General features: G+C 71.3%; 59 protein-coding genes and 5 pseudogenes (2 of these 64 only partly in view). 36 read left to right on the top strand and 28 right to left on the bottom strand.

Annotated elements, in window-relative coordinates:
* The 3 genes in view from ACYU7L_RS05900 to ACYU7L_RS05910 are tightly spaced (at most 41 nt apart) and all read right to left on the bottom strand, a layout consistent with a single transcriptional unit that may run on beyond the window.
* Window positions 1–129, bottom strand: partial view of a TIGR03618 family F420-dependent PPOX class oxidoreductase gene (locus tag ACYU7L_RS05900; RefSeq protein WP_460794389.1) — the beginning only. 276 nt of this gene lie to the left of the window's left edge; 129 of the gene's 405 nt are visible here — the first part of the coding sequence; it begins with the start codon at window positions 127–129; the stop codon falls past the left edge of the window.
* Window positions 130–170: 41 nt separating this feature from the next.
* Window positions 171–1,205 (bottom strand): LLM class flavin-dependent oxidoreductase, encoded by a 1,035-nt coding sequence (locus ACYU7L_RS05905; protein WP_460794390.1) that lies wholly within the window; start codon window positions 1,203–1,205, stop codon window positions 171–173.
* Between the two features lie 9 nt (window positions 1,206–1,214).
* Window positions 1,215–1,586, bottom strand: coding sequence for a DoxX family protein (locus ACYU7L_RS05910; RefSeq protein WP_460794391.1), 372 nt, complete (start codon window positions 1,584–1,586; stop codon window positions 1,215–1,217).
* A gap of 110 nt (window positions 1,587–1,696) precedes the next feature.
* Between ACYU7L_RS05910 and ACYU7L_RS05915 the strand changes: the two genes are divergently transcribed.
* Window positions 1,697–2,338: a TetR/AcrR family transcriptional regulator gene (locus ACYU7L_RS05915; RefSeq protein ID WP_460794392.1), complete on the top strand. Its 642-nt coding sequence runs from the start codon at window positions 1,697–1,699 to the stop codon at window positions 2,336–2,338.
* Here the strand turns inward: ACYU7L_RS05915 and ACYU7L_RS05920 are convergent.
* On the bottom strand, window positions 2,335–2,877 hold the full coding sequence (locus ACYU7L_RS05920; protein ID WP_460794394.1) for a TetR/AcrR family transcriptional regulator: 543 nt from the start codon (window positions 2,875–2,877) through the stop codon (window positions 2,335–2,337). The genes ACYU7L_RS05915 and ACYU7L_RS05920 overlap by 4 nt on opposite strands.
* 89 nt (window positions 2,878–2,966) lie before the next feature.
* On the opposite strand from ACYU7L_RS05920, the gene ACYU7L_RS05925 reads away from it, so the two are divergent.
* Window positions 2,967–3,923 (top strand): alpha/beta hydrolase, encoded by a 957-nt coding sequence (locus ACYU7L_RS05925; RefSeq protein WP_460794395.1) that lies wholly within the window; start codon window positions 2,967–2,969, stop codon window positions 3,921–3,923.
* A 19-nt stretch (window positions 3,924–3,942) separates the two neighbouring features.
* Here ACYU7L_RS05925 and ACYU7L_RS05930 read toward each other — a convergent pair whose 3' ends face one another.
* The 6 genes from ACYU7L_RS05930 to ACYU7L_RS05955 form a co-directional block, all read right to left on the bottom strand.
* Complete coding sequence (locus ACYU7L_RS05930) at window positions 3,943–4,395, bottom strand: hotdog fold thioesterase (protein WP_460794396.1); 453 nt, start codon at window positions 4,393–4,395, stop codon at window positions 3,943–3,945.
* Between the two features lie 2 nt (window positions 4,396–4,397).
* The gene (locus ACYU7L_RS05935; protein ID WP_460794397.1) at window positions 4,398–5,936 is read right to left on the bottom strand and encodes a class I adenylate-forming enzyme family protein; all 1,539 of its coding nucleotides are present in this window, start codon (window positions 5,934–5,936) and stop codon (window positions 4,398–4,400) included.
* On the bottom strand, window positions 5,933–6,904 hold the full coding sequence (locus tag ACYU7L_RS05940) for an aldo/keto reductase (protein ID WP_460794398.1): 972 nt from the start codon (window positions 6,902–6,904) through the stop codon (window positions 5,933–5,935). Before ACYU7L_RS05940 ends, ACYU7L_RS05935 begins: the two co-directional genes overlap by 4 nt.
* A 30-nt stretch (window positions 6,905–6,934) precedes the next feature.
* Entirely contained in the window at window positions 6,935–7,687 is a 753-nt protein-coding gene (locus ACYU7L_RS05945; protein WP_460794399.1) for an N-acyl homoserine lactonase family protein, read from the bottom strand.
* Window positions 7,684–8,583: an acyl-CoA thioesterase gene (locus ACYU7L_RS05950; RefSeq protein WP_460794400.1), complete on the bottom strand. Its 900-nt coding sequence runs from the start codon at window positions 8,581–8,583 to the stop codon at window positions 7,684–7,686. The genes ACYU7L_RS05945 and ACYU7L_RS05950 overlap by 4 nt, the downstream gene beginning before the upstream one ends.
* A 67-nt stretch (window positions 8,584–8,650) precedes the next feature.
* A complete protein-coding gene (locus ACYU7L_RS05955) occupies window positions 8,651–8,812 on the bottom strand; it encodes an SDR family oxidoreductase (protein WP_460796583.1) in 162 nt (53 codons plus the stop codon).
* On the opposite strand from ACYU7L_RS05955, the gene ACYU7L_RS05960 reads away from it, so the two are divergent.
* Window positions 8,736–9,152 (top strand): DUF4334 domain-containing protein, encoded by a 417-nt coding sequence (locus ACYU7L_RS05960; protein ID WP_460796585.1) that lies wholly within the window; start codon window positions 8,736–8,738, stop codon window positions 9,150–9,152. The genes ACYU7L_RS05955 and ACYU7L_RS05960 overlap by 77 nt on opposite strands.
* A 17-nt stretch (window positions 9,153–9,169) precedes the next feature.
* Here the strand turns inward: ACYU7L_RS05960 and ACYU7L_RS05965 are convergent, their stop codons facing one another.
* The 8 genes and pseudogenes from ACYU7L_RS05965 to ACYU7L_RS06000 form a co-directional block, all read right to left on the bottom strand.
* Entirely contained in the window at window positions 9,170–9,991 is an 822-nt protein-coding gene (locus ACYU7L_RS05965; RefSeq protein ID WP_460794401.1) for an SDR family oxidoreductase, read from the bottom strand.
* A 33-nt stretch (window positions 9,992–10,024) separates the two neighbouring features.
* Entirely contained in the window at window positions 10,025–10,216 is a 192-nt protein-coding gene (locus ACYU7L_RS05970) for a MerR family transcriptional regulator (protein ID WP_460796587.1), read from the bottom strand.
* Between the two features lie 30 nt (window positions 10,217–10,246).
* Window positions 10,247–10,414, bottom strand: a pseudogene (locus tag ACYU7L_RS05975) (MerR family DNA-binding transcriptional regulator); the annotation flags it as partial.
* 286 nt (window positions 10,415–10,700) lie between these two features.
* Window positions 10,701–11,663, bottom strand: a pseudogene (locus ACYU7L_RS05980) (amidohydrolase family protein); the annotation flags it as partial.
* Window positions 11,664–11,767: 104 nt separating this feature from the next.
* Entirely contained in the window at window positions 11,768–12,028 is a 261-nt protein-coding gene (locus tag ACYU7L_RS05985) for a hypothetical protein (protein ID WP_460794402.1), read from the bottom strand.
* A complete protein-coding gene (locus ACYU7L_RS05990; RefSeq protein ID WP_460794403.1) occupies window positions 12,025–12,273 on the bottom strand; it encodes a CoA transferase in 249 nt (82 codons plus the stop codon). The genes ACYU7L_RS05985 and ACYU7L_RS05990 overlap by 4 nt, the downstream gene beginning before the upstream one ends.
* A gap of 7 nt (window positions 12,274–12,280) precedes the next feature.
* The gene (locus ACYU7L_RS05995; protein WP_460794404.1) at window positions 12,281–12,571 is read right to left on the bottom strand and encodes a hypothetical protein; all 291 of its coding nucleotides are present in this window, start codon (window positions 12,569–12,571) and stop codon (window positions 12,281–12,283) included.
* 185 nt (window positions 12,572–12,756) lie between these two features.
* The gene (locus ACYU7L_RS06000; protein ID WP_460794405.1) at window positions 12,757–13,692 is read right to left on the bottom strand and encodes an enoyl-CoA hydratase/isomerase family protein; all 936 of its coding nucleotides are present in this window, start codon (window positions 13,690–13,692) and stop codon (window positions 12,757–12,759) included.
* A 102-nt stretch (window positions 13,693–13,794) separates the two neighbouring features.
* Here ACYU7L_RS06000 and ACYU7L_RS06005 point away from each other — a divergent pair.
* The 4 genes and pseudogenes from ACYU7L_RS06005 (at window position 13,795) to ACYU7L_RS06020 (ending at window position 17,116) form a co-directional block, all read left to right on the top strand.
* Window positions 13,795–14,885 (top strand): annotated as a pseudogene (locus tag ACYU7L_RS06005) (acyl-CoA dehydrogenase family protein).
* Between the two features lie 58 nt (window positions 14,886–14,943).
* Window positions 14,944–16,077, top strand: a pseudogene (locus tag ACYU7L_RS06010) (acyl-CoA dehydrogenase family protein); the annotation flags it as partial.
* Window positions 16,074–16,865: an SDR family NAD(P)-dependent oxidoreductase gene (locus ACYU7L_RS06015; RefSeq protein WP_460794406.1), complete on the top strand. Its 792-nt coding sequence runs from the start codon at window positions 16,074–16,076 to the stop codon at window positions 16,863–16,865. The pseudogene ACYU7L_RS06010 and the gene ACYU7L_RS06015, both read left to right, overlap by 4 nt.
* A gap of 8 nt (window positions 16,866–16,873) precedes the next feature.
* A complete protein-coding gene (locus ACYU7L_RS06020; protein ID WP_460794407.1) occupies window positions 16,874–17,116 on the top strand; it encodes a hypothetical protein in 243 nt (80 codons plus the stop codon).
* 74 nt (window positions 17,117–17,190) lie between these two features.
* Here the strand turns inward: ACYU7L_RS06020 and ACYU7L_RS06025 are convergent, their stop codons facing one another.
* Window positions 17,191–17,385 carry a hypothetical protein gene (locus tag ACYU7L_RS06025; RefSeq protein ID WP_460794409.1) on the bottom strand — a complete coding sequence of 65 codons (195 nt, stop codon included), beginning with the start codon at window positions 17,383–17,385 and terminating at the stop codon, window positions 17,191–17,193.
* Between the two features lie 36 nt (window positions 17,386–17,421).
* Between ACYU7L_RS06025 and ACYU7L_RS06030 the strand changes: the two genes are divergently transcribed.
* Together ACYU7L_RS06030 and ACYU7L_RS06035 are read left to right on the top strand one after the other, a co-directional pair.
* On the top strand, window positions 17,422–17,931 hold the full coding sequence (locus ACYU7L_RS06030; protein WP_460794410.1) for an enoyl-CoA hydratase/isomerase family protein: 510 nt from the start codon (window positions 17,422–17,424) through the stop codon (window positions 17,929–17,931).
* On the top strand, window positions 17,928–18,833 hold the full coding sequence (locus ACYU7L_RS06035) for a phosphotransferase family protein (protein WP_460794411.1): 906 nt from the start codon (window positions 17,928–17,930) through the stop codon (window positions 18,831–18,833). The genes ACYU7L_RS06030 and ACYU7L_RS06035 overlap by 4 nt, the downstream gene beginning before the upstream one ends.
* Window positions 18,834–19,970: 1,137 nt before the next feature.
* On the opposite strand, the gene ACYU7L_RS06040 is transcribed toward ACYU7L_RS06035, so the two are convergent.
* The gene (locus tag ACYU7L_RS06040) at window positions 19,971–21,032 is read right to left on the bottom strand and encodes an MBL fold metallo-hydrolase (RefSeq protein WP_460794412.1); all 1,062 of its coding nucleotides are present in this window, start codon (window positions 21,030–21,032) and stop codon (window positions 19,971–19,973) included.
* Window positions 21,033–21,080: 48 nt separating this feature from the next.
* Between ACYU7L_RS06040 and ACYU7L_RS06045 the strand changes: the two genes are divergently transcribed.
* A complete protein-coding gene (locus ACYU7L_RS06045) occupies window positions 21,081–21,944 on the top strand; it encodes an SDR family oxidoreductase (RefSeq protein WP_460794413.1) in 864 nt (287 codons plus the stop codon).
* Window positions 21,945–21,967: 23 nt separating this feature from the next.
* Here ACYU7L_RS06045 and ACYU7L_RS06050 read toward each other — a convergent pair.
* The 4 genes and pseudogenes from ACYU7L_RS06050 to ACYU7L_RS06065 all read right to left on the bottom strand — a co-directional run bounded on the left by ACYU7L_RS06050 (window position 21,968) and on the right by ACYU7L_RS06065 (window position 25,744).
* Window positions 21,968–22,689 (bottom strand): annotated as a pseudogene (locus ACYU7L_RS06050) (nitroreductase).
* Window positions 22,686–23,321: a PaaI family thioesterase gene (locus tag ACYU7L_RS06055; RefSeq protein ID WP_460794414.1), complete on the bottom strand. Its 636-nt coding sequence runs from the start codon at window positions 23,319–23,321 to the stop codon at window positions 22,686–22,688. Before ACYU7L_RS06055 ends, ACYU7L_RS06050 begins: the two are co-directional and overlap by 4 nt.
* Before the next feature lie 103 nt (window positions 23,322–23,424).
* On the bottom strand, window positions 23,425–24,582 hold the full coding sequence (locus ACYU7L_RS06060) for an acyl-CoA dehydrogenase family protein (RefSeq protein WP_460794415.1): 1,158 nt from the start codon (window positions 24,580–24,582) through the stop codon (window positions 23,425–23,427).
* Window positions 24,583–24,589: 7 nt separating this feature from the next.
* Window positions 24,590–25,744: an acetyl-CoA C-acetyltransferase gene (locus ACYU7L_RS06065; protein WP_460794416.1), complete on the bottom strand. Its 1,155-nt coding sequence runs from the start codon at window positions 25,742–25,744 to the stop codon at window positions 24,590–24,592.
* Window positions 25,745–25,859: 115 nt separating this feature from the next.
* Here ACYU7L_RS06065 and ACYU7L_RS06070 point away from each other — a divergent pair, with 115 nt between their 5' ends.
* The 14 genes from ACYU7L_RS06070 (at window position 25,860) to ACYU7L_RS06135 (ending at window position 40,105) form a co-directional block, all read left to right on the top strand.
* A complete protein-coding gene (locus ACYU7L_RS06070; protein WP_460794418.1) occupies window positions 25,860–26,312 on the top strand; it encodes a MaoC family dehydratase in 453 nt (150 codons plus the stop codon).
* On the top strand, window positions 26,309–27,058 hold the full coding sequence (gene fabG, locus ACYU7L_RS06075; protein ID WP_460794420.1) for a 3-oxoacyl-ACP reductase FabG: 750 nt from the start codon (window positions 26,309–26,311) through the stop codon (window positions 27,056–27,058). Before ACYU7L_RS06070 ends, fabG begins: the two co-directional genes overlap by 4 nt.
* Complete coding sequence (locus ACYU7L_RS06080; protein ID WP_460794421.1) at window positions 27,055–27,858, top strand: enoyl-CoA hydratase/isomerase family protein; 804 nt, start codon at window positions 27,055–27,057, stop codon at window positions 27,856–27,858. The genes fabG and ACYU7L_RS06080 overlap by 4 nt, the downstream gene beginning before the upstream one ends.
* On the top strand, window positions 27,855–28,658 hold the full coding sequence (locus tag ACYU7L_RS06085; protein WP_460794422.1) for an enoyl-CoA hydratase/isomerase family protein: 804 nt from the start codon (window positions 27,855–27,857) through the stop codon (window positions 28,656–28,658). The genes ACYU7L_RS06080 and ACYU7L_RS06085 overlap by 4 nt, the downstream gene beginning before the upstream one ends.
* Window positions 28,655–29,464, top strand: coding sequence for an enoyl-CoA hydratase/isomerase family protein (locus tag ACYU7L_RS06090; protein WP_460794423.1), 810 nt, complete (start codon window positions 28,655–28,657; stop codon window positions 29,462–29,464). Before ACYU7L_RS06085 ends, ACYU7L_RS06090 begins: the two co-directional genes overlap by 4 nt.
* Window positions 29,461–31,119: a class I adenylate-forming enzyme family protein gene (locus ACYU7L_RS06095; protein ID WP_460794424.1), complete on the top strand. Its 1,659-nt coding sequence runs from the start codon at window positions 29,461–29,463 to the stop codon at window positions 31,117–31,119. Before ACYU7L_RS06090 ends, ACYU7L_RS06095 begins: the two co-directional genes overlap by 4 nt.
* A gap of 64 nt (window positions 31,120–31,183) precedes the next feature.
* Window positions 31,184–32,965: a class I adenylate-forming enzyme family protein gene (locus ACYU7L_RS06100; RefSeq protein WP_460794425.1), complete on the top strand. Its 1,782-nt coding sequence runs from the start codon at window positions 31,184–31,186 to the stop codon at window positions 32,963–32,965.
* On the top strand, window positions 32,962–34,239 hold the full coding sequence (locus ACYU7L_RS06105) for an aromatic ring-hydroxylating oxygenase subunit alpha (RefSeq protein WP_460794426.1): 1,278 nt from the start codon (window positions 32,962–32,964) through the stop codon (window positions 34,237–34,239). Before ACYU7L_RS06100 ends, ACYU7L_RS06105 begins: the two co-directional genes overlap by 4 nt.
* The gene (locus tag ACYU7L_RS06110; RefSeq protein WP_460794427.1) at window positions 34,240–34,800 is read left to right on the top strand and encodes an aromatic-ring-hydroxylating dioxygenase subunit beta; all 561 of its coding nucleotides are present in this window, start codon (window positions 34,240–34,242) and stop codon (window positions 34,798–34,800) included.
* Window positions 34,800–35,081 (top strand): hypothetical protein, encoded by a 282-nt coding sequence (locus tag ACYU7L_RS06115; RefSeq protein ID WP_460794429.1) that lies wholly within the window; start codon window positions 34,800–34,802, stop codon window positions 35,079–35,081. The genes ACYU7L_RS06110 and ACYU7L_RS06115 overlap by 1 nt, the downstream gene beginning before the upstream one ends.
* Entirely contained in the window at window positions 35,078–36,343 is a 1,266-nt protein-coding gene (locus ACYU7L_RS06120; protein WP_460794432.1) for an acetyl-CoA hydrolase/transferase family protein, read from the top strand. The genes ACYU7L_RS06115 and ACYU7L_RS06120 overlap by 4 nt, the downstream gene beginning before the upstream one ends.
* A 23-nt stretch (window positions 36,344–36,366) precedes the next feature.
* On the top strand, window positions 36,367–37,578 hold the full coding sequence (locus ACYU7L_RS06125) for an acetyl-CoA C-acetyltransferase (protein WP_460794434.1): 1,212 nt from the start codon (window positions 36,367–36,369) through the stop codon (window positions 37,576–37,578).
* A complete protein-coding gene (locus ACYU7L_RS06130) occupies window positions 37,575–38,915 on the top strand; it encodes an OB-fold domain-containing protein (RefSeq protein ID WP_460794436.1) in 1,341 nt (446 codons plus the stop codon). The genes ACYU7L_RS06125 and ACYU7L_RS06130 overlap by 4 nt, the downstream gene beginning before the upstream one ends.
* Window positions 38,915–40,105, top strand: a complete 1,191-nt coding sequence (locus tag ACYU7L_RS06135; protein ID WP_460794439.1) for an acetyl-CoA acetyltransferase — start codon at window positions 38,915–38,917, stop codon at window positions 40,103–40,105. Before ACYU7L_RS06130 ends, ACYU7L_RS06135 begins: the two co-directional genes overlap by 1 nt.
* 24 nt (window positions 40,106–40,129) lie before the next feature.
* Here the strand turns inward: ACYU7L_RS06135 and ACYU7L_RS06140 are convergent, their stop codons facing one another.
* Window positions 40,130–40,264: a hypothetical protein gene (locus ACYU7L_RS06140; RefSeq protein ID WP_460794441.1), complete on the bottom strand. Its 135-nt coding sequence runs from the start codon at window positions 40,262–40,264 to the stop codon at window positions 40,130–40,132.
* Window positions 40,265–40,478: 214 nt separating this feature from the next.
* Here ACYU7L_RS06140 and ACYU7L_RS06145 point away from each other — a divergent pair, with 214 nt between their 5' ends.
* The 5 genes from ACYU7L_RS06145 to ACYU7L_RS06165 all read left to right on the top strand — a co-directional run bounded on the left by ACYU7L_RS06145 (window position 40,479) and on the right by ACYU7L_RS06165 (window position 45,744).
* The gene (locus ACYU7L_RS06145) at window positions 40,479–41,696 is read left to right on the top strand and encodes an enoyl-CoA hydratase-related protein (RefSeq protein WP_460794442.1); all 1,218 of its coding nucleotides are present in this window, start codon (window positions 40,479–40,481) and stop codon (window positions 41,694–41,696) included.
* 2 nt (window positions 41,697–41,698) lie between these two features.
* Window positions 41,699–42,862 (top strand): acyl-CoA dehydrogenase family protein, encoded by a 1,164-nt coding sequence (locus ACYU7L_RS06150; RefSeq protein ID WP_460794443.1) that lies wholly within the window; start codon window positions 41,699–41,701, stop codon window positions 42,860–42,862.
* A 16-nt stretch (window positions 42,863–42,878) separates the two neighbouring features.
* Window positions 42,879–44,201, top strand: coding sequence for a phytoene desaturase family protein (locus ACYU7L_RS06155; RefSeq protein WP_460794445.1), 1,323 nt, complete (start codon window positions 42,879–42,881; stop codon window positions 44,199–44,201).
* Window positions 44,202–44,272: 71 nt separating this feature from the next.
* Window positions 44,273–44,464, top strand: a complete 192-nt coding sequence (locus tag ACYU7L_RS06160) for a ferredoxin (protein ID WP_460794447.1) — start codon at window positions 44,273–44,275, stop codon at window positions 44,462–44,464.
* 2 nt (window positions 44,465–44,466) lie between these two features.
* Window positions 44,467–45,744: an NAD(P)/FAD-dependent oxidoreductase gene (locus ACYU7L_RS06165; protein ID WP_460796589.1), complete on the top strand. Its 1,278-nt coding sequence runs from the start codon at window positions 44,467–44,469 to the stop codon at window positions 45,742–45,744.
* A gap of 15 nt (window positions 45,745–45,759) precedes the next feature.
* On the opposite strand, the gene ACYU7L_RS06170 is transcribed toward ACYU7L_RS06165, so the two are convergent.
* Both ACYU7L_RS06170 and ACYU7L_RS06175 read right to left on the bottom strand, forming a co-directional pair.
* Window positions 45,760–46,407 carry a TetR/AcrR family transcriptional regulator gene (locus ACYU7L_RS06170; protein WP_460794448.1) on the bottom strand — a complete coding sequence of 216 codons (648 nt, stop codon included), beginning with the start codon at window positions 46,405–46,407 and terminating at the stop codon, window positions 45,760–45,762.
* Between the two features lie 35 nt (window positions 46,408–46,442).
* Window positions 46,443–47,600 (bottom strand): acyl-CoA dehydrogenase family protein, encoded by a 1,158-nt coding sequence (locus ACYU7L_RS06175; protein WP_460794450.1) that lies wholly within the window; start codon window positions 47,598–47,600, stop codon window positions 46,443–46,445.
* A gap of 70 nt (window positions 47,601–47,670) precedes the next feature.
* Here ACYU7L_RS06175 and ACYU7L_RS06180 point away from each other — a divergent pair, with 70 nt between their 5' ends.
* Window positions 47,671–48,591 (top strand): HpcH/HpaI aldolase/citrate lyase family protein, encoded by a 921-nt coding sequence (locus tag ACYU7L_RS06180; protein ID WP_460794451.1) that lies wholly within the window; start codon window positions 47,671–47,673, stop codon window positions 48,589–48,591.
* On the top strand, window positions 48,588–49,568 hold the full coding sequence (locus tag ACYU7L_RS06185; protein ID WP_460794452.1) for a MaoC family dehydratase: 981 nt from the start codon (window positions 48,588–48,590) through the stop codon (window positions 49,566–49,568). Before ACYU7L_RS06180 ends, ACYU7L_RS06185 begins: the two co-directional genes overlap by 4 nt.
* Window positions 49,569–49,592: 24 nt before the next feature.
* On the opposite strand, the gene ACYU7L_RS06190 is transcribed toward ACYU7L_RS06185, so the two are convergent.
* Entirely contained in the window at window positions 49,593–50,390 is a 798-nt protein-coding gene (locus tag ACYU7L_RS06190) for an SDR family NAD(P)-dependent oxidoreductase (RefSeq protein ID WP_460794454.1), read from the bottom strand.
* Window positions 50,391–50,449: 59 nt separating this feature from the next.
* Between ACYU7L_RS06190 and ACYU7L_RS06195 the strand changes: the two genes are divergently transcribed.
* The 5 genes from ACYU7L_RS06195 to ACYU7L_RS06215 form a co-directional block, all read left to right on the top strand.
* Window positions 50,450–50,968, top strand: coding sequence for a thioesterase family protein (locus ACYU7L_RS06195; RefSeq protein ID WP_460794455.1), 519 nt, complete (start codon window positions 50,450–50,452; stop codon window positions 50,966–50,968).
* A gap of 208 nt (window positions 50,969–51,176) precedes the next feature.
* On the top strand, window positions 51,177–51,758 hold the full coding sequence (locus tag ACYU7L_RS06200; RefSeq protein ID WP_460796593.1) for a PaaI family thioesterase: 582 nt from the start codon (window positions 51,177–51,179) through the stop codon (window positions 51,756–51,758).
* A 245-nt stretch (window positions 51,759–52,003) separates the two neighbouring features.
* Complete coding sequence (locus ACYU7L_RS06205; protein WP_460794456.1) at window positions 52,004–53,110, top strand: winged helix-turn-helix domain-containing protein; 1,107 nt, start codon at window positions 52,004–52,006, stop codon at window positions 53,108–53,110.
* 160 nt (window positions 53,111–53,270) lie between these two features.
* Complete coding sequence (locus ACYU7L_RS06210) at window positions 53,271–54,059, top strand: ABC transporter ATP-binding protein (protein WP_460794458.1); 789 nt, start codon at window positions 53,271–53,273, stop codon at window positions 54,057–54,059.
* On the top strand, window positions 54,056–54,208 hold the start of the coding sequence (locus ACYU7L_RS06215; RefSeq protein ID WP_460794459.1) for an ABC transporter ATP-binding protein. The gene runs 705 nt beyond the window's last position; only the first 153 of its 858 coding nucleotides appear in the window; its start codon is at window positions 54,056–54,058; the stop codon falls past the right edge of the window. The genes ACYU7L_RS06210 and ACYU7L_RS06215 overlap by 4 nt, the downstream gene beginning before the upstream one ends.

The raw sequence follows: 54,208 nt of genomic DNA on the forward strand, positions 1-54,208 counted from the left end.
GTCGCCGTCGAGGAGGACCCACACGGCGGCGGTCTGGATCGACCCGTCGTCGTTGAGGGTGCTCAGGGCGACGGTGGTCGACGTGACCAGGTCGTGGTGGGTCTCGGGGATGGTCTGGTTCGCGGCCATAACGGTGCTCCTTCGGTCAGGTACGGCGGGGTCGGCGCTGTTCAGGCGGGTCGGGCGGCGGCGGCGCGGACGGCGGGGGCGATCTCCTCGGCGTACCGGCTGATGGAGTCCTCGACGGCGGCGCGGGGGAGGCCGCCCCAGTCGACCTGGCCGAGGAAGCGATCGAGACCGAGCACCTCGTGGGCGTCGAGGATCTTCTCGATCAGCTGCGTGCTGGAGCCGATCATGACGGCGTTGCCGCGTTGCGTGCCGGCGTCGAACTGCGCCTGGGTGACGACGAAGCCACGGCCGCCGGGCGTCTTGGGGCGGAGGTACTCGTGGTAGTGGGGGAAGGTCCTGCGGGCCGCGTCGGGAGTGGCGCCGGCGTAGAAGTGGGTCGAGATGCCGACCCGGAGACGTTCGGCGTGGCCCGCGCGCTCGCCGGCGGCGCGGTAGACGTCGACGGCCCTCCTGGCCTGGGTCAGCGGACCGCCGATGTAGGCCAGGACCATGGGCAGCCCGAGCCGGCCGGCGCGCTCCGCGCTCTCCGGCGAGCCACCCACCCCGAGCCAGACCGGGAGCGGACGCTGGGCCGCGCGGGGGGTGACGGGGGCGTCGTGGAGCGGGGGCCGGAACCGGCCCGACCAGGTGACCCGGTCCTGCTCGCGGAGCCGGAGCAGCAGGTCGAGCTTCTCGTCGAACGCGGCGTCGTAGTCGGCCAGGTCGACGCCGAAGATCCCGAACGGCTCGGTGAACGCGCTGCGCCCGGCCGTGATCTCCGCGCGGCCGTGGCTGAGGAGGTCGAGGGTCGCGAAGTCCTGGTAGACCCGGACCGGGTCGAGGACCGGCAGCACCGTGACACCGCTGGTGAGGCGGATCCGGCTGGTGCGGGTCGCGGCAGCGGCCAGCACGACCGCGGGCGAGGACACCGCGAAGTCGAGGGTGTGGTGCTCGCCGAGGGCGAAGACGTCCAGCCCGGCGCGGTCGGCGAGGGTGGCGTACCCGACGATCTCCTCCAGCCGGCGCTCGAAGGAGTGGGGCTGCCCCGTCGAGGGATCGGTCTGGACGTCGCTGAGCGAGATGACACCGAGCTCCACGGCGTCGACTCAGAACGAGTAGGGACCGAAGCGGCCCCAGGCGACGACGACGGCGATCGCGAGCAGCACCGCGTTGAACGCGATGGCGCCGGGTTCGTGACGACGACGGTGGGTGGCGGCGGCGAGGATCATCACGACGGCCAGACCGCACGCGGCGAGCGGCGTCAGGACGGTGGCGATCCCGACGGCCGCCGGGAGGATGAGTCCGATCGCCGCGAGCAGCTCGACCATGCCGATGAGGCGGACCGTGCCGGGGGAGAAGTCCTCGACCCAGGGCAGGCCGGCGGCCAGCTTCTCCTTCGGCTGGGTCGCCTTCATGATCCCCGCCATCGCGAACATGGCGGCGAGGAGGGCTTGGAGGATCCAGAGGAACACGTTCATCGGTGCGGCGACTCGCTTCTCGTCTCGGAGCGGAACGGGTGCTCCATTTGTCCCGAGCGTAGCAGGACAACCGGAGGTCCCGTTCCACTTCGGGGCGTATGATCGCCCGGGTGAGCACGACGGACGACGGGCGCCCCCTGCGGGCCGACGCGGTGCGCAACCGCGCCCGGGTCGTCGACGCCGCGCGCGAGATCTTCGCCGAGCAGGGGCTGGAGGCCTCGACCAACGAGATCGCCCGGCGAGCCGGCGTCGGGGTCGCCACCCTGTTCCGTCGCTTCCCCACCCGCGACGACCTGGTCGCCGCCACGTTCGCCGACAAGATGGCGTCGTACTCGGACGCGATCGACGCCGCGCTCGCCGACCCCGATCCGTGGCGGGGCTTCTGCGGCTACGTCGAGCGGGTCTGCGAGATGCAGGCCGACGATCGCGGCTTCGCCGACGTCCTGACCCGGAGCTTCCCGATCGCCAAGGAGTTCGAGCGCGAGCGTGACCGCGCGGGCCGGGCGCTGGGCGAGCTGATCGATCGGGCGAAGGCCACGGGCCGACTCCGCGCGGACTTCGTCCACCAGGACGTCCCGCTGGTCCTGATGGCCAATGCCGGCATCGTCACCGCCACCCGGGACGCGGCTCCCGACGCCTGGCGCCGCTTCCTCGCGTACCTGCTGCAAGCGTTCGCCGCCGAGTCGGCCCGGCCGCTCCCGGACCCGCCGACGTCGACCCAGGTCTACCGGGCACTGCTGCGGCTGTCCTAGGACGTCGGGTCGGGGTGAGGGAGCTCGTCGGCCTCCCAGCTGCGGGCGACCAGGTGGAGGAGGGCGCGCAGGTCGGCGGCGTCGTGGGCGGTTCGCGGTGGTGTCGCGACCTGGCGCAGGAGGTCGACGAGGCCGCCCACCAGCAGGGTCACGGCGTCCGGGCGCGACACCCGCGGGTCCAGCAGGGCCGGGACGGCCTCCTCGCAGGTGGGTCGCACGACCCGGCGCAGGTGCTGGGCGAGCTGCTCGGCCACGGGGGAGGGGTAGAGGTGGCGCTCCAGGCTCCCGTGCGCGCGGATCCAGGTGATCACGGCGTCGAGCGGGTCGGCCGCGGCGTCGACGGCCGCGTCGAAGGACTCCTGGACCGCGGCCAGCACGAGGGCATCGAGGTCGGGGAAGTGCTTGTAGAACGCCTGCCGGCTCACCCGCGCGTGGCGACACATGAGGGCTACCGACAGCGTGCCCAGGGGGTGGTCGTGCACGAGGGTCCACGCCGACGCGAGCAGGGCGTCCCGGACGCGCTGGGCGCGAGGGTCCACGACGCCTCCTGGAGTTTTCGTTGACACCTGTCCACGACGAGACTAGCGTCACATAAACAGGTTGATTCGTTAGATGATTAGGAGTGGGCATGCCGACCACCGTGGAGTTCGACGTCAGCAGCATCGTGCCGGGCCAGCAGGGCGGCTCGCGACAGGCGGCATGGGTCTTCCCGCCCTCGGGACCTGACGACGCGAAGGCGGTCCTCGTCTGCCTGGCCGGCGGGACCTACGACAAGCACTACTGGCACCTGGAGGTGCCGGGTCACCCCGGCTACAGCTTCGCCGAGCACCTGGCCGCGCAGGGCTACGTCGTCGTGGCGCTCGACCATCTCGGCGTCGGTGACAGCAGCGACGTCGACGGTCCAGCCGGGCTGGAGCTGCTGGCCGCGGCCGACGCCGACGTGGCCCGCCAGGTCCGCGACCTCGTGCTCAAGGGCGACCTGGTGGCGGGCCTGGCGCCGCAGGCGCTGCCGGTCGTCGGGGTCGGCCACTCGATGGGCGCCTGCCTGACCACGATGGTCCAGGCCGAGGCCGCGCCGTACGACGCCGTGGTCCTGCTGGGGTACGGCGTGGACATCACCAACGTCGACGGACGCGTCGCTGCCGAGGACCTCGCCACGAGCATCGCCCAGAACTACGAGATGCTGCGCTCGATCTCCGGGGCCGAGCCCGGCGCGGTGTCCTGGACCATGCCGCGCGCCGGGCTGCGCGACAACTTCTACGCCGCCGACGTCCCCGAGGCGGTGATGGAGGCCGACGACGCCCACGTCTCGCGTCTCCCCGCCCAGGCGAACGCGGAGGTCATCTCGCCCGGGTTCGTGGCCGGTCACGCCGCCAAGGTCGAGGTCCCCGTCCTCCTGGCGCTCGGCGCCGCCCGGGACGTCGCGCCGGACCCGCACGCGGAGATCGCGAACTACCCCGCCTCCGGCGACGTCACCCTGTTCCTCGTGCCGGGCTCCGCCCACTGCCACAACATGGCGGGATCGCGTCAGCAGCTCTGGGACCGGATCGGCGCCTGGGTCCCGACGGTGGTCCCCGCCGGGTGACCCGGGTGACCCGGGTGACTCAGTAGGCCGACGGCGTCTCGAGCACCGCGAGCGTGCAGCGCGAGACGCACACGAGCCGGTCGTCCTCGCCGACGATGCGCACGTCCCAGACGTGGGTCCGTCGTCCCAGGGCCAGCGGTCGGGCGGTGGCCGACACCCACCCGCCCGACGCCGGGCGCACGTGGTTGGCGTTGATCTCCATCCCGACGCAGTGGAACCTGGCCGGGTCGACGACGAAGGCCCCGGCCCAGCTGGCCACGGTCTCGGCCAGCACGACGGAGGCACCTCCGTGCAGCACGCCCGCGGGTTGACGGGTGCGGTCGTCGACCGGCATCCGGGCGGAGAGGAAGTCGCTTCCGGCCTCGAGGAGCTCGATCCCGAGGGTGCCGTTGAGCAGGCCGGCTCCTCGTCCGTTGGCCCAGGCGAGGTCGGGCGTCCCCCACCAGATGGGGTCGGCGGTGCGGATTGGCAAGGTCACTCCTCGAGGTGGTGGCGGATCTCGGCTCGCAGGTCGGCCTTGCGGACCTTGCCGAGGGGGGTGCGGGGGAGCTCGTCGCGCAGCTCGACGTACTCCGGGGTCTTCTGGCGGGCCAGTCCGCAGGCGGCGAAGTGGGCTCGCACGGAGTCCAGGTCCGGGGTGGCACCCGGTCGGGGGACGAGGACCGCGCCGACCTTCTCGCCGTAGTACGGATCGGGTACGGCGACCGCCGCCGCGTCGGCCACCCCGGGGCAGGTCAGCAGCACGTCCTCGACCTCGCGCGAGGAGATGGTCTCGCCGGCCCGGATGATGACGTCCTTGGCGCGATCGGTGAGCGTGAGGTAGCCGTCGGCGTCCAGGTGCCCGATGTCCCCGGTGCGAAGCCACCCGTCGTCCGTCCAGGTCTCGGCGTCCAGTGCGGGATCGCGGTAGCCGATCATCTGCTCCGGCCCGCGGCAGACGACCTCGCCGTCGACGCCGGCCGGCCGGTCGTCGCCGGCCTCGTCGACGATGCGGATCTCGGTGCCGGGCGTCGGGCGGCCGTCAGTGTGCTGCCGCTTCTCGAGCGGGTCGTCCACCACGCCCGACGAGATGGTCGGGTGCTCCGTCGACCCGTAGCAGCGGAAGGCGGTGATCCCGAGGCGGTCCGCCCGGGCCACCAGGTCGGCGGGCACCGTCGCGGCACCGACGAGGTACTCGCGCAGTGTGCCGATCGGCGCCCCCGACTCGAGCGCGTCGAGCAGGGTGGCGAGGTGCAGGGGCGTGCCGGCTGTGTAGGTCACGCCGTACGACGCGATCAGCTCCAGGGCCCGGGTCGGCTCCCAGCCGTCGGTGACGATGGTGGCGGTGCCGTGGACCAGCGGGCGCAGGAGGCTCACCAGCCCGGCGACGTGGCCGAGCGGGAACGACACGAGCTGGACCGGGTCGGGGCCCGTCCCGAGCAGGGACGGCTGGCTGTCGACCTCGGCCACGACGGCGGCCTGCGTCAGCTGGGCTCCCTTGGGGTCGGCGGTCGTCCCCGAGGTGTAGCAGAGCAGGGCCACGTCGTCGAAGGAGACGGTCGGATCGGGCAGGGCGGCGTCGGATGGGAGATCGGCCCACGGCACGGTCCCGTCGACAGCGGCACCGACCATGACGACGAGCTCCAGGTCCGGAGCGGCGTCGCGGAGGCCGGGCACCCGCTCGGCGTACGGGATCGAGCGCCAGCGGTCGGCGAGGACGAGGGCCCGGGCCCCCGACTGGCGCAGGACGAACGCCATCTCGCGGGGCCCGTAGATGTGGACGGCGGGGAGCAGCGTGGCGCCGGCGAGCAGCACACCGGCGTACGCGATCGCTGCCTCGGGCCGGTTCGGGAGCTGGACCGCGACGACGTCGCCCGGCCCGATCCCGCCCTGACGCAGTCCCGAGGCGAACCGGTACGCCGCGGCCAGGGTCTCGCCCACCGTCGTCGTGACCAGCCCGTCGGGGGTGTCGAAGGCGAGCGGAGCGTCGACGTGGTCGGAGGCCGCGGCCAGCAGCCGTCCGGCGAGCGTCACCGGTGGCCCGCGATCCGGTGCGGCCGGTAGCCGGCGCTCAGCTCGTCGAGCTCCTCTTCGCTCAGCTCCAGGTCGACCGCGGCGACGGCGTCCGAGACGTGGTGGGCCTTCGTGGCGCCGAAGATCGGGGAGGTGACCGTCGGCCGGTGCAGCAGCCAGGCGAGCGCGACCTGGGCGCGCGGGACGCCCCGCCGCTCGGCGACCGCGGCCACCGCGTCGACGATGTGCCGGTCCTCGTCCCGGTAGAGGCTGCCACCGAACTCGTCGGTCTCGGCCCGGGCCGAGGTGGCGTCCCAGTCGCGGGTGAGCCGGCCGCGCGCGAGCGGGCTCCACGGCAGCACGCCGACGCCCTGGTCGGCGCAGAACGGCAGCATCTCCCGCTCCTCCTCGCGGTAGAGCAGGTTGTAGTGGTCCTGCATCGACACGAACCGGGTCCAGCTGCCCAGGTCGGCGGTGTACTGCGCCTTGGCGAACTGCCAGGCGTACATCGACGAGGCTCCGAGGTAGCGGGCCTTCCCGGCCTTCACCACGTCGTGGAGCGCCTCCATGGTCTCCTCGATCGGGGTGTGCGGGTCCCAGCGGTGGATCTGGTAAAGGTCGACGTGGTCGACGCCGAGCCGCTTCAGGCTGGCGTCGATCTCGCGCATGATGACCACCCGCGACAGCCCGCCGCCGTTGGGGCCGGGCCGCATGGGGACATAGACCTTGGTCGCGATGACCACCTCGTCGCGGGGCGCGATCTCCTTCAGCAGGCGCCCGGTGATCTCCTCGGAGCTGCCGCCGCTGTAGGCGTTGGCGGTGTCGAAGACCGTCACGCCCGCCTCGTACGCCGCCCGGACGATCGGGCGGGCCGCGTCCTCGTCGAGGACCCATGCGTGGCCGCCCCGTGCCGGGTCACCCCAGCTCATGCAGCCCAGCGTGATCGCCGAGACCTCGAGGCCGCTGCTGCCGAGCTTCGTGTACCGCATCTGCTCTCCTTCGTCGACGTACGGCGCGGGTCAGTCCCGGCCATCGGGCCAGGGTGCTCCCGGGGTCACACCCGCCCAGAAGTCGGGGTCGTGACTGGGGAAGACGTGGTGACCCGCGTCGCGCTCGTCGGCGAACCACTGCAGCGACGAGCGGTAGTCCGCCTCCGAGTGGGCGTGGTCGGGGATGCGCAGCAGGTCCATCGCGCGGGTGAGGTTGCACGCGTCGCCGGCGAGCACGGCGACGCCCGTCGCGGCCCGGACCCGGGCGGACTGGTGGCCGGGGGTGTGTCCGGGGGTGGGCACGAGCACCACCGTGCCGTCGCCGTACAGGTCGTGCTCGCCGTCGACCGTCTCGACGTCCTGCCCGGTCTCGAACTCGGGCCGGTGGTAGGCCCGGTCGTCGGCCGTCGTCGCGTGCGCCCACTCCTCCCGCTGGACGACGATCCGCGCCTGCGGGAACAGGTCGAGGCCGCCGGCGTGGTCGGTGTGCAGGTGCGAGCAGACGACGCGCGAGACCTCGGCAGGGTCGAACCCGGCCGCGGCGACCTGACGGTCGAGGAGCTCGGAATCCGGCAGGTCGATGTGTCCGTCGGCGGGCGTGCCGTCCGGGCGGCTGAACCGCCGCCCGAAGCCGGCGTCGAAGATCGTCAGCCCGTCCGGGTGCTCGATCAGGAAGCAGCTGATCGGCGCCCGGGTCCGGCCCTCCTCGCCGCCCAGGAAGAACGCGGTCGGCAGCTCGATGTGTCCGGAGCGGAAGGGGAATAGGCGGGGCAGGGCGCTCATCGGTCGGTCTCCGCCGGGCGCACCCGCAGGAGGCCCTCCTGCATGGTCGTCACGCAGAGCCGGCTGGTGCGGTCGTAGATCTCGCCGTGGCACAGGGCCCGGCTGTTGCCGGCCCAGCGCGACTCCTGGTCGTAGAGGAACCACTCGTCGACCCGCAGCGGCGCGTGGAACCACACCGTGTGGTCGATGGTCGCGAACTGGAGCCTGCCGTCCTGGAGGGTGTAGCCGCTCGGCCCGAGCGCGGTCGAGAGCAGCAGCAGATCCGAGACGTAGGCCAGGGCCGCCGCCTGCTCGTGCTCGTCGTCGGAGATCCGGTGCAACGCCCGGATCCAGGCCGACTGCTTGGCCTCGACGCGCAGGCCCTCGGCCGCGGCGGAGCGGGCCGGCAGGGTCGGGAACCGCGCGTCCAGGTCGTTGCTCTCCAGCAGCCAGCGGACCCACCGGAGGTTCTCCGGATCGCCGGCGAACATCTCGGCCGGGGTCGGCAGGCCCTCGGGCGGCGGTACGTCGACGGGGGAGGCCGCGTGGCTGATGCCCGACTCGCGGTCCTGGAAGGAGGCGGTCATGGTGAAGATGACGCGGTCGCGCTGGACCGCCTCCACCCGGCGTGCCGTGAACGACCCGCCGTCGCGCGTCCGCTCCACGACGAACTCGATCGGCTCCGACGTGTCGCCGGGGAGCAGGAAGTGCATGTGGGCCGAGTGCACGAACCGGTCGGCGGGCACGGTGCGGGTCGCGGCGAGCACGGCCTGACCGGCCACCTCGCCGCCGTACGTCCGCTTGTTGGGGCCGGGCTGGGTGCGTCCGCGGTATCGGAGCGGCCCGACCTCCTCGAGGGTGATCACCTCGGTGACCGAGAGCGGGCCGGTGGAGGGCGCGACGGTCTGCGAGGTCATGAGGGTACCGTATAATCAGTTAGATGATTCGGCAACGTGACGCATCGGACAATTACGGTCGAGGACGTCAGTAAAGACCTCCGTCGACCCGGATCAGCGCGCCCGTGGTGTACGACGACGCCGGGCTCGCGAGGTAGAGCGCCGTGGTGACGATCTCGCTGGGCGTCCCGGGTCGGCCGATCGAGCTGCGGGAGCGCTCGCGCGCCTCGGCCGGCCAGTGGTCGGAGATGTCGGTGAGGAACGGCCCGGCGGAGATGGTGTTGACGCGGACCGTCGCCAGGATCGACTGGCACGGCAGGTGGTTCGACGCTCTCGACGACGTGCACCCGCTCGTGTGCCGCGGCGAGGACGGCGAGCTGTTCTCCAACCTCCCGGCCGGCAAGGGCGCGGCCAGCCTGGGCCTCTTGGAGTTCCGGGGAGAGTCCACGGCGACGATGGTCTACGACGGGCAGCCGATCCTCGACCACTTCAAGCGAGTTGACGACCGGACCCTGATGGGGATCATGAACGGCAAGGACGTGCTGGACGGCGGGCGGCACTACTACTTCCTCCTGGACCTGGAGGCGTAGGCCGCCCGCCGACCGGGTCAGGCTCCCTGGGCCTTGTGAGCGACCCAGGACCACTGCTCCCAGGTCTCGAGGCGCGTGGCGTAGAGGTGCTTGACGAGCTGGGTCGGCACGGAGCCGAACAGCACGCGCAGCGGCGGCTCGTCGGCGTCCACCACGTCGAGGATGGCTCGGCCGGCGGTGACTGGGTCGCCGGGCTTCTGTGACCCGCTCCGGGCGGCCATGCCCTCACGTACGTGGTCGTACGCAGCCAGGGGAGCCGACCGCTTCGCGGAGTCGCCGGCCCAGTCCGTGCTGAAGCCGCCCGGCTCGACGAGGGTGACCTTGATGCCGAGCGGCGCCACCTCCTGCGCCAGGGACTCGGTGAGACCCTCCAGCGCCCACTTGGACGCGTGGTAGGCGCCGAGGTAGGGGAACGCGCCGATGCCGCCGATGGTGGAGATCTGCACGACGTGGCCGTTGCCCTGCTCGCGCAGGATCGGCAGGGCGGCCTGGACGACCCAGAGGGGACCGAAGAAGTTGGTTTCCAGTTGATCGCGCACCTCGGCCTCGGTGAGCTCCTCGACCGTACCGAAGTGGCCGTACCCGGCGTTGTTGACGACCACGTCGAGCCGCCCGAACCTCTCGTGCGCCGCCGTGACCGACGACTCGACCGCGGCGCGGTCGGTGACGTCCAGGGCAAGGGGCAGGACGGCGTCCCCGTACTTCTCGACGAGGTCGTCGAGGCTGGAGACGTCACGTGCGGTCGCGGCGACGCTGTCTCCTCGTTCCAACGCGTTGATGGCGAACTCGCGGCCGAACCCGCGTGACGTACCAGTGATGTACCAGATCTTGTTGTCCATGGCTCCAGCGAAGGCCCTGGAGCGCGCTCCAAGTCAAGCCCGGCGCGCGAGGTGATCTTCGTAGGCGCCGATCTTGGTGTCGATGGCGCCCAGATGGCGCTGCACCGCTGCCAGCTCGGCCAGCACGACCTCGCGGTGTGCGCGGAGCAGGGCGACCCGCTCCTCCTCGTTGCCGTCACCTGCACGTACCAGCTCGGTGTAGCGGCGGACCTCACGGATCGGCATGCCCGTCGCGCGTAGGCGCGTGATCATGTCGATCCACCGCAGGTCGTTCCGGTCGTACTGACGGTGCCCAGAGGTGGAGCGCGCGACGGGGCGCACCATGAGACCGTCGCGCTCGTAGTACCGGAGGGTGTCGGGGGACAGGCCGGTCTGCCTCGCGACCTCGGCGATGGTCAGGGTCGACTCGTGAACGACGGTCATCGACCGATCCTCTCTGCTCGAGTGCACTCCAGGTCAACGATGCCACGCACGACCGCGGCGTCCGGGTCGTGGAGCGCGTCGGCCATCGACGTGTGGAGCAGGCAGAGGCGCGCCGGTGCGCCCACCCCGACCCGGCCGGTGAGGTAGCCGCAGAGCGCGGTCGCCGCGTCGGCTCGCTCCTCGGGTCCCAGGTCTCGGTCACGGGCCGCGCGGACGACCTTCCACGGGTCGAGCGGCCGTACGGCGTGTCGCTGCTGGCGAGCACGTGCACCCCGGCGGCCAGCAGGCCGGCGAAGGGGTAGAGGTGCGGCAGGTCGTGCGGGCTGCCGTTGCGGATGTAGTCGGCACCCCGCGTCGTCACGAAGGCCGGCTGGGTCACGTCCGTGAGACCGCGCAGGAGCGCAGGCTCGGGCATGACGGCGGCGTGCTCGATCCGGTCACCGGGCAGGCGGCCGACCTCGTCGAGGACGGCCAGGTTCAGCAGCAGCGACTCACGGGTGACGCAGTGCACGGCGACGGCTCGGCCGCCGGCGTGCGTCGTCTCGATCGTGCCGCGAGGTCGTCGTACGACGGCAGGTCGTGGTCGCGGAGCAGCAGCTTGCGCGGGGCGTCGCCGTCGGGATCGCCGAGGAGGGGTCACCGGCATGGGGAGAGCGCTCAGGATCCGGACCGCGTTGGGGTCGAGGTCGGGGATGGCGTCGGTGACGCTGGTGACCCCGAGCCGGTGCAACTCGTCCACCACGCCGGTCAGGTCCGGTGCGGTCGACGGAAGCGCGTGGCGCAGCCTGGCGTCGTAGCGCCAGAGCCGGCCGGTCGGCTCGCCGAGCTCGTCGCGCTCGACGTCGGGGGAATCGTCGAGGACGCGGGCGACCTCGCGGAGTGCGGCGCTGTTGAGCATCCAGAGTCCGCCGCTGCGGTGCTGGACCCGGACCGGCCGGTCGGGCACCAGCGCGTCCAGCGTGTGGCGGTCGACCGACTCGCGGGCGTTGACACTGAGCACCCACGCGCCCGGTGCCCCGCGGAGCGCGGCGAGGTCGTCGCCGACGTCGACGCAGGCCCGTGCGGCAGCGATCGAGAGCAGGTGCAGGTGGTGGTCGTGAAGCCCGGGCAGCAGCGCCCCCCCGCGGCCGTCGACGACCTCCTCGCCGGGCTTCGGGCGGAGCGAGCCGATCTCGCCGACTACGCCGTCGACCACGCGTACGTCCACCCGCCGGCCCTCGACCTCGACGTCGCGGAGCAGCAGGCTCATGGGCGCCCCGCCGGGTCGGCGACGGGGAACGGCCGGCGTCGGACTCGACCCACCAGCGGCCGTCGACCTGGCCGACCTGATGCCTCGGCACGGGTCCGACCGTCTCAGCCGCGACGTGCAGCATCGAGACGTCGATCAGGCGCGCCTCCTCGGAGCCCAGTGCCTCGGCTGCCGCGACCGCCGCAGCGACGCCGGCCAGCGGGTCGGGCCGAGGCGTCACCGACCGGGAGCAGGTCGTCGCCGTCGCGGACGACGAGCCCGGCGCACGCCGCGACGTCGTCGCCGAAGCCGATGGCGTCGGAGGCCCGGCCGCGGGCGGTGATCGACAGCCACGAGGTGCCGGCCGCGACGACCTCCTCGGTCACCACGCCGAGCTGCCGCAGCGCCCGCGGCCGGGACGCCTCCAGGACCAGGTCGGCCGAGCCACCAGCTCACGGAGGACGTCGACGTCGGTCGCCAGGTCGAGAGTGAGTTGTGCGTGCCCGGCGTGGAGGAGCTCGAAGAAGGCCGCCGGGCCGCGGCGGGCGCCGTCCGGGCGGGTGGTCGACTCGACCTTCACCACCCGGGCGCCGTCGAGGCCGAGGAGGTGGGCGCAGAGCGGGCCGGCCACAGGCTGGTCAGGTCGACGACCACGGGCGCGTCGGAGATCGTCGGCGGCCGAGGGTCGTCGACACCACGCCCCCGCGGTCGGCCGGGGGTCGGGAGGGGACCGTTCCTCCGGCGAGGCCGAGCAGTCGGACCCGCTCCTCGGCGTCCGCGGTCGTCGTACGCCGGGCCCAGGTGGCGACGGCCTCCCAGGGGTCGTCGACCTCCGTCTCGACCAGCGCCGGCACCAGCGAGAGGTCGGACTCGCGGGGGAGAGAGGGCGAGGTGACCGTCGAGCGTCGGGAGGACCCGCATGGCGCCACCGCACGACCACGGCGCGTTGCGGCGTAGGCCGGCGTACGCCGCCCCCTCGCCGAGGAGCCCCGGCAGCTCCAGGCCGAGCCGCGCCAGCCCGTCGGCCACGGCTGCCGCGGGACGGCCCGGAGCCACGAGCGGGGGGCCGTCCGGTCGCCCCGTGAGGGCCATGGCGCCGGAGGCCGCCCACGCCTCAAGCGCGTCCATCGACCAGTCCCCAGGCGAGCGCGGTGTCGAGGTCGAGGCGGGCGCCGGTGAGGGCGAGCCAGGCGGTGCGCTGCGGGCCGATCCGGTGCGTGATGGAGACGGTGCCGCCGGCGCCCGGCACCAGGCCAAGCGCCACCTCGGGCAGGCAGAAGAACGCGCCCTCGCGGGCGACGACGCGCCGAGCGAAGGCGGGCACCTCGATGCCGGCACCGATGCACGCGCCGTGCAGGACCGGCCGGACGCGGTCGCGCAGTCGGTGCACGGCGTGGCCCGCGCTGCGCTCGAGACGGATGCGGTGCGCCTCGACGATGCCGGGTGCCGTGCCGAACTCGTCCAGGTCGCCGCCCGAGCAGTACGACGGGCCCGCGCCGCTCAGCCTCACCTCGGTGACCGAGGCGTCGAGCTCGGCGATCGCCAGCGCCTCCAGGAGGCCGTCGCGGACCGCGCGGCCGAAGGCGTTGTGGCGCTCCGGGCGGTGGAGGGTCACCTGCAGCACGTCGCCGGCGCGGGCGACGATCACCGGCTCGTCCGCCGGAGGCACGTCGCGCCGCGGCGTCCGGGCGCGCCACGCGGCGAACTCCGGTCCGCCCAGCAGTAATGAGTAGGCCAGCGACTCAGCCACCAGTCCACGCGGGACGTCGAGTCGCGCGGTGATGCCGAGCAGGTCGACCAGCGTGGCGCTGGCGAGTGGCGCCGCGGCGACGGTGGCCTCGATCGCGGCCAGCGAACCGGGCGCGTGGACCCAGCCTCGCCCCGGTCCGCACGGGGCGAGCGTGAGGGTCAGGGCGTCGAGGAGCGACGCGGACTCGCCCGGCAGGGCGCTGCTCGCCGTACCGACGACGGGGCCGGCGGGCGCGGAACGGGCCCGTGCCTGGAGAGCGGTCCAGTCGCCGCCGTCGAGGTCCAGCACAGTCAGGGGCACGGGTCTCCGTCGCGGTCGGGAACGAATTAGGTAGATTATTTGCCTGATAAAGACTATTGGCGTTACACTGCCGAGGTCAGCAGCATGCCGGAAAGGAGCCGCATGATCAGCGGATGGACCGAGGAGCACGACGAGCTCCGGGACGTCGTGCGGCGCTTCCTCGCCGACCGGTCGTCCTCCAAGACGGTGCGCGCGCAGGCCGAGGCCGGCGCCACGGGCGACCCGGCCGTGTGGCAGCAGCTGGCCGAGCAGCTCGGGCTCACCGGCCTCGCGATCCCCGAGGAGCACGGCGGGGCGGGCATGGGACCGGTCGAGCTCGGAGTCGTGCTCGAGGAGATGGGCCGGACGCTCTACGTCGGCCCCTACTTTTCGACCGTCGCCCTCGCCGGCCAGATGTTCACCGCCGCCGGTGAGGCCGGCGCGCCGTGGCTGCCCGGGATCGCCAACGGCTCGCTGACCGCCACGGTCGCGGTCTCCGACCTGGCCCTGTCCCTCGACCCGTCCGACGTGACCACGAACGCCGGCAAGAGGCCCGACGGCTGGGCGCTCACCGGAACCAAGGCGTACGTCGTCGACGGCGGCACCGCCGACCTGGTCCTGGTCGCGGCGAGGGTCGGCGGCGAGCTCGGCCTGTTCGCGGTCGAGGGCGACGTCCCCGGCGTGACGCGCACGGCCGTGCCGACCGTCGACATCACCCGTGCGGTCGCGCGGGTCGAGCTTGACGCCGCGCCCGCCGTACGCCTGGACTGCGACGCCGAGGCCGTGCTCGCCCGGGCGTCGGACCTGGCCGCCGCCGCGCTGGCGGCCGAGCAGGTGGGGGGCGCCTCGGCGGCCCTCGACATGGCGGTCGAGTACGCCAAGATCCGGGTCCAGTTCGGCCGGCCGATTGGGTCCTTCCAGGCGATCAAGCATCAGTCGCCGACCTGCTGCTGCAGGTCGAGTCCGGCCGCAACGCCGCGTTGTTCGCGGCCGAGGAGGACGCCGAGGGGCCGGTCGCCGCGAGCGTCGCGCAGGCCTGGTGCTCGACGGCGTACACCCGGACCGCGAAGCAGAACATCCAGATCCACGGTGGCATCGGCTACACCTGGGAGCACGACTCCCACCTGCACCTGCGACGCGCGACCGCGTCCGAGGTACTCCTCGGTGCGCCCGGGGCTCACCGAGCCCGGATCGCCGACCTGGTGGGGATGTGAGGCGACCATGACCACGCTGCAGCAGGCGCCCGTGGTGGCGCCCGAGAGCGAGACCGACGACGAGTTCCGCGCCCGGGTCCGGCAGTGGTTCGCCGACCACCACCCGGACAAGCGGCCGCGCGACGCAGCGGAGCGCAAGGCGTGGCACGCCACCTTGTACGACGCCCGGATGACCGGACCGTCCTGGCCGGTCGAGTACGGCGGCATGGCGCTGCCGTTCGCCCGCCAGGTGATCTACTCCGCCGAGCTGGCCCGCGCCCGCGTGCCGGGTCCGATCGGCACCGGGCTCGGCATCGTCGCGCCGACGATCATCACCTACGGCACGCCCGAGCAGAAGGAGCGCTGGCTCGGCCCGATGCTGCGCCAGGACAAGATCTGGTGCCAGGGCTACTCCGAGCCGGGCGCCGGCTCCGACCTCCCGTCGCTACGCACGACGGCCCGGCGCGACGGTGACGAGTACGTCGTCAACGGCCAGAAGGTCTGGACGACGCACGCCACCGACGCCGACGTGCTGTTCACGCTCGTGCGCACCGGCACCCAGGAGTCGCGCCAGAAGGGCATCACCTACCTGATCATCGACGCCGACGCGCCCGGCGTGACGATCCGACCGCTCCAGGACCTCACCGGGGCCGCCCACTTCGCCGAAGTGTTCCTCGACGACGTCCGGGTGCCCGTCGCGAACCGGATCGGCGAGGAGAACGAGGGCTGGCCGCTGGTCCGCACCTCGCTGGGTCACGAGCGGGCCGCCGGCGCGATGAACCAGGCCACCAACTATCGACGCATCCTCGACGAGCTGATCTCGTTGGCCCGTGAGCGGGGCCTGACCGCCGACCCGATCGTCCGCGACCGGCTCGCCGACCTAGAGGTCCGGGTCCGGCTGATGCGCTACAACGCGACCCGCACCATCGACGACATCCTGACCCACGGCGAGCCCGGCCCGGCGTCCTCGACCAGCCGGCTGCTGATCACGACCTTCGAGCAGGAGCTGCACGAGTTCGCGGTCGAGATGCTCGGCGCCGACGGGATCGTCACCCGCGACAGCGAGCACGCCGTCCAGCGCGGCCGCTGGCTCGGTGGCTTCCTCGCGACCCGCGCCTCCACGATCGGCGCCGGTACGTCGGAGATTCAGCGCAACACGATCGCCGAACAGGTGCTCGGCCTCCCTCGCGACCCTGCGATGCCGCCGCGATGAGGCGGGTGGTCGTCACCGGCGCCACGCGGGGCATCGGTGCCGCGGTCGCTGCGGCCTGCGCGGAGCGCGGCGACCGGGTCGTAGGGATCGACCTCGACGGGGCCGACCTGGCGTGCGACGTCGCCGACCCGGACCAGGTCGAGGCGGCTGCCCGGGCGGCGTACGACGCGCTCGGCGGCATCGACCTCGTCGTGCACGCGGCGGGCGTCTCCGTCGGCGGGCGCGCCGTCACGCAGTCGGCGATCGACGCTCGCTTCGTGGTCGACGTGAACCTGCTCGGGACCGTCCACGTCGCCCAGTCCTTCGGTCGGCGGCTGGTGGCGCAGGAGTCGCCGTCGCGCCTGGTGCTGGTCGGCTCCGAGCACAGCCTCGGGGTGCCGCACCTCTACTCCGCCGTCTACACCGCGACCAAGCACGCGGTCCTCGGCTACGCCGACGTGCTGCGCCGCGAGCTGCCCGACCACGTCGGCGTCACCGTGCTCTGTCCCGGCCTCGTCGCGACCGACCTCTGGCGCTCCGACGAGCGCCGCAGTGCGTCGTACGGCGGGCCTCGGGAGGCCGGCCCGGACTCCGGCGCGGTGATGGCCCAGGGGATGCCGGCCGCCGACGTGGCCGATCGCCTGCTCGCCGGCATCGACGCCGAGGAGTTCCTGGTCGTGACGCACGGCCACGCCGTCCGATTCGCCGAGGAGCGCTGGGCGACCGTCCGGGACGCCTTCGGGCGCCAGGCTCCCGACGCCGACGACCGCTACGCCCTGGGGCGCCTCGTGCCCCGGATGGCGCCCTGAACCGACCCATGGAGCCTTACATCACGGAGACCGGTCGCTGGACCGTCACGGCACGGCAGCTGGACGTCCGCTCGGTCACGGGACGTCAGCCCTGGGGCGTCCGGCATGCCCGGCGTACCGGCGCGGACCCGGTCACCGCCTGCGGCGAGTGGGCGATCGGGTGGCCGATGTTCTGGCACCTCCCGTTCAACGCGGCCGTCCAGCAGCCGTGCCCGGCCTGCTGGGCGGCGGTGGCGCAGCCGGCCGTGTGACAGGCCCGGTCCGCGTAGGACGTCGACGACCGCCGACCCGCGGCCTTCGGCCGCGGTTCGACTGCGCGTGCTTGCTAAGCGAGTAGGCCGGCGACGCGGTCCTGGTGGCGCCCGGCGTCACCGAGGAGGACCTCGTCCGTGGTGTCGCCCATGTAGTTGAACTTGCGGTGCTGGCACGACAGCTTCCACAGCCAGGCGTCGTCGCCCATCCAGTCGGTGACGGCGTGGGTCAGCCAGGTCTCGCGCATGCCGCCGTAGTCGTAGTTCATCGGGATGCCGAGCTCCTTGGCCCGTTCCGGTTCCCAGTGCAGCCGCTGGTCCGGTCCGACGCGATCGTCGTCTCGGTCGTCCAGGGGCACGCGGCCGGCGCCGGGTTCCCGCTCGCGGCGGCGGCCGACGTGGTCGTCGCGGCCCAGACAGCCCGGTTCAGCCTCGGCTACACCAAGGTGGGGCTGAGCGTCGACGGCGGCACCAGCATGCTCGCGCACAGCCTCGGCCTGCACCGGGCGCTGCGTCTCGCGCTGCTCGACGACGCGCTGACCGCCGAGCAGGCGTACGCCGCCGGCCTGGTCGCCTGCGTCGTCCCCGACGGCGAGCTCGCCGCCACGGCGGAGGCGGTCGTCGCCCAGCTGCTCTGCGGCCCGAGGGAGGGCCAGGCCGCGACGAAGCGGCTCCTCCGGGGGACGGTCGAGCCCGACCCCGAGGGCGCGCTGAAGCGCGAGACGGAGGCGATCCGCGACAACGCGGGCCGGCCGGACGGGCGGGAGGGCGTCGCCGCGTTCCTGGAGAAGCGGCCGGCGGTGTTCGACGCATGAGCGTCGAGGGGCTCGACCTGCCGGCCCTGTCGGACCACCTGGAGCGCGAGGTCGGGCTGGCCGGGCCGCTGGGGGCCTCGCTGATCTCGGGCGGCCGGTCCATCCTGACCTACGCGGTGACCGACGGGACGCACCGGTGGGTGCTGCGGCGCCCGCCGCCGGGTCATGTGCTCGCGAGCGCCCACGACATTGGCCGGGAGTACCGCGTGATGAAGGCGCTGGGCGGCTCCGCCGTACCCGTGCCGCCGATGGTGACCCACTGCACCGATGTCGCGGTGACGGGGGCGGGGTTCTACCTCATGGACTTCGTCGACGGCACGATCCACCGCACGCCCGAGCAGCTCCGGGCGATCCCGGACGACGAGCGGCTCGTCGACGGGCTGGTGTCGACGCGGTCGCGCTGCACGAGGTCGAGCCCGGCGCGATCGGGCTCGGCGATCTCGGTCGCCCCGTCGGGTACGCCGAGCGCCAGGTCCGCACGTGGACCCGCCGGCTGGCGGCCTCCCGCTCGCGGGACCTGCCCGAGCTCGACCGCCTGGCCGAGCGGCTCGCCCCTTCGACAAGCAGGGTGCACTAGCCCTTCCGATCGAGGAGGGCTTCTCTGCGGAGCAGGCGCGTGCGGCCCTCCCGGACTGGATCGTGACGGCGGCGTTCCACAACGTCTCTGCCGTGCTTCTCGAGGACCCGCAGGTGTCCTCGATCGACACGGACGTGCTCGTCCTCGGAGACGATCGCGATGCGACCGAATTGGTTCAGGACCTTGCTGCGGCTATTCCCGGGGTTCGGGGATCTACGGCGGCCGGCTTCGCAACGCGCATCAGGTCGAGGCGGTCACCGCGAACCTGATCAGCGCCAATCGGCGCTACGAGGCGCACACGGGCATCCGGATCACCGACGTCTGATAGGCGCCTCGCCGCGCAACCGGCTTCCATCATGGCCATGCGAGGTTGGCCGCCGGGTTGGTGCTGCTGGGGGCGCCGCGGCTCCGATGCGCTAGTAGAGGCTCTCGGTGAGCACTCCACCGACGGCCGGGTATGGCCGACTCGCACCGGCGGGCGGCGCGGTGGTCAACCACGTCGCCATGCACTGCCTGGTACCCGCAGTTGCGGTCTGGGGCGGGCGGCGAGCGGCATGGGCACCTACCACGGCGAGTGAGAGTTCCAGGCGATGAGTCACCGCAAGGCGGTCTTCCATAAGCCGTTCCGACCCGACCGCGGTTCCTGCACCCGCCCTACACCAACCGGGCCGGGCGCTGCTGCGCAAGGTCTGGTGACGACGCCCCGAGACCGTCAGGTCGCCCGGTAGCGGTCGACGGGGCCCTCGTGTTCCGCCGCGGGGGTGCCGTCGAGCTTAGCCAGGTCAGGTGGGCCGCCACCTCGCGGTCATCGCCTGCGCCTCCCCGAGGCCGGCAAGCGTCCGGTCGGACTGGGTGGCTGCAAGGCGCCACGCAGTGATGTCGCTCTACCTGCTGGTCGGACACGAACCCGCCGGCGACCGCGGTGCCACGGAGAGGCTGAACTCGGCGCTGGCCCGACTGATCCGGACAGCGGTCGGCCTCGCGGCGGGGCTGACGCATGGCGCGGCCGGAGCCAGTCCATGGTTGCTGAGGTTCCCCTGCTCGCCGTACCCCGCTCAATTCGCTGGGCTGGCGGGGCGCCGCCGCAGGTAGGCCGCTCCCCGGCACGAGAGCACGCACGTGTCCTCGTGGTGCGGCGACAAGATGGTGGACCAGCAGCCGCTCGGGACCTCGATGTGCTCAACACGGTCGAGGCCCAGCGGCCGCGCAGCGTCATCCCGGGACGCACCGGGCTCGTCATCTGCCCGTCGCTCGCCGGACGGCCCGCCATCATGACCCGGTCCTTGACTACGCCAGTGACCGTAAGGCGTTGCAGCATGGACATCGAGTGCAGCCCGCTGGCTATTTAAGCCCCCGTAGTGACCCGACCGCGCGATCTCCTCGTCGACATGAAGACCTGAGGACCCCACTGCCGAGCGAACGCCACGATCTCCTCGACGGCGATCGTGTAGGTGCCCAGGTCCTACGTCGCTTCTGGACCCAGGTCGTCGAGGTACGACGTCTGGTCGGTGCTCATCTGTGACTGCTCGGGACTCGCGTAGTGGTCGACGCCGTCGAGGTTTGTCGGGCGTAGCCGGCCCTCGTGAGCGAGCAGCGCGAGGTATGCTCCGGCCTCGAGCACTGCGGTCATCCGGTGCACAGGCTCGAGCTCGGCGAGCCGTCGGTTTCGGCGGGTCCAGACCATGCCGTCAGCCACCTGGTGGGTAGTGGAGCGACCCTGGCGGACCAGGGAGGTGATGACCTCCAGCCGCTCGCGGTGATGCTCGAGCAGCTCCGCGGCGCGGGTGCTGGAGCTGCCGCGCGCGAGGTCGATAGCGCCGTGCGCCGGCATCATGCGCAGGTCGGGACGCTCGGCGACCAGTCGGAGGGACGACAGGTAGCTGAGCAGGGAGAGCGGGTCTGGCTCGCGCTCGTAGGCGATGGACGGCGAGATGCGCGGCAGGACGTGGTCACCCGTAAGCAGGAAGCCCTCCTCGGGGATCTCGAAGCAGACGTGCCCGCGGGTGTGTCCTGGGGTGGCCAGGGTGCGGATGCTGACGCCACCGCAGTCGATCACCTGGTCGTCGTCCAGCCACGCAGCCGGCAGGTCGAAGTCCATGTCCTGCTCGTGGACCTCGGCCTGTAGGCCGGCGATCTCGTCGGCGAGCTCGGTCGCCCCGGCGGCGCGGAGCAGCCCGACCTGACGGGGGAACGCACCCTCGAGGTCGAACCAGGCGCGGATGCTGCGGTCGTCGCCCCGGCCGAGGTGGACGGGGATGTCGTGGCGCGCCTGCCAGGTCAGGGCCTGGGTGTAGTGGTCCCAGTGGTGATGGGTGGTGAGGCTCCGGCTGATGTCACCCGGGGACAGCTCGAGCTCGTCCAGTCCGCCCAGCAATGCCTGCTCCGTCTCGGGTGAGGACCAGCCGGGATCGACGAGGACCGTCTCGTCGTCGCCCAGCACCACGTAGCAGTTCACGCTGGGAAGTCCCTCGAGGGGCAGGGGCAGTTCGATCTGGGCGAGGCGGTCGCTGAGGCGTTGGATCATGACCTATTCTTAATCTAGATTAAATTCACTGTCACCTTAGGGGAGAACATGGCTGGAGTCGAAGGTCGGGTCGTCATCGTCACCGGGGCAGGGGGTGGTCTGGGACGCGAGTACGCACTCTTCCTGGCCAGCGTCGGCGCCAAGGTCGTGGTCAACGACCTCGGTGGCGCGCGGGATGGCAGCGGTGCCGGCACCGCGATGGCGGACGAGGTCGTCGCGGAGATCCGTGCCGCGGGCGGCGAGGCCGTCGCCAACTACGACAGCGTCGCGACGGCGGAGGGGGCTGCGGCCATCGTCGCGACCGCGATCGAGACCTACGGTGCGGTGCATGGACTGGTCAACAACGCCGGGATCCTGCGCGACATGTCGTTCACGAAGATGACCACTGATGCCTGGAAGCTGGTCCAGTCCGTCCACCTCGACGGCGGCTACCACGTGTCCAAGGCCGTCTGGCCGCACTTCCGTGCGCAGGGCTTCGGCCGGATCGTCATGGCCACCTCCACCAGCGGCCTGTTCGGCAACTTCGGGCAGGCCAACTACGGCGCCGCCAAGGCGGGGCTGGTGGGCCTGCTGCACACCCTGACGATCGAGGGTGCCCGCGACGGGGTGCTGGTCAACGCGATCGCCCCGATGGCGGCGACGCGGATGACCGAGGACGTCGCGCCCCAGGAGATGCTCGAGAAGCTGCCGCCGGCGTTCGTGGCGCCTGTGGTGACCTACCTGCTCACCGAGGAGTGCGCCGAGTCCGGCTCGGTGTTCGTGGTGGGCGGTGGACAGACCTACCGGGTCGCGCAGTTCCAGAACGCGGGGGTGACCTTCGCGGAGCCGCCCAGCCTGCGTGAGGTCTCCGAGCGGTGGTCGGAGATCACCGACATGTCGGAGGTGACGATCGGATCCAACCCAGTCGGGTGATGCGGCGACCGCCTGGCTGACCGTCAGGCGGGCAGACCCAGGACGACCCGGTCGACCGTCTCGCGCTCCGTGCGGAAGGTGTTGGCCGGGTGGTCCGGGTCGGCCTGTCCCAGGGACACTGCGCACACCACGTCACGGTCCTCGGTGATGGCGAGGTGCTCGCGGGCCGCGTCGGCATACATGCCGATCGCGCCCTGGGCGATGGCACCGAGGTCGAGGGCCTGGGCGAGGTTGAGCAGGTTGGCGACGTACGCGCCGCAGTCCATGACGCCGTAGGTGCCAGCGTCTTCGGGCTGGTGATCACCGCGACGTGCGGGGCGCCGAAGAAGCGGAAGTTCTCCAACATCTGCGCCTGTCGAGTCTCCTTGTCCTCGCGCGCGACGCCGACCGCCTCGTACAGGGCCATGCCGCAGCTGCGCCGCCGGTCGGCGTACACGCCCTCGTACCGCTCGGGCCCGGGGATGTCCGGGGTCTCCGGGCCGGACAGCACCCGGGAGACCAGTTTGTCGCTGAGGGCGGCCACGTCCGGGCCGGAGACCAGGTGGACCTCCCACGCCTGGGAGTTGCACCACGACGGGGTGCGCTGCGCGAGGGTGAAGAGACGTCGCAGCGTCACCGGGTCGATCGGATCGGGGGCGAAGCCGCGACAGCTGAACCGTCGCTCGAGGATGTCGGCGAGGGTGTCGACCGCGCTGGTCGGCCTGTTCGAGACGTCGAGGGAAGGGACGTGGGGAGCATGGGTCATGAGGTCTCCGGTGTCTCGCGACGAGGCGCGCAGGTGTGGCCCGGGTAGCGGTCGACTCGTACGAAGAGTGCCTCCGCCTCGGCGAAGGTGGTCTGGTCGTCGAACAGCCGGCCGTGTAGGAACTGCTTGCGGCCCTGGGAGGTCGCGGTCCGCACCTCCGCCTGAACGGGTCGACCCCAGGGGGTGCCCGCCCGGTAGCTGACGTTGAGGTAGGCGGTCCGCGCGATCCAGCCGTCCGCCAACTGACTTCGGCCCATCAGCGCGTCGAGTGCCGTGGCGACCTGACCGCCGTGAACGGTGCCGCCCCCGCCGACGTGCCACCGGCTGAAGGTCACGGTGGCGTCCACGGTCCCGGGCGCCTCGTCGTGGATCGTCAGCTCGGGAAGCGACGCCAGACCGTGGTCCGCGGCGCCGTCGAGCTGACCGTACGGGGAGTCGTCGTCGGAGGCCAGGTGGGGTGCCAGGACCTTCTGCCACCCGTCGAGGTCCTCGCGGAGCGAACGAAGAAGCTCCGGTGGCGGTGCGGACTGCGCCACGGAACCGAGAAACCCGCGCAGGCCGGCCAGCATGAACGAGAACTCCTGCAGGTCGAAGTCGGCGGGGGCCCGGTAGGAGTCGAAGGGCCAGGACACGTCGTCACGCTCCGATGAGTCTCGAGTGAGCAGCGAGGGTGGACCGGAACACCCCCCCGAGCCGGCTGGTGGGTCCGGCTCGAGGGGCGCTTGCGGGCCTGGGTCAGCGACCGTCGGCGATGTCGCGGCCGATGATTTCCTTCATGATCTCCGTGGTGCCGCCGTAGATCGTCTGGACCCGGGTGTCGACGTAGGCCTTGCCCACGGCGTACTCGCGCATGAATCCGTAGCCGCCGTGCAGCTGCAGGCAGCGGTCGATGACGCGCTTCTGCAGCTCGCTGACGTACCACTTGCCCTTGGCAGCCTCGACGGGGGTCAGAGTGCCCGCGTTGTAGGCCAGCACCGAGGCGTCCACGTAGGCCTGGGCCACGTCGAGCTCAGTGGCCATCTCGGCCAGCGCGAACCGGGTGTTCTGGAAGTCGATCAGGCGCTTGCCGAAGGCCGTCCGGTCCTTGAGGTACGCCACGGTCTGGTCGAGGGTGGCTTGCGCGGTCGTGATGGACTGGTTCGCGACACCCAGACGCTCGCGGGGCAGGTGGCTCATCAGGTACTTCAGACCCTGACCCTCCTCGCCGAGCAGGTTCGCCGCCGGAACCCGGGCGTCGGTGAAGAAGAGCTCGGCGGTGTCCTGAGCGGGCAGGCCGATCTTGTCGAGCTTGCGCCCACGCTCGAACCCCGGTGTCTTGTCGGCCTCGACCATGAGCAGGCTGAACCCGTTGGAACCCCCGTCGGGGTCAGTGCGGACGGCGAGCACCACGAGGTCGGCCATGATGCCGCTGGAGATGAACGTCTTCTGGCCGTTGACGACCCAGTCGTCACCGTCCCGGCGTGCGGAGGTGCGGATGCCCTGCAGGTCGCTCCCGGTCCCCGGCTCCGTCATCGCCAGTGCGCCGATGAGCTCCCCTGCGGCGAAGCCGGGCAGCCAGCGCTGCTTCTGCTCCTCGTCCGCCCGCCCGAGCAGGTAGGCGAGGAACAGGTCGTCCTGCAGCCCGAGGGTCACGCTGAAGGAGATCGCGTTGACCCGGGCGACCTCCTCGCCGACCACCAGGCGGTAGCGGTAGTCGGAAACCCCGCTGCCGCCGTACTCCTCCGGGATCTGCAGGCCGTAGAGCCCTGCCTTCGCCGCGGCCTTAAAGACCTCCCGCGGGATCCATCGGTCGTCGTCCCACTGGTCCTTGTGCGGGACGACCTCGCGGACGAGGAACTCCCGCACGGTCTCCCGGTAGGCCTCGTGGTCCTCTTCGTAGAGCGTCCGCTCCATGACCGCCTCAGCCCAGCCGCTCGATGATGGTCACGTTGGCCTGGCCGCCGCCCTCGCACATGGTCTGCAGGCCGAAGCGACCGCCGGTGCGCTCGAGCTCGTGGAGCAGCGAGGTCATCAGGCGCGCCCCGGTGCAGCCGATCGGGTGGCCCAGGGCGATCGCGCCGCCGTTGGGGTTGACCTTGCTCGGGTCGGCGTTGAGCTCCTGGTTCCAGGCCAGCACGACGGGAGCGAACGCCTCGTTGATCTCCACGACATCCATGTCGTCGATGGTCATGCCGACCTTCTTCAGCGCGTGTTGGGTGGCGGAGATCGGGGCCGAGAGCATCATCACCGGGTCGTCGCCGCGCACCGACACGTGGTGGATCCGCGCGCGCGGGGTCAGGCCGTGGTCCTTGACCGCCTGCTCGGAGGCGATCAGGAGGGCGGCGGCGCCGTCGGAGATCTGGGAGGCGACGGCCGCGGTCAGCACTCCGCCGGGGACGAGCGTCTGCAGGCCCGCCATCTTCTCGCGGCTGGTGTCGCGGCGCGGCCCCTCATCGGTCGTGACGCCGGCGTACGACGCGATCTCGCGCTCGAAGTGGCCCGCGTCGATCGCGGCAAGGGCTCGCTGGTGGCTCTGGAAGGCCCACGCCTCGCAGTCGTCGCGGGTCAGCTTCCAGTGCTCGGCCATCATCTCGGCGCCGCGGAACTGCGAGATCTCCTGGTCGGCGTAGCGCGCGGCCCAGCCCTCGGAGCCCGACCAGGGGTCCGTGGACCCGTAGGGCTCGCCGGCCCCGAAGGCGCTCAGGATCGGGAACTGGCTCATCTTCTGCACGCCGCCGGCGACCACGAGGTCCTGGTAGCCGCTCGCCACGCCCATCGCGGCGAAGCTCACGGCCTGCTGGGCGGAGCCGCACTGACGGTCGATGGTCACGCCGGGGACGGACTCGGGGAAGCCAGCCGCGAGGGCCGCGGTGCGGGCGATGTCGCCGGCCTGAGCGCCGATGTTGTCCAGGCACCCGAGCAGCACGTCTTCGATCGCGGCCGGGTCGATGCCGGCGCGCTCGACCAGCGTCTTCAGCGGGTGCGCCGCCAGGTCAGCGGGGTGGACTGCGGCGAGGCCGCCGTTGCGGCGACCGACGGGTGTGCGGACAGCTTCGACGATGTAGGCCTCGGACATGGGTTCCTCCTGGATCAGGGTGCGGGAGCAGTCGCTCGCCGCCGGCACGACGTTGACGTGCGGTGCTTGGCAGCATAATCTACTTTAGATTTGAAAAACAGACGAAGGCGGATGCATGAAGATCTACGACGGGATCGCGGAGTTCGCGCGTGCGGAGGGTGACGTCCTGGGGACGTCGGACTGGATCGAGGTCGACCAGGCCCGGATCGACGCGTTCGCCGACGCCACGGGCGATCACCAGTGGATCCATGTGGACGCCGAGCGGGCCGCGGCGGGGCCGTTCGGCGCGACCATCGCGCACGGGTTCCTCACCCTCTCGCTGCTGCCGCCGATGCTCAACCAGCTCTACCGCGTGGACAACGTGACGATGGCGGTCAACTACGGCCTCGACAAGGTGCGCTTCATGGCGCCGGTGCGGGTGGGCAGCAAGGTCCGTGCCGCCGCCTCGGTGCTGTTGGTGACGTCGCTCGACGGCGCCGTGCAGGCCGTCTTCGAGACGGTCTTCGAGGTCGAGGGGTCCGAGAAGCCAGCCGCCGTTGTCCAGTCGATCATCAGGTACGTCGCATGACCTCCCGTGGGATGAGACTGCTCGAGGGGCAGCGCGTGATCGTGACCGGTGCTGCCCAGGGCATCGGCTTCGCCATCGCCACCGTGCTCGTCCAGCAGGGTGGCCAGGTCACCGTGGCCGACCTCGACGGCGACCGGGCGCTCGCCGCGGCGGCAGAGCTCGGGCCGGCCGCGCGCGGCGTGGCCTGCGACGTCACCTCCGAGGAGAGCGTGGCGGCACTCGTCGGCGGCACCGTGGAGGAGTACGGCGGGCTCGACGTGCTGGTGAACAACGCGGGCATCACCCGGGACGCGTCGCTGCGGAAGATGACGCTCGAGAACTTCCAGGCCGTCATCACCGTGCACCTCCAGGGCACCTGGCTCGGCATCCGTGCGGCCAGCGAGGTGATGCGCGACGCCAAGCGCGGCAGCATCATCAACATCTCCTCGATGTCGGGCAAGGTCGGCAACCCGGGGCAAACCAACTACAGCGCCGCCAAGGCCGGCATCGTCGGCATGACCAAGGCCGCCGCCAAGGAGCTAGCCCACCACGGGGTCCGCGTCAACGCCATCCAGCCCGGCCTGATCCGCACCCCCATGACGGAGGCGATGGCCCCCGAGGCGTACGCCGCCACCGAGGCCACGATCCCGATGCGCCGTGCCGGGGAGCCCGAGGAGATCGCCAACGTCGTGGCCTTCCTCGCCTCCGACCTGTCCAGCTACATGACGGGTGCCGTCCTCGAGGTCTCCGGCGGGAGGGGCATGTGAGCGCCCCGACATCGGTGGCCGAGGGCGGCGCTCCGGTTCGGCTCGAGATCGCCGACCATGTCGCGCACGTCACCCTGTCCCGGCCCGAGGCGATGAACGCGGTCACCCGGGACCTGGCGGTCGCGCTGGAGCAGGCCGTGCTGACCGCGGGCGGCGACCCGGGCGTGCGCGTCATCTTGGTCCGCGGTGCGGGCGGGAACTTCTGCGCCGGTGGCGACTTCGCCGAGGTGCAGCGGCTGCGTGCGGAAGGAAAGTCCGCCCTGCGGAGCCTGTTCGAGGCCTTCCAGGGCGCCTGTGCCGCCGTCGAGAGCGTCGCGCAGCCGGTGATCGCCGCCGTCGAAGGCGTGGCCATGGCTGGCGGCTTCGAGCTGATGCAGGCGTGCGACGTCGTGCTGGTGCGCGAGGACGCCCGGATCTCCGACAACCACGTGAACTTCGGGATGGTGCCGGGCGGTGGCGGCTCACAACGACTGCCGCGTCTCGCCGGCCGCCAGCGGGCCATGGGCCTGCTCCTCTCGGGGGACCGGCTCTCGGGGGCCGACGCGGTCTCCTGGGGGCTGGCCTACCGGTCGTTCCCCGCGGACGCGTTCGCCGAGGGAGTCGCCGCCTTCGCGCACAGGCTCGCCAGCCGTCGCCCCGACGCAGTGGAGACCATCAAGAGGCTGGTCCGGACCGGACTGGCCACCGACGTCGGGACAGGTCTGAACCTCGAGCTGGACGCCGTCGTCGACCATATCGCCGGCGAGGCCGGCGACACCAGCGTGTCGGCGTTCGCCGGCCGGAAGGAAGGCACGTCATGACTGCTCTGATAACCGAGGGCCCGGTGCTCCTCGGCATCGACGGAGGCATTGCCCGGATCCGGCTGAACCGCCCCGAGGCATCGAACGCCGTCGACGCCGACCTGCTGCGCGTGCTGCACGAGGTCGCGTTGCAGTGCCACGCTGAGCCGACCGTGCGCGTCGTGGTGCTCAGCGGCGAGGGCCGCAACTTCTGTGCGGGCGGCGACGTCAAGACCTTCGCCAGCAAGGGCGAGGACCTGCCCGCGTACCTGCGCGAGGCGACGGCGTGGCTGCAGCTCGCGACGGCCGCGCTGATCCAGCTCAAGGCGCCGGTCATCGCGCAGGTGCAGGGCTTCGCCGCCGGCGGGGCCGGGTTCGGACTGGTCTGCGCGGCCGACCTGGTCGTCGCGGCCGAGGGATCGAAGTTCTTCTCCGGTGCGGTCCGCGTCGGCATGGCGCCCGACGCCGGCACGACGGTGACCCTGGCCCGCATCGTGGGCCTGCGTCGCGCGATGGACATCCTGCTCACCAACCCGACGCTCACCGCCAGCGAGGCGCTCGGGCTCGGCATCGTCACCCGGGTCGTGCCCGACGAGGAGCTGACCGGCGCCGTCGACGCCCTCGCCACCGACCTCGCGGCCCAGCCGCCCCTTGGACTCTCCGCCACGAAGCGGCTGGTCTGGGACGGTCTCGGCTCCACGGTCGTGGAGCGGCTCCCCGAGGAGGCCCGCGTCGTCTCCGAGCTGTCCGGCACCGCCGACAGCCGCGAGGCGCTGGCCGCAGTCATCGAGCGCCGACCCGGCACGTACGTAGGCCGTTGACCGCCGCGGAGGAGCGGGCGCCGGTCCTGGTCGAGGACCAGGGTGCCGTCCGCATCATCACCCTCAACCGACCCCACCTGCGCAACGCGATTAACCTGCCGCTGCGCTACGCGCTCGGCGACGCGGTCGAGGCCGCAGACGCCGATCCGGGGATCCGAGCCATCGTCCTGACCGGAGCCGAGGGATCGTTCTGCTCCGGCGGAGACATCTCCACCATGCAGCGCCAGCCCCGACACCAGACGACCCCGCGGACCCAGGCGGCCCAGCGGATCATCCGCGCCCTGTGGCACACGCCCAAGCCCGTCGTCGCCGCGGTGGAAGGTCCGGCCTTCGGTGCCGGCACGGCGCTCGCCCTCGCCTGCGACCGGGTCGTTGCGGCGAGCGACGCCACCTTCGCCACGACGTTCACGGCAGTCGGGCTCGCCGGCGACATGGGCATCTTCGCCTCGTTGCCGGCCCGCGTCGGCGCTGCCCGGGCGCGCCAGATGCTGATGCTGGGCTCGCGGGTCAGCGGCGCGGAGGCCGGGCCCATCGGGCTCGCCGACCGTGTCGTCGATCCCGGAAGCGCTCTGACGGCCGCGCTCGAGGACGCCGCCACGCTCGCGGCCGGGCCGCCACTCGCCCTCGGTGTGATCAAGCAGATGCTGTCCGGCGAGCCGCGTCACCCGCTCGCCGTGCTCGATCTCGAAGTGCGCAACCAGACCACGCTCTGGGACAGCGACGACTTCGCCGAAGGCGTGTCCGCATTTGCCGAGAAGCGTCGCCCCGTCTTCGGGTCGACCCCACCCCAGGAGAAGAGCCAATGACCTTGAGCCACCCCGACGAAGCGGCCGTCCTCACCACGTCGTACCTGACCGCGGACACCAGCGTGGCGTTGAGCGACCTCACCGTCCCCGCACTGCTCGCCGACCGGGCCGGCCGGTACCCGGACCGTCTCGCCCTGGTGGGCACCCGGCACGGCGACGGGTCCGAGGTGCGACTGACCTACGCCGAGCTGCACGCGGAGGCCCAGCGGATCGCGACCGGGCTGCGTCAGGTGGCAGAGCCCGGAGACTACGTGGCTCTGTGGGCGCCGAACGTCGTCGAGTGGGTGCTGATCCAGCACGGCGCCGCCCTGGCGGGCGTGGTGCTGGTGGCCCTCAACCCGGTGCTCCGCAAGCCGGAGCTCGAGTACGCCGTGGACCACTCCCGGTGCACCGTGCTGCTGCACGCCGACCGCAGTCGCGACTACGACATGGCCTCGGTGGCTCGCGAGGTCGCCGCGACCCGCCCGGAGCTGCGGCTGGTCAGCCTCTCCAACCGTGACGAGTGGCGGGCCGAGAAGCCCGACCCTGCCGTCGTCGCCGAGGCGCCGACGGACGCTGAGCTGCCGGTCATGTTGCAGTACACCTCCGGCACCACCGGCAAGCCCAAGGGCGTGCTGCTCCGGCACCGCTCGCTGGTCAACGTCGCCAAGCTGACGATGGAGTACGTCGACATGCCGGCTGGCGCCGTGACCATCAATCCGCTGCCGATGTTCCACACCGCCGCCTGTGTCATCGGCACGCTCGGCCCGTTGTGGCTGGCCGGGACCGAGGTGCTGGTCGAGCAGTTCGTGCCGGTGCCCGTGCTCGAGACGATGCGTCGCGAGAACGTCGAGGTGCTCTTCTTCGTGCCGGCCGTGCTCGGGGCGCTGCTCGAGGCCCAGCGGACCTCGTCCGAGCCCGCTCCCCGGTTGTCGGTGGCCCTGGGCGGTGCCTCCAACGTGCCTGCCGCCATGATCGAGGCGACCGAGCAGTCCTTCGGTGCCGCGGTGACCAACGTCTTCGGGCAGACCGAGCTGGCACCCGTGCTGACCGCCACCCGACCGGGCGACACCCGGGAGGACAAGCTACGAACCGTCGGCCATCCCCTCCCCCAGGTGGACGTGAAGATCGTCAACCCGGCCAACGGCGACGTTGTGCCACTCGGGACCCCCGGCGAGATCTGCGCCCGCGGCTACCAGCAGCTCGTCGAGTACCTGCACGACCCCGACGCGACGGTGAGCACCGTCGACGCCGACGGCTTCGTGCACACCGGCGACCTCGGGGCGATGGACGAGCGTGGCTACATCACGCTCACCGGCCGGCTCAAGGAGCTGATCATTCGGGGTGGTGAGAACATCGCCCCCGCCAGCATCGAGTCCTGCCTGGTCGAGCACCCCGCAGTGCTCGACGCGACGGTGTTCGGGATCGCGGACGATCGGATGGGCGAGGTGGTCGGCGCCGCGGTGCGCTTGCGGGAGCAGGGCGCAGCCGAGGACCCGGCCGCCCTGGTCGCCGCGCTCATCGCGCACTGCCGTGAGCGACTCTCGCCGTACAAGGTGCCGAGCCGCTGGTTCCTCGCGGGTGACTTGCCGGCGACCCCGACCGGCAAAATCCAGAAGTTCAAGCTCGTCGACCTGGTCGGCACCGCCGCGCTCCCTGAGATCACCCCGGCCTGACCTCTGCTTGGCAGAACGACCTTACCGAGATAATCTAATCTAGATTAAAGAAAGGAGGTGTGGCGTGACCCTTTCCATCGCCCAGCGCCGCGCCGCCCTGCAGGAGCGCTTCAGCACCTGGACCCCACGCACCCTCGACGCCTGGCTCGACGCCTGCGCCGAGGAGTTCCCCGAGCGTGACCTGGTGGTCACCGACGAACGTGTCCTCTCCTACGCCGAGGTCGCCGCCGAGTCGCGGCGTCTGGCCGACGGCCTTGCCGCCCTGGGTGTCCGCAAGGGCGACCGCGTCGGGCTGTTGATGGCCAACCACGCCGAGTTCGTCACGCTGAAGTTCGCGATCGCCCGCGCCGGCGCGGTCGCCATCCCGTTCAACTTCCTCTACCGCACCGACGAGCTGCGCTACGTGCTCAAGCAGTCGGACTGCACGGTGCTGATCACCAACGCCGACTTCCAGAGCCTCGACCACGCCGGAATGCTCGACGAGATCGTGCCGGGATGGGACAGCCCGGAGTTCCCCCAGCGCCGACCCGTCGGGGGCCAGGCGCCCGACGGGCTGCGCCACGTCGTGCTGGTCGAGCGTCCCGGCGACGTACCTCGTCCAGGCGCCCTCACCGGGGACGCGCTCGCCGAGCTCGGCAAGCAGCACGCGGGCGCTTCGGACGGCGCCGGGCACGGACCGGACGACCTCTCCGACCTGCTGTACACCTCGGGCAGCACAGGATCCCCGAAGGGGGTCCAGGTGACCCACGACGCGGTGCTGCGCACCGGCTTCGCCTCGGCGCTGACCCGGGCCTACGAGGACGGCCGCAGGATCCTCTTCTCGCTGCCCTGTTACCACATGTTCGGCTACGTCGAGGGCCTGCTGTCCGCGACGTACGTCGGCGGGGCGGTCATCATGCTGCCGTCCTTCAGCGCCGCCGGCTACCTCACCGCGATCGAGAAGCACCGGGCCACCGACATGCTCTGCGTCCCGACCATGGCGGTCGCCATGGTGGAGAGCCCGCTGCGTCACGAGGCGGACCTGTCCAGCCTGCGCGCGATCCTGTGCGGCTCCGCTCCCGCACCTGTGTGGCTGTGGGAGCAGGTCGAGCGCGACTTCGGCGTCAGCGAGATCGTCACCGGCTACGGGATGACCGAGTGCGGTGGCGCGATGACGATGACGCTGCCGGAGGACGAGCTGGCACTGACCTCGACGACGGTCGGGCGACCCAAGCTGGCCGGCTCGGCGGGCGTGCCGGGAAGTGAGCACGAGGAGACCGGGCTGGCTGCGCTGTGCGTCTACCGCACGGTCGACCCGACCACCGGCGAGGCGCTCCCGGAAGGCGCAGTGGGCGAGCTGGCGTCCGCCGGACCGACCACGATGCTCGGCTACCACGCCAAGCCCGAGGAGACCGCTGCCGCGCTGCACGAGGCCCCCGACGGCACCGTCTGGTTGCACTCCGGGGACCTCGGACAGGTGCGTGAGGACGGCTACCTCGTCCTGACGGGCCGCAGCAAGGAGGTCTACAAGTCCGGCGGCGAGCTGGTCATGCCGAAGGAGGTCGAGGAGGTCCTCGGTGCCCACCCCGGCATCAGCCAGGTCTACGCCGTCGGCGCCGTCGACGACCGGTGGGGCGAGATCGGCTGCGCGGTGATCGTCCGCGCTCCCGGCCCGGACGGGGACAACCTCGATGCGGAGGAGGTCGTCTCCTATGCCAAGACGCGCCTCGCCCGCTTCAAGGTGCCGAAGCGGGTCATGTTCATCGACGCGCAGCAGCTGCCCACCACCGCGACCGGCAAGGTCCAGAAGTTCCGGCTCGTGGAGCTGGTCGACCAACCTGTCCCGCTCGAAGGAGAAAAGCCATGACCGCCGTGACCCCCCCCGTGCCCGAGGTCGAGGGCAGCCGCTACGACCGGCTGGTTCAGCCGGCACGCGTGCACGGCTCGCTGTACACCGACCCGTCGATCTTCGCCGAGGAGCTGCGCAAGGTCTGGCACAAGACGTGGGTCTTCGTCGGTCACGAGAGCGAGGTCCCGGAGCCGAACGACTACGTGCGCAAGCAGCTCGCCGACCAGGACGTCGTGATGACCCGCGACAAGGAGGGCGAGGTGCACCTGCTGATCAACCGGTGCGCCCACCGCGGGCTGCAGGTGTGTGACGACCAGGCAGGCAACTCCAGCTCGTTCCGCTGCCCCTACCACGGCTGGACCTACCGCAACACCGGTGAGCTGCTCGGCTATCCGTACAACAAGGGATACGGCGGCAAGAACAAGCTCGAGCTTGGCATGGGCAAGGTCGCCCGCGTGTCGTCGTACCAGGGCTTCGTCTTCGGCAGCCTCGCCGCGGAGGGTCCCTCGCTGGACGAGCACCTCGGCGCCGCCAAGGGGGAGATCGATCGCCTGGTGGGCCTGTCGCCCGAGGGCAAGGTGAGTCTCGATGCCGGCTGGCTGCGCCACAGGACGCGGTCCAACTGGAAGTTCCTCGCCGAGAACGAGACGGACGGCTACCACCCCCAGTTCGTCCACGGCTCGATCTTCGGCGTCACGGGCAGCCCGATCGGCGCCCTCTACAGCGACAGCTCGACGGCGGTGACCCGTAACCTCGGCGACGGTCACAGTGAGAACGACCTGCGGCCCGAGTTCCGCGGCTTCGCCGAGCCGATGCGCTGGTTCGGCACCACGCTCGAGCGGGTCCCCGGCTACGTCGCGGCGATGCAGGAGGCCTACGGCGACGACGCCGAGCGCAGGATGATCGAGGGCGCCCCGCACGTGATGATCTTCCCCAACCTGTTCATCGCCGAGATCCAGGTGTTCAACATTCAGCCGGTCGCGGTGGGGGAGTGCGTGCAGTACGCCACGGCGGTGCAGCTGGCCGGTGGGCAGGAGCTCAACCAGCGGATGGTGTCGCAGTCGATCGGCTCTGTCGGCCCAGCGGGGATGCTGCTTGCGGACGACACCGAGATGTACGAGCGCAACCAGCGTGGCGTGGAGATGGCCGACCCGGAGTGGCTCGACGTGCGCCGCGGCCTGGTCCGCGAGGGCGTGGACGAGAACGGCTTCACCATCGGTGCCGCGACGGACGAGACCGGCATGCGCGGGTTCTGGAACCACTACAAGTCGCTGATGAACGCGGAGGACTGAATGACCACCCAGGCTGCACTCACCGACCTGCCCCCGCGACCCGACTCGGGCGGCGAGCTGCTCGCGGTCCCGGACGGCTGGGAGGCACGAGAGGTCGAGCAGTTCCTCTACCGGGAGGCTCGGCTTGCGGACGAGAACGACTACGACGGCTGGGAGGCGCTGTGGACCGACGATGCCCTCTACTGGGTACCGGTCGACGGCGAGGGTAAGCACCCGCGCACCCACGTCTCGGTGATCTACGACAACCGCAACCGGATCTCCACCCGTCTCAAGCAAGTGCGGACCGGCAAGCGCTACGCCCAGGCTCCGCCGTCCAACCTGCGCCGCATCATCGGCAACGTCGAGCTGCTCGGCGGACGCGCGACGCCCGGAGGCGGCGTCGACCTCGAGGTGGGCGCGAACTTCATGGCGCTCGAGTCCCGGCCCCGCGGAAACGAGCTCTGGGGTGGACGGACCACCTACCGGCTGCGCCGGATGGACGACCAGATCAGGCTGGTCTACAAGAAGGTCGTGCTCGTCGACAACGCGCGCGTCCTGCCGACGCTGGGGTTCCTGATCTGATGGCCACCACACCTGATCCTCAGGAACGCCCCGACATCGTCTTCGAGGAGCCGACCGGGCCGCTCGCGGTCCCGGGGGTCGGCGCCGTGGTCGAGAGCGAGTTCGCCTCAGTCTCGGTGCGACTCGACCAGAGCGGCCGCTCGGTGCGGCTGCGGATCGAGGACCTCCGCACCGGGAGGGTGCGGTTCCTCGACGCCCTGGAGCTCGAGTCGATCGTGTGGCTCGAGGAAGGACACCTCACCCAGCTGCTCGACCCGTCACATGAACGGTGGCGTGGGTGACCTTCGTGGATCCCGCGGTCCTCGACCTCTCCGGCCTGATCCGATCGGGTGACACGGTCACGTGGGGCCAGGCCTGTGCTGAGCCCCTCACGCTCACCGAGCTCCTGGTCGAGCAGGTCGACCGGATCGGGCGGGTCCGCTGCTTCGTCGGCATTCCCGCCGAGTCGGCCATCACCGCTCATACGGTGCCGCCAGCGCTGGAAGTCCACTCCTACTGCGGGGCCGGGACCAACACGGCCCTGCACGCCGCGGGCCGGCTCGAGGTGTGGCCGGTCCACTACTCGTCCCTGCCGAGCCTCCTGTGCGAGGGGGCGCTGCGAGCCGACGTGGTGCTCGTGCAGGTCTCAGCGCCCGACGAGCAGGGACGCCACAGCCTCGGCCTGGCCGACGACTACTTCTCGGCAGCCATCGACACCGCCCGCGTAGTCATTGCCGAGATCAACGACCAGGTTCCGTTCACCCTCGGAGCCCGCACGCTCACCGCGGACCAGTGGACCACCGCGATCCACACGTCCCGCACGCCCGGCCAACTCCCCACCCCGAGGATGAGCGAGGACACCGTCGCCACGGCTCGACGGGTCGCGGCGCTAGTCCCGGACGGCGCGACCCTGCAGTTCGGGATCGGCGCCCTGCCCGAGGCGGTCCTCGCGGAGCTCGTCAACCACCAGGACCTCGGCATCCACTCCGGCATCCTCAACGACACCGCCATGCGGCTGGTCGAGGCAGGGGTCGCAACCGGGGCTCGTAAGGCCCAGGACCGGGGCGTAGCCGTCGCTGGCCTGCTCGGTGGCACCGCAGAACTCTTTCGGTGGGTCCACCAGAACCCGGCCGTGCAACTGCGTCCCACGAGTTACACCCACGACCCGCAGGTCCTCGCAGCGGCCCATCAGCTGGTGGCCGTGAATGCGGCGATCGAGGTTGACCTCACCGGGCAGGTGAACGCCGAAGTCGCCGGAGGTCGCTACGTCGGCGCGGTCGGCGGTGCGGTCGACTTCCTCCGCGGCGCCGCCCGGTCTCCCGGCGGGTTGCCGATCGTCGCCCTGCCGTCGACCGCGCGTGCCCGCACCCGCATCGTCGCCGGCCTGTCCGGGCCGGTGACGACATCTCGTGCGGAGGGCGTGGTCGTGGTCACCGAGCACGGCGTCGCCGACCTCCGCGGCGCCACCCTGACCCAGCGCGTCGAGCGGATGATCGCCGTCGCGCACCCCGACCACCGAGCAGAGCTGGAGGCGAGCGCCGACCGGGTGCTCGCCTCGGCCTGAGCCCGCAAATCCAGAGGAGCACCATGAGACGCGTTGCCATCGTCCAGCCCATGCGGACCGCCGTCGGCACCTTCGGGGGCTCGCTCCTGCCGGTCCCGGCCGAGGACCTCGCCGCGACCATCATCCGGGCGGTCGTGGACGGCTCGGGCATCGATCCAGGGCGGGTCGAGGACGTCGCGTTCGCGCAGTCTTACGCGAACTCCGAGGCGCCGTGCATCGGACGCTGGGCGGCGCTGGCCGCCGGCCTCCCGATCGAGGTGCCCGGCTTCCAGGTCGACCGTCGATGCGGCGGCGGGCTGCAGGCCGTGATCACCGCGGCGATGACCGTGCAGACCGGCGCCGCGGACGTGGTGATCGCCGGCGGCGTGGAGTCGATGAGCAACATCGAGCACTACACGACCACCGCCCGGTGGGGCTCGCGGTCGGGCAACCAGACCCTCTACGACCGGCTGGACCGCGGCCGCGAGCGGTCCCAGCCCGAGGAGCGGTTCGGGCCGATCAGCGGCATGATCGAGACGGCGGAGAACCTCGCCACCCGGTACGGTATCGGCCGCGACCAGGCCGACGCCTTCGCTGCCCGCAGCCACCAGCGCGCCGCCGCCGCGTGGGAGTCCGGCGCGTTCGCCGGCGAGGTGGTGCCGGTGACGGTGCCGCAGCGCCGTGGGGATGACGTCGTCTTCGACCGGGACGAGGGCGTGCGCCCGGACTCCACCCCGGAGTCCCTGGCCCGACTGCGCACGATCACGCCCGGCGGCACGGTGACCGCCGGCAACGCCGCGCAGCAGAACGACGCCGCCGCCGCCTGCCTCGTCGTCGCCGAGGACAAGCTCGAGGAGCTGGGCCTCGAGCCACTGGCCTGGTTCGAGGGCTGGGCGGCCGCCGGGTGCGACCCCGCGATCATGGGCATCGGCCCGGTCGCCGCCGTGCAGCGCCTGTTCGCCCGCACCGGAGTCACCTTCGACGACCTGGACCTGATCGAGCTCAACGAGGCGTTCGCCGTACAGGTCCTCGCCGTGCTCGCCGGATGGGGGGTCAAGCTCGACGAGGTCGAAGACCGGCTCAACGTCAACGGGTCCGCGATCTCGCTCGGGCACCCGATCGGCGCCACCGGCGTCCGCATCCTCACCTCGATGCTCCACGAGCTCGACCGCCGTCAGGGCGGGCTGGCGCTGGAGACGATATGCATCGGCGGCGGCCAGGGCATCGCCGCGCTGTTCCGGGGGGCGGGCAAGTGAACGGGATCCTGAGCTACGGCGCGTACCTGCCGTCGTACCGGCTGGGCAGCGACAGTGGCGTCCGCGGTGGTGGGCACGGGCGGGTGGTCGCCTCGTTTGACGAGGACGCCACCACGATGGCCGTCGAGGCGGCCCGCGCAGTGGGTGGTGCCGAGCCGACCTCACTGTGGTGGGCGAGCAGCTCCCCGCCGTACCTCGACAAGACCAACGCGGCCGCCGTGCACGCGGCGCTCCGCCTGCCCTCCGCCGTCCCGGCGGCGGACCTGGTCGGGTCCGCCCGGTCGACCTTCGCCGCCATCCGCGCGGCCCGGGCCACGGGTGGCCTGGTGGTCGCTGCCGACGTGCGCGTCGGGAAGCCGGGCTCGCTGGACGAGCGGGCTGGCGGCGACGGCGCCGCCGCGCTGCTCTTCGGTGAGGGTGAGCCCATCGCCGACGTGCTCGGCGTGGCCGGCGAGACCCTCGAGCTGCTCGACCGCTGGCGCGACCCGCAGCAGACCACCGGGGAGCAGTGGGAGGAGCGCTTCGGGTTCGAGCGGTACGCCGACCTGGTGCGCTCCGTCGCGGCCCGGCTGCTCGACGATGCCGGGCTCGCCGAGGCCGACCACGTCGTCGTGACGAGCGGCAACCCCGGCATCACCAAGCGCGCGAGCAGCCTCGTCAAGGGAGCGCTGTCCTCGACCACCTCGCCGATCGGGTTCTCCGGTGCGGCCGACCCGCTGCTCGGCCTGGCGGCCGCCCTCGACGTCGCCGGACCCGGGGAGACGGTGCTGGTGCTGTCCGCGACCGACGGCTGCGACGGGCTGCTCCTGCGCACTACCGACCACCTGCCGGCCCGCCGGGCCGGGCGCCCGGTCGCGGCTCAGCTGGAGGGCGGCCTCCCGGTGCCATATACGACGTACCTGTCCTGGCGCGGACTGCTCGAGCGCGAGCTCCCGCGCCGCCCGGAGCCGGACCGTCCCGCCGGGCCGCCGTCGGCGCGTGCCGCAGCCTGGAAGTTCGGGTTCGCGGGTAGTCGGTGCACCGAGTGCGGATTCCTGCACCTGCCGCCGCTGCGGGTGTGTCGCTCCTGCAGCGCCCTCGACGCGATGGAGACGGTGTCCAGTGCGGAGCTGAGCGGCTCGGTGGCCACGTTCACCGTCGACCGGCTGGCCTTCTCGCCGTCCCCGCCGGTGGTCGACGTGGTTGTCGACTTCGCCGGTGGCGGTCGCACGACGCTCGAGGTCGCGGACGCCGATCCGGACGGCGTCGCGGTGGGCTCGGAGGTCGAGCTGGTGTTCCGGCGGCTGTTCACGGCCGGCAATGTGCACAACTACTTCTGGAAGGCACGGGTCCGCTGATGGCCAGCAAGGGGATCAAGGACGCCGTCGCGATCGTCGGCATGGGGTGCACCCGGTTCGGGGAGCGGTGGGAGTCCTCCACCGACGACCTGCTGATCGAGGCCGTGGGGGAGACGCTCACCTCGGCGGGTGTCGCCCGCGACGACGTCGACGCCTACTGGCTCGGCACCCTGAACTCCGGGCAGTCGGGGCTCACGCTGAGCCGTCCGCTCGGCCTGGACTACAAGCCGGTGACCCGGGTGGAGAACTACTGCGCCACGGGGTCGGAGTCGTTCCGCAGCGCCTGCTACGCGGTCGCGTCGGGTGCCTACGACCGGGTGATGGCCGTGGGCGTGGAGAAGCTCAAGGACTCCGGGTTCTCGGGCCTCCTGCGGGCCGACCCGCCCTCGGACGGCACCGCTGCCGAGCTGTCGTTGACCGCCCCGGCGGCGTTCTCGCTGCTCGACCCCGCCTACACGAGCAAGTACGGCGTCGACCCGGCCGCGATGCGTGAGGCGATGACGCACGTCGCGTGGAAGAACCACGTCAACGGCGCCCGGAACCCCAAGGCGCAGTTCCGCAAGGAGGTCTCCCGGGAGACCATCGACGGTGCCGCCCGGGTCGCTGGCCGGCTCGGGATCTTCGACTGCTCGGGTGTCTCGGACGGCGCGGCCGCCGCGCTCGTCGTCCGGGCCGAGGACGCCTACGACTACACCGACCGGCCGATCTTCGTGAAGGCGCTGTCGCTGGCGTCCGGGCCGATGCGGGGCGGGCTCGATCCCGACTACGACTTCACGACGTTCCCCGAGGTCGTGCACTCCGCGACGGATGCCTACGCCCAGGCCGGTATCACTGACCCGCGCTCGGAGCTGTCCCTGGCCGAGGTGCACGACTGCTTCACCCCCACCGAGCTGGTCCTCATGGAGGACCTCGGTTTCGCCGACCGGGGGCAGGCCTGGAAGGACAGCCTCAGCGGCGACTTCGACGCCGCCGGTCGGCTCCCGGTCAACATCGACGGTGGGCTGAAGTCGTTCGGTCACCCGGTGGGCGCCAGCGGCCTGCGGATGCTCTACGAGGCCTGGCTGCAGCTGCGGGGGGAGGCCGGCGCGCGGCAGCTCGCCGACCCGCGCCTCGCGCTCACCCACAACCTCGGCGGGCGTCCGGGCGGCTGCGTCTCGTTCGTCTCCGTGGTCGGCAACGAGCGGGGCTGATCGCAGGCCGGCGCGGGCGCCGGCTCAGGCGCCTGCGACCCGAGTGGCGGAGTTCCGCCAGACCTCGTCCTCGGTCGGCCGCACGGTGTTCTCTCCGACCACCTCGGCCTCGACCGGATTGCCGTCATGGGTGGCCACGCAGGGCGTCTGGACGCGCACCTCGGAAGTTGACGCCTACCTGACCCGGAACAGGGGCTGGGGGGCAACAGCGTCTGTACTCGCCGCGTCACTGCGACGCGCGGCGACCCCGGCGGCGCGAGACGCGATACAAGCCCTGGTGCCGGAGGCCTGAGTCCCCCGGAGACCGGCCTGGGAGATCTCGCACCGTCGAGCTGGCTTGTCGCACCCCGTTCTTTAATCTATATTCGATTATGTGAGCGAGACGGAGCAGGCCCAGACGCTGGTCAGTGGGCTGTACGACGCCCTGGCCGTCGGCGACCGGGCGGCCATCGAGGCGGTGCTGAACGACGACTTCGTGGGCCGGCTCACACCGGGCCTGCCGTTCGGGGTCGGCGGCGAGCACGTCGGATCCGAGGCGATGATCCGGGACGGCTGGTTCGCGATCGGCGCGCACTGGCGGATCCGGGCGGTGCCTCAGCGGTTCACCGAGCTGCCCGACGGGCGTCTCCAGGTCGAGGGCACCTACCGAGGCAAGGCGCGGACAAGCGGCAGGCCGTTGGAGGCATGGTTCATCCACCTCTGGGACTTCGGCGACGGCCGGATCAGCGGGCTGACCCAACTGACCGACTCTGCGGTCTTCCTCGCGACGCTCGCCGGGGCGGCGCCCGTCAGCAGCGCCCTCGAGACCATCGACCTCACCGTCGCCGACGGGGTGGCCACGCTGTGCCTGACCCGCCCGGACGCCCGCAACGCCATCGACCAGCAGGTCGCCGACGAGCTGCTCGCGGCGGCTCTCCGCATCGCTGGCGACAGCACCGTGCGGGCCGTCCTGCTCTGTGGGGACGGGGCCGACCTGACCGTGGGTGGCGACATCGTCTCCTTCGCCGGGGGCCACGACGAGCTCGCGGGCATGGGTCGCACCCTGCGCCGCATGGTCACGCCGTTCCACCTGGCGTTCGAGGTTCTGGCCGGCCTCGAGGCCCCGATCGTGGCCGTCGCGCAGGGCTCCGTCGCCGGGGGTGGGCTGGGCCTCGTCTATGCCGCCGACCTCGTCGTTGCCGCCCAGGACACCAGGTTCGTGACCGCGTTCGCGGCGATCGGCCTGAGCGGGGACGGTGGTGGCACTTGGCACCTCCCTCGTCGGATCGGTCCCGCCCGAGCCGCCTGGGCCTACCTGACCAACGAGCCGATCACGGCCGCGCAGGCTCTCGACTGGGGCCTCGTCAACGAGGTCGTCCCCGCCGCCGACGCCCGGGCGCGCGGCGACGAGATCGCTCGCCGGTTGGCTGGCGGCCCCACCCGCGCCTTCGCCCAGATGCGCGCGCTGCTCCGCCAGTCCTGGGACCGCAGCCTGCCCGAGCAGCTGCACGCCGAGATCGAGGCGCTCACCACCACTGGCCGAACCCAGGACGCCCGCACCGCCGTCGAGGCCTTCCTCTCCCGGCAACGTCCCACCTTCCAAGGAGAATGACCGTGCCCGGACTCATCCGCGACACCGCGGACCACCACGCGATCCGCGAGAGCGTCGCGAAGATCTGCGCCCGCTACGGCCAGGGCTACTTCCTCGAGCGATCGCGCGCCGGCGAGGACGTCCCCGAGCTGTGGTCCGAGCTCGGCCGGGCCGGACTGCTGGGGGTCCACCTCCCCGAGGAGTACGGCGGTGGTGGTGGCGGCATGCAGGACGCCGTCGTGGTGGTGGAGGAGCTCGCGGCGCACGGCATGCCGATGCTCCTGTGGGTGATCTCGCCGGCCATGATCGGGTCCGTCCTGGCCGCGCACGCCTCCGAGGAGCTCAAGTCGGAGTGGCTGCCCGGCATCGCCGATGGCACGAAGAAGGTCGCCTTCGGGCTCACTGAGCCCGACGCCGGCTCCAACAGCCACGAGGTCGCGACGACGGCCCGCACGGACGGCGACGGCTGGGTGATCAGCGGCTCGAAGTACTACATCTCCGCGGTCGACCAGAGCGACGCGATCCTGGTGGTCGCCCGCGACGCGGACCGGTCCACCCCGGAGAAGAAGCGGCTCTCGATCTTCCTGGTGCCGACCAACGCCCCCGGGGTCTCCTTCCAGCAGATCCCTACCTCGATCGTCTCGCCGGACAAGCAGTTCAGCCTCTTCCTCGACAACGTGCGCGTCGGCCCGGACGCCCTGGTCGGCGAGACCGGACAGGGTTTGCGCCAGGTCTTCGCCGCGCTGAACCCGGAGCGGATCCTGGTGGGGGCCATCACCACCGGCGTCGGCCGCTACGCGGTCGAGAAGGCCTCGGAGTACGCCAGGACCCGCCAGGTCTGGTCGGTCCCGATCGGGCAGCACCAGGGCGTAGCCCACCCGCTGGCGGCTGCGCACATCGACGTCGAGGTCGCCCGCCTGGCCACCCGGAACGCCGCCGTCCTCTACGACGAGGGCGACTCCGGGGTCGCCGAAGCGGCCAACGTCGCCAAGTTCGTCGGCGCCGAGGCCGCGCTTAAGGCGTTGGACCAGGCCATTCAGGTCCACGGCGGCAACGGCCTCTCCCACGAGTACGGGCTATCCGAGCTGTGGTTCGTCACTCGGCTCATGCGTACGGCCCCGGTCAGCCGGGAGATGGTCCTCAACTTCGTCGCGCAGACCTCGCTCGGGCTGCCGCGGTCCTACTGATCCAGGAGTCATGCACATGTCGCAGAACACCTCGTCGTACGACGCCATCGTCATCGGCGCCGGCGCCGGTGGCCTCTTCACCGCCGCCCGCCTGCAGCACCAGGGCTACCGGACCCTCGTCCTCGAGAGCCTCGACAAGGTCGGCGGCCGCGCGTCGACGACCGACGTCGACGGCTTCAAGGTCAACGACGGCGCGATCGTGATCGAGTGTGGTGGCGTCACCGAGCGCACCTGCCGCGAGCTCGACGTGCCGTGGGAGATCCGCGAGCCCAGCCCGCCGATCCTCTACCGGATCAAGGGCAAGGACGTGGACGTCACCGGCGGCGGCTGGGGCTTCCTGCTGCAGAAGCTGACCCGCCAGGGCGCCAAACTGGTCAGCGGGATCGGCGCGGCTCGCAAGGACGACGGCGCGCTCCCGGAGGACGAGCTGAGCCTCGCGGACTGGGTGTCGCGGTACACCGAGAACGAGGGCGTGCACGGAATCTTCCGCAACATGGCGGCCTCGGTGTTCGCCGTCGGCTCCGAGGACCTGCCGGCCCGGGTGTTCCTCACCTACTTCACTCGCAAGAGCGCGTTCAAGCGCTTCGGCTTCCACCCCGAGGGCACGATCGGCCTGTGGAAGGCCCTCGCCGCCGCGATCGAGCGCGACGGGGGCGAGGTCCGCCTCTCCACCGAGGTCGAGCGGATCGTCGTCGACGGCGACCGGGTCATCGGCGTGGTGGTCAAGGGCGGCGACACGATCAACGCCCCCGTCGTGGTCAGCAACGTGGGCCCCCCGGGGACGCTCGGACTCCTCCGTGACGCGGAGGTGCCGTCCGACTTCGTCGACACGGTCAAGCGAAACGACCGGCCCACGGCCATGATCACGGTCAACTTCGCCAGCCAGGAGCGGCTGATCGAGGCGCCCGGCATGCTCAGCTTTGCCACCTCTCGCCGGCTGGCGTACATCGCCAACTTCACCCACAGCTGCCCGGAGATGGCGCCCGAGGGCTGGCACCTCTACGTCGGCACCGCCGTGCCGAAGCCGTCGGTCGGCGACTTCGACGAGGAGGCCGAGTACGCCCTGCTGATGGAGGACCTGCGCGAGACGATCCCTGGCTTCGACGAACGGGCCCGCATCCTCAGCAACGTCACCACCCGGGACGGGTGGCCGCCGCAGCGTGCCGTCGCCGGCTTCGACATGTCCCACGACACGCCGTTCACGGGCCTGTGGAACGTCGGCGACGCGGTCAAGGAGTACGCCAACGGGGGCACGACCGCCTGCGCGGAGACGGCCGAGATCGTCGTGGGGAAGATCGTGGCCCGGCACCAGCCGGACCGCAGCCGCCAGACCGCGTGACCAGAACACCCGGACGAACCACCCGTACAACCCGCCCGGACAGCCCGGAACACCAGAGAAGGTGAAGAACGATGAAGTGTGTCGTCGATTACGACAAGTGCACCGGCCTCGGCATCTGCGAGTCACTTGCGCCAGACTTCTTCGAGGTGAACGACGACGGTGACCTCGTGCTGCTCAAGGAGGACATCAGCGCGGACGAGCTGCAGGCCGTCGAGGAAGCCGTCTCCGGCTGCCCGACGGAAGCCCTGAGCATCGAGCGGTGACGATGTCCGACGTCTCCTCGGCCCGTCCCCGCCCCCGGCGTCTCGTGGTCGTCGGCGCCTCGCTGGCTGGTCTCAGGGCGGTGGAGGCCGCGCGCAAGACCGGCTTCGACGGTGAGGTCGTGCTAATCGGCGCGGAGCCGCACCTGCCCTACGACAGGCCACCGCTCTCCAAGGCGTTCCTGGACGGGGCTGGTGCCGAGGTGGAGCTCGCGCCTCCGCCGTACTTCCGCACTGCGGAGGCGATGAGCGAGCTGCGGGTCGTCCTCCGTCTGGGGACACCCGCCACGGGCCTGGACACCGGTCGTCGGGTCGTGCTCGTCGGTGACGAGGAGATCGGGTACGACGCCCTGGTGATCGCCACCGGGGCGCACCCCCGGATGTTGCCCGGTGCGGACGGCCTGGCCGGCGTCCACGCGCTGCGCACCCTCGACGACTCGCTGGCCGTGCGGGAGGCGCTCGAGGCGGGAGCCCGGACGGTGGTCGTTGGGGCCGGGTTCATCGGCTCCGAGGTCGCCGCCACCGCCCGCAAGCGCGGCCTCGAGGCGACCATCGTGGAGGCGCTTCCCACGCCCCTGGTCCGCGCCACCGGTCGTCAGATGGGTGCCGCCCTCGCGGCGCTCCACGAGCGCAACGGCACCACCCTGCGCTGCGGCGTCGGGGTGCGCGCGATCGAGGGCGACGGCCGCGTGGAGCGGGTCGTCCTGGAGGACGGCACCAGCATCCCGGCCGACCTCGTCGTCGTCGGCATCGGCGTCATCCCGTCGGTCGGCTGGCTCGAGGGCTGCGGCCTCACGCTGGACAACGGCATCGTGTGCGACGAGAACCTGTGGACCGGGGTGCCGGGGGTCTATGCCGCCGGCGACGTGGCCAGCTGGGTCAACCCGCTCCTCGGCGAGCGCCAGCGGATGGAGAACTGGACCGCGGCCGCCGAGCAGGGGGCCGCGGCTGCCCGCAACGCCCTCGACCCCGAGCACGCCAAGCCTTACGGCACCGTGCCCTACTTCTGGTCCGACTGGTACGACGTGCGCATCCAGTTCGTCGGCTCACCCGACGCCGACGAGGTGCTGCTCGTTGACGGGGACCCGGGCAGCGACTCACGTTGGGTCGCCCTCTACCGCCGCGGGGATCGTCTAATCGGTGCACTGACCGTCAACGGCCAGGGCGAAATCATGAAGTATCGCGTGCAGATCATGAAGACGGGGAGCTGGGCGGACGCCCTGGCCTTCGCCGAGAAGCGCCGTGAGCTGGCCCGTCAGAAAGCCGTTGCTGCAGCCGGGTGAGTCAGAAAGGCCGGGTCAGTCCGTCGCTGAGAGTCCGTGACGAATGAAGGACTGTGCGTCGGTCACGACCCGGTCCATGGCCACCCGGTCGGACTGCCACCACTCCGCGGTCCAGTTCAGGGTGCCCATCACGAGCATCTGAGCGACGTAGAGATCCAGGTCCGGGCGCAGCTGTCCCTCCTCGGAGGCGCGCTTGATGAGGTCGCGCCAGATGGCGCCGTACTGCTTCTCCTCGACCTGCTGGCGCGCCCGGATCCGATCCGGCACCTGACCGGAGTTGCGGATCGCCGCCGTCGTGTAGTCGGAGATCTCCAACTCGTGGCGCAGGTGCGCCTCGACGGCGATGCAGATGCGGTCCATCGCGGTCGCGTCTTCGGGGGACGACTCGAGGACGGCAACCAGATGAGCCCTCATGTCGGCAAGGCCGACCCACATAACCTCCTCGATGAGGTCCTCGCGCGAGGGGAAGTAATAGTAGATCGCGGGTGCCTGCAGCTCGGCGACCTTGGCGACGTCGCTCAGCCGCAGGCCGCCGTAGCCCCTGAGGCTGAGCACCCGCGCTGCCGCGTCGAGAATCCGGACCCGCGTGCGCGCGGACTTCTTGTCGAGATCCTTGGGGTTGTCCGCGGTCGCGAGGACCGGGCTGCCCGAACTTTTGACCATGACAAGGATTCTATTCTCGGTTCAGCACAACGGGGTCAGTTTCCGAGACCGCCACGCCGGACCAGCTGCCCGGCGATCACGTTGCGCTGGATCTCGTTGGTGCCCTCGCCGACGATCATCAGTGGTGCGTCGCGGAAGTATCGCTCGACGTCGTACTCGGTCGAGTAGCCGTAGCCACCGTGGATTCGGACGGCGTCGAGGGCGATCTCCATGCCGACCTCGGAGGCGTAGAGCTTCGCCATGCCGGCCTCCATGTCGCAGCGCTCGCCGGACTCGTACTTCTCGGCGGCGTAAAGGACGAGCTGGCGCGCCGCGGTCAGCTTGGTAGCCATGTTGGCGAGGTAGTTGCCGATCGACTGGTGCTTCCAGATGGGCTTTCCGAAGCTCTCCCTTATCTGCGAGTAGGCCAGGGCGTCGTCGAACGCCGCTTGGCCGACGCCGAGTGCCCGGGCCGCGACCTGCAGCCGACCCGTCTCGAGCCCACGCATCATCTGGGAGAAACCCTCGCCCTCGACAGTGCCCAGTAGGGAGGAGCGGGGAGTGTGGAAGTCGTCAAAGGCCAGCTCGCAGCTCTCGACACCCTTGTAACCCAGCTTGGGCAGGTCGCGGGAGACGGCCAGGCCGGGTCCGTGCTCGACCAGGAGGATGGAGACGCCCTGGTGGCGCGGCTGTGCCTGGGGATCGGTCTTGACCAGCAACGCGATCAGGCCGGATCGGCGGGCGTTGCTGATCCAGGTCTTCGACCCGTTGACGACGTAGTCGTCGCCGACCTTGCGAGCCTGCGTCGTCAGCGCCTGCAGGTCCGAGCCGCCGCCGGGTTCGGTGAGTGCCATCGTCGCGCGCAGCTCGCCAGTGGCCATCCGGGGCAGGTAGGTCTGCTTCTGTTCCTCGGTGCCGTGGTCGAGGATCAGCTTCGCGACCACGGTGTGGCCGCCCATGGCGCCCGCCAGGCTCATCCAGCCGCGCGCCAGCTCTGCGGTGACCTGGACGTAGCACGGCATCGAGACGGCGACCTCGCCGTAGGGCTCGGGGATGGCGAGCCCGTAGATGCCGATCTCCTTCATCTGCTGGATCCACTTCTCGGGGTACTCGTTGGCGTGCTCGAGCTCCTGGACGTTGCCGCGCACCTCGCGGTCGATCCAGTCGCGTACCAGCGCGACGACCTCTTGCTCCTCGGTCGACAGGTTCGCCATGGTGAGTCCGTCCTTCGCAACAGTGTCGGGCGTCTTGCTCCTGCCCGAGAGTTTAACGTAGATTAAAAGAATGGTCACGTTCAACGCGGTTCCCTCGCAGTTCTCCACGTCGACGCGGCGCTCGGTGCTCAGCGTCCCGGCTGGTGACGGGCGCAAGCTGCGGAAGGCGCTGGGGTCCGGCGCGGACGAGGTGGTGATCGACCTCGAGGACGCGGTCGCCGTCGGCGACAAGGAGCGCGGCCGCCGGCACCTCGCCGAGGTGGACTGGGCCGGTGTCGCGCAACTCCCGCGGATCTCCGTCAGGGTCAACGCGCCGCGGACGGCGTGGTGCCATCGCGACCTGGAGGTCGTGGTCGCGCACGTGCCGGCTGCGTCCGTGGTGGTGCCGAAGGTGGAGTCGCGGGCCGACGTGGGTTTCGTGGAGCGGTTGCTCGACGGGCTCGAGTCGGAGGTCGGCCGCCCAGCCCGGGTCGCGGTCCAGGCCCTGGTCGAGACCGCCCGCGGGGTCGCTGCCCTCGCAGACATCGTGAGCGGGGTCGACCGTCTGGAGTCCGTCATCGTCGGCTACGCGGACCTGGCGGCCTCGCTCGGACGTGCCCGCGACGTGGACCCGGCTGTCTGGCGCCCGGTGCAGGACGCGGTGGTGCTGCACGCCGCTGCAGCCGGGGTCGAATCGATCGACGGCCCCTTCCTGGGCGTCGACGACGACGGGGCCTTCCGGGCCGCTGTGCGTGGTGCCCGACAGGCCGGGTTCGACGCGAAGTGGGTGATCCACCCGCGCCAGCTCGACGCCGTCAACGACGTTTTCACGCCGTCTGCCGACGAGGTCGACCACGCGCGCCGTGTGCTGATGGCGCTGGACGGTGCTGCCGGCGCGGGCCGCGGGGCGTGCGTCGTCGACGGCGCGCTCGTCGACGAAGCCATGGCCCTCGCGGCGCGCCACGTGCTGTCCAAGGCGTCGGACGTGGACTCGGGCACGGTGGGCGCATGACGACAGTGGCCGGTCCCTGGTTCGACGACCTGCGGGTCGGACAGGTCTTCGACAGCGCACCCGGCTGCACCCTCACGGAGGGCAGGGCCGCTGCTCACCAGGCCATCACCGGCGACCGGTGGCGGTTGTCCCTGGACGACCAGCTCGCCACGCGGGTCGCCGGGGGTAGGCCTACGAGCCCGGCACTCGTCTGGAACGTGGCGATCGGGCAGTCGACGCTGGCCACCCAGCGGGTCCGTGCCAACCTCTTCTACCGTCGGCTGGCCCTCCTGCGTCAGCCGCTGCTGGGTGACACGCTGTCTACGACGACCACGGTCGTCGGCCTGCGCGAGAACTCGCGTCGCCCCGGCCGGGCACCGACCGGCCTCGCCGCACTGCGGATGGTCACGGTCGACCAGGAGGGTCGCCGGGTCCTCGACTTCTACCGCTGCGCCATGCTGCCCCTTCGTGACGGTGCCGAGACCGACCACGCCGACGATCTCGACGCGATCGGCGCGGACGAGCCGCCCGTGGACCCGGCCGGGCTGGTGCCCCGGTGGGACCACGACGCCTACGTGCGAGCGCTCGAAGGCCGTGGTCGAGCCGCCGTCCCCGAACTCGGGCAGGTGCTCGAGGTGGCAACCGGCGACGTGGTGTCGGGCGCGCCTGAGCTCGCTCGCCTGACTCTCAACGTGGCCGCCGTGCACCACGACGCGCACGCCGCGGGCGGCCGCAGGCTCGTCTACGGCGGACACACGATCGCGGTCGCCGCCTCGCAGGTCATCCGCGCGCTGCCCAACCTGGCGACCGTGCTCGCCTGGGAGTCGTGCGACCACGTCGGACCGGTCCATGAGGGTGACACGCTGACCAGCCGGATCACCGTCGACCGCGTGCGGCCGACCTCGGGCGGCTGGCGCACGCTCGACCTCCGCGCCGAGGTCGTGGCGGACCGCGACCGGAGCGTCCTCGACTGGCGGTTCACGGCCTTGGCCCCGTGAGTCGGACCGGTGACGCGAACGGCATCAGGGCATCGTGTAGCCGCCGCTGACGCTGAAGAGCTGCCCGGTGACCTGGCGGGCGGCCTTGTCGGACGACAGCCACAAGGTGGCGTTCGCGATGTCCTCCGCAGTGGTGAGCCGGCCGAGCGGGGTGTCCTTGAGCAGGTAGGCCGCCTGGTCGTCGTCGAACACGTTGTCCTTCCCGACGGCCCACAGGCTGTTCCCGCCGACGGCTTCCGGTCCGTCGGGGACGACGAGCCCGGGGCACACGACGTTGGAGCGGATGCCGTGGCGGCCGTGCTCTCGCGCCGTGGTGCGGGCCAGCGCGACGACGGCCGCCTTAGTCGCTCCGTAGATACCTTGACGGATCTGGCCGAACGCCGACTCGCTGGCGATGTAGGCGATCGCGCCGTGACCCTGCTCGCGCATCGGCGCCAACGCTGCCTGAGTAGCGCTGATCGCCGTGTAGAAGTTGACCTCGACCGTGCGCTGCCAGTTGGCGCGGTCCGTGTTCTTGGCGATGAATCCCGGCACGCTCCAGCCGGCGTTGTTGACGAGCACGTCGAGGCCGCCCCACAGGTCGACCGAGCGCCGTACGGCGCGCTCGGCCTCGTCCTCGACGGTCAGGTCGCCGATCGCGAGTTCCACTGCCGCGGCGCCGAGCTCGAGAGCCTCGCTCCTGACTCGCTCCGCCTGGTCGCCGTCGATGTCGCTGAGCACGATCCGGCTGCCCTCGACGGCGAACCCGTGCACGATCCCGCGCCCGATGTTCGAGGCCCCGCCAGTGATCAGCACGCGTGCTTCCCTGAGTCCCAGGTCCATGTCTGCTGTCCTCCCGTCGTCGGAATGCCCGGTCGCATCTTAATCTAGATTCAAAACTGATGCATGACGAGGTGCCGGAACGGCGAGCGAAAGGGGAGGATCGGGTGTCTGGAGTCGACGCGGCGCGCACCCCAACCGTGTTCCAGGTGACCGCAGACGACTGCCGCCATGAGGCCGACACTGAGGATCCCGCGGTCCCGGGGTACGGGGAGCACCTGCCTTTCCATTCGATCCTCCAGCGCTGCGGCGTGGCGTGGCGCGACTACCTAGGCGCCTTCCCCAGTTTCAACTCTGGCGTGATCGTGCCGCGCGTCGCTGCCGACTTCCTCGCGGAGGTCCACCTTGGCCGGATGGAGATCGAGGTCGTTCCCAGTGAGGTGTGGACGTCGTCCTTCGCGGTGGTCTGCGAGGTGTTCCAGAACGGGACCGTGGTCGCTCGCGTACGCGTGGTGCTTGTCAACTTCGACTACGACTCCAGGACGGCGGTGCCGCTCTCGGGGGAGCAGCGGAAGATCCTGCAGCGGGAGCTCGCGTCGTCGGTCGCTCGAGGGGTTGACGTGTCGAAGTTTCTAATTTAGGTTCAATTCAGTTGAAGCGATCCGAGGGTCGTGGCGACCCAGCTGGGAAGGACATCATGGAGACGCTCTGCACGGTCACCTCCGCTGCCGGCCATGCCTCCCCGGGTGTCGTCGTGCCCTGTTCGTCCGAGCGGCTGCGCGCAGCAGTGGCTGCCACCCGCCGGGCGTGAGTCTGCGAGACTCCGCTCCGGAGGATGCGCTCTTGGAGGTGGCGGCGTCCTGTGCCGATCGGTTGCGACGACTCGCCGACCACCTCGTCGAGACCGACGTGCAGGTCGACGTGCTGACCAGGTTGACGCTGCAGCTCGATGCGGCTCTGGGCGAGTTGGCCGATCTCGGCCCGGCGCCCACCGGTGCCGGCCGAGAGGCGGTCAACCGCACGGTCGGGGCGGTTCACGGCCTTGCGAATGCGTTTGCTCCGCCACTCGCCATCACGCACCTGCCCGACCGAGCTGAGGGGCGGTGCGTCCTCACCAGGGTCCACGAAGGGCCAGCTGGCTTCGCGCACGGGGGCGTGGGCGTGCTGCTGATGGACGAGCTGTGCGCGCAGGTGCCGGAGCTGCTCGGCACGGAGCGGGTAACCGTGGCGATGACGGTCAGCTACCGCCGTCCCGTCCCGCTGCGTCAGCAGCTGGTCCTCGTGGCCAAGCTGCGCGAGGAGGACGACCTCGTCGAGGTGACGATGGCCACCGAGATGGAGCCGCGGAACATCCTCATGCGCGCAGAGGCGAACGTGGTGCGCCTGCGGCCCGACCAGATCGAACGCTTCCGCCGCTCTGCGCCGAGTTGAACGATGCGCTGCGTGAGCGACGGGTGCCGTGGAAGCGCCCAGCAGGTGGACCAGCGTGGAAGGAACCTCGATTGACAGCGACGCCCATGGCTTCGGGTGGGATCGCAAGTCTCCTGGGAGCAGCCGCGCCGGACGCCCCAGTCCTCCTCGTTGCCGAGTTCGCTGATTGCGAGACGGTCGAGACCATTCGCGAGGCGTGTTCTCGCAGCAGGTGGGGTTACCGGCTGGCGACCGAGGCGGCGCAGGTGTCGTGGGCGGTGGCGGTCCTGCGTCCGGCGGCCGTCTTGGTCGTGGACCTCGGGAGGGGGTGGACCGACGAGGTCGCGGGTCTGGCTCGGGCGGCGGCGCCGGAGACGCCGATCGTGATCGTCGGCTCCCCGAGCCCCGAGCGTGCGCTCGGCCTGCTGCGCCGCGGCGCAGACGCGATCGTGCCGGCCTACCTCGACGCCCAGGACCTGCTCGGGCGTGTGTCGGCGGTGATCCGTCGAGCCGGCGACACGGCAGGGCCCGCCATCCGGTACCTCGATTCCAGTCCTCTCCGTGTGGACCTCTGGGCGGGAACCGTCACGCTGGACGACCAGCGGATCGGACTGACCGCCACCGAGCTGCGACTGCTGGTCCTGTTGATGCGCAACGGGCAGAGGACCGTGGCGACGAGCCGCATCGTCGCCAAGGTGTGGCGCCAGAACGTCAGCGGAGGCGGCAACGCGCTGCGCATCAGCATCGCCCGGCTTCGGCAGAAGCTGGGGGACGACGCGAAGAGCCCGCGCTGGATCGATGCGGTGAGGGGGCAGGGTTACAAGTTCGTCCCGTCCGTGGTCCAGCAGGCGGACCGCTCGCCCGACCCGACCGAACCCCGAGGAGCGGTCTCCGGTCAACTGGTCGCGGGCCTCGCCACCGAGCTCGCGGGACGGGGAACCTCGAGCGAGATGCTCGAGGTGCTAGCGCGCAGCCTGGTCAACACCCACGTGGCCGACGGGGTGACCGTGCAGGAGGTGGTCGACGACGCCTCGGTGACCCGAGCACGGACCGAGGTCACGGACGGGGGCCTCCGCATCATCCAGGAAGAGGTGCTGAGAGTCGTCGCCTCCGTAGGTCGCCCCCTGCGAGTTCTCGGTACCGGCCTCGCCGCGACCCGGGACGACGAGCACCGGCACGGCTGGGCGCGGTTGCGTGCCGACTCCTGCACCTACCTCGTCAGGCTGCTCCCGGTCGGGCCGGCCTCACTCGTAATCGGTCTCGTGAGGCACGAGAACCCCAGCCCGGAGGACCTGGCGCACGTCGATGCGTGCCTCGCCGTGCTGAGTGCCTGCCTCACGCTTCTCGCCCGCACGCCCCCGCGCGCCGGGTGAGTCCACCGGACGTCCGGGACTCGGCATTCCCGTAGGGCCATGGACGAACAAGCGTTTTTAATCTAAGTTTGTTTCGATTTCATGTCGATCCCGGGATTCCGTCAGTCGACGGCGAGACGTCGGTCACTCTTTGGGGAACCGCGAGAACGGAGTTGGGTGCATGCTCGAAGTAGCGAGCCTGAGTGTGGCGTACCAGGGCGCGATCCAGGCCCTGCACGCGGTCGACCTCGATGTCGCCGCCGGTGACGTGGTCGCCGTACTGGGCAGCAACGGTGCGGGGAAGTCGACCCTCCTCCGAGCGATCTCGGGAGTCATCGGTCTCGAGGGCGGTGCCATCACCGGCGGCTCGATCCGCTTTCAGGGGCGTGACCTCCGCAAGGTGTCCGCGCACCGTCGAGTTCCGCTGGGACTGGCGCACGTTCCGGAGGGGCGTCACGTCTTCGGTCAGCTGACCGTCGAGGAAAACCTCCGGGCCGGGGCAGTGGGCAACTCGAAGAGCGGACGGGGCAACGCGCTGCGCGACGAGGTCTACGACCTCTTCCCGATCCTTGCCGACCGGTCGGCGCAACGTGCCGCCATGCTCTCCGGGGGGGAGCAGCAGATGCTGGCCCTCGGTCGCGCCCTGATGGCGGAGCCAGATCTGTTGATGCTCGACGAGCCCTCGCTGGGACTTGCGCCGCGCATCGTGTCGCAGGTCGCAGACATCATTCGGGTGATCAACGAGCGAGGAACCACCATCCTCCTCGTGGAGCAGAACGCCTCGATGGCGCTCGGTGCCGCCAACCGGGCGGTCGTCCTCGAGCTCGGACGCGTGCTGCTCAGCGGTGACGCGGCGACCCTAAGCAACGATGACCGCATCCGCGACCTCTACCTGGGGCGCGCTGGGGAGACCGAGTTCAACCTGACACCGGCCGCTGACTTCCAGCTCGCCCCCTGGGTCGCGTCATGAAGGCGTTACGACCACGTCCAGGCGTTGATGGGCCGGCCCATGCGGAAGTCGCCCGGCTCGCCGTCCGTGAAGCCACCCTGCGATTCGGGGGGCTCACGGTCCTGGACAAGGTCAGTTTCACGGTCGCCCCGGGGGCCATCCACGCGATT

This window comes from Nocardioides pacificus, from assembly GCF_054775955.1.

Excerpts from the sequence above, each read along its gene's own strand:
- ACYU7L_RS06170 (WP_460794448.1), bottom strand. The coding sequence starts at position 46,407 with ATGGTCAAAAGTTCGGGCAGCCCGGTCCTCGCGACCGCGGACAACCCC.
- ACYU7L_RS05970 (WP_460796587.1), bottom strand. The coding sequence starts at position 10,216 with ATGCCGATCCGTGAGGTCCGCCGCTACACCGAGCTGGTACGTGCAGGT.
- ACYU7L_RS06020 (WP_460794407.1), top strand. The coding sequence starts at position 16,874 with ATGGAGCCTTACATCACGGAGACCGGTCGCTGGACCGTCACGGCACGG.
- ACYU7L_RS06070 (WP_460794418.1), top strand. The coding sequence starts at position 25,860 with ATGAAGATCTACGACGGGATCGCGGAGTTCGCGCGTGCGGAGGGTGAC.
- ACYU7L_RS05940 (WP_460794398.1), bottom strand. The coding sequence starts at position 6,904 with ATGCGGTACACGAAGCTCGGCAGCAGCGGCCTCGAGGTCTCGGCGATC.
- ACYU7L_RS05965 (WP_460794401.1), bottom strand. The coding sequence starts at position 9,991 with ATGGACAACAAGATCTGGTACATCACTGGTACGTCACGCGGGTTCGGC.
- ACYU7L_RS06065 (WP_460794416.1), bottom strand. The coding sequence starts at position 25,744 with ATGTCCGAGGCCTACATCGTCGAAGCTGTCCGCACACCCGTCGGTCGC.
- ACYU7L_RS06105 (WP_460794426.1), top strand. The coding sequence starts at position 32,962 with ATGACCGCCGTGACCCCCCCCGTGCCCGAGGTCGAGGGCAGCCGCTAC.
- ACYU7L_RS06175 (WP_460794450.1), bottom strand. The coding sequence starts at position 47,600 with ATGGCGAACCTGTCGACCGAGGAGCAAGAGGTCGTCGCGCTGGTACGC.
- ACYU7L_RS06045 (WP_460794413.1), top strand. The coding sequence starts at position 21,081 with ATGGCTGGAGTCGAAGGTCGGGTCGTCATCGTCACCGGGGCAGGGGGT.
- ACYU7L_RS06185 (WP_460794452.1), top strand. The coding sequence starts at position 48,588 with ATGACGACAGTGGCCGGTCCCTGGTTCGACGACCTGCGGGTCGGACAG.
- ACYU7L_RS06015 (WP_460794406.1), top strand. The coding sequence starts at position 16,074 with ATGAGGCGGGTGGTCGTCACCGGCGCCACGCGGGGCATCGGTGCCGCG.
- ACYU7L_RS06125 (WP_460794434.1), top strand. The coding sequence starts at position 36,367 with ATGAGACGCGTTGCCATCGTCCAGCCCATGCGGACCGCCGTCGGCACC.
- ACYU7L_RS06095 (WP_460794424.1), top strand. The coding sequence starts at position 29,461 with ATGACCTTGAGCCACCCCGACGAAGCGGCCGTCCTCACCACGTCGTAC.
- ACYU7L_RS06115 (WP_460794429.1), top strand. The coding sequence starts at position 34,800 with ATGGCCACCACACCTGATCCTCAGGAACGCCCCGACATCGTCTTCGAG.
- ACYU7L_RS05910 (WP_460794391.1), bottom strand. The coding sequence starts at position 1,586 with ATGAACGTGTTCCTCTGGATCCTCCAAGCCCTCCTCGCCGCCATGTTC.
- ACYU7L_RS06025 (WP_460794409.1), bottom strand. The coding sequence starts at position 17,385 with ATGAACTACGACTACGGCGGCATGCGCGAGACCTGGCTGACCCACGCC.
- ACYU7L_RS06040 (WP_460794412.1), bottom strand. The coding sequence starts at position 21,032 with ATGATCCAACGCCTCAGCGACCGCCTCGCCCAGATCGAACTGCCCCTG.
- ACYU7L_RS06210 (WP_460794458.1), top strand. The coding sequence starts at position 53,271 with ATGCTCGAAGTAGCGAGCCTGAGTGTGGCGTACCAGGGCGCGATCCAG.
- fabG (WP_460794420.1), top strand. The coding sequence starts at position 26,309 with ATGACCTCCCGTGGGATGAGACTGCTCGAGGGGCAGCGCGTGATCGTG.
- ACYU7L_RS06195 (WP_460794455.1), top strand. The coding sequence starts at position 50,450 with ATGCATGACGAGGTGCCGGAACGGCGAGCGAAAGGGGAGGATCGGGTG.
- ACYU7L_RS05950 (WP_460794400.1), bottom strand. The coding sequence starts at position 8,583 with ATGACCTCGCAGACCGTCGCGCCCTCCACCGGCCCGCTCTCGGTCACC.
- ACYU7L_RS06165 (WP_460796589.1), top strand. The coding sequence starts at position 44,467 with ATGTCCGACGTCTCCTCGGCCCGTCCCCGCCCCCGGCGTCTCGTGGTC.
- ACYU7L_RS05925 (WP_460794395.1), top strand. The coding sequence starts at position 2,967 with ATGCCGACCACCGTGGAGTTCGACGTCAGCAGCATCGTGCCGGGCCAG.
- ACYU7L_RS06035 (WP_460794411.1), top strand. The coding sequence starts at position 17,928 with ATGAGCGTCGAGGGGCTCGACCTGCCGGCCCTGTCGGACCACCTGGAG.
- ACYU7L_RS06160 (WP_460794447.1), top strand. The coding sequence starts at position 44,273 with ATGAAGTGTGTCGTCGATTACGACAAGTGCACCGGCCTCGGCATCTGC.
- ACYU7L_RS05945 (WP_460794399.1), bottom strand. The coding sequence starts at position 7,687 with ATGAGCGCCCTGCCCCGCCTATTCCCCTTCCGCTCCGGACACATCGAG.
- ACYU7L_RS06110 (WP_460794427.1), top strand. The coding sequence starts at position 34,240 with ATGACCACCCAGGCTGCACTCACCGACCTGCCCCCGCGACCCGACTCG.
- ACYU7L_RS06135 (WP_460794439.1), top strand. The coding sequence starts at position 38,915 with ATGGCCAGCAAGGGGATCAAGGACGCCGTCGCGATCGTCGGCATGGGG.
- ACYU7L_RS06085 (WP_460794422.1), top strand. The coding sequence starts at position 27,855 with ATGACTGCTCTGATAACCGAGGGCCCGGTGCTCCTCGGCATCGACGGA.
- ACYU7L_RS06155 (WP_460794445.1), top strand. The coding sequence starts at position 42,879 with ATGTCGCAGAACACCTCGTCGTACGACGCCATCGTCATCGGCGCCGGC.
- ACYU7L_RS06060 (WP_460794415.1), bottom strand. The coding sequence starts at position 24,582 with ATGGAGCGGACGCTCTACGAAGAGGACCACGAGGCCTACCGGGAGACC.
- ACYU7L_RS06180 (WP_460794451.1), top strand. The coding sequence starts at position 47,671 with ATGGTCACGTTCAACGCGGTTCCCTCGCAGTTCTCCACGTCGACGCGG.
- ACYU7L_RS06190 (WP_460794454.1), bottom strand. The coding sequence starts at position 50,390 with ATGGACCTGGGACTCAGGGAAGCACGCGTGCTGATCACTGGCGGGGCC.